Source organism: Pseudomonas fluorescens (genome assembly GCF_902497895.1).
Lineage (GTDB): Bacteria > Pseudomonadota > Gammaproteobacteria > Pseudomonadales > Pseudomonadaceae > Aquipseudomonas > Aquipseudomonas fluorescens_BP.
Genome location: NZ_CABVHQ010000051.1, coordinates 1 through 43,614, shown reverse-complemented (window position 1 = coordinate 43,614; position 43,614 = coordinate 1). Strand labels below are relative to the sequence as shown.

The 43,614-nt window shown below is 59.9% G+C and carries 46 protein-coding genes; 28 read left to right on the top strand and 18 right to left on the bottom strand.

Going from position 1 to position 43,614, the window contains the following annotated elements; translation table 11 throughout:
• The first annotated feature begins 188 nt into the window (after positions 1-188).
• The gene (locus F8N21_RS22220) at positions 189-650 is read left to right on the top strand and encodes a DUF3859 domain-containing protein (RefSeq protein ID WP_150643555.1); all 462 of its coding nucleotides are present in this window, start codon (positions 189-191) and stop codon (positions 648-650) included.
• A gap of 71 nt (positions 651-721) precedes the next feature.
• Here the strand turns inward: F8N21_RS22220 and fabB are convergent, their stop codons facing one another.
• The 4 genes from fabB to F8N21_RS22200 form a co-directional block, all read right to left on the bottom strand.
• A complete protein-coding gene (fabB, locus tag F8N21_RS22215; RefSeq protein ID WP_150644157.1) occupies positions 722-1,942 on the bottom strand; it encodes a beta-ketoacyl-ACP synthase I in 1,221 nt (406 codons plus the stop codon).
• An 11-nt stretch (positions 1,943-1,953) separates the two neighbouring features.
• Positions 1,954-2,469 carry a 3-hydroxyacyl-[acyl-carrier-protein] dehydratase FabA gene (gene fabA, locus F8N21_RS22210; protein ID WP_150644156.1) on the bottom strand — a complete coding sequence of 172 codons (516 nt, stop codon included), beginning with the start codon at positions 2,467-2,469 and terminating at the stop codon, positions 1,954-1,956.
• Positions 2,470-2,716: 247 nt separating this feature from the next.
• Positions 2,717-4,618 carry a response regulator gene (locus F8N21_RS22205; RefSeq protein WP_150644155.1) on the bottom strand — a complete coding sequence of 634 codons (1,902 nt, stop codon included), beginning with the start codon at positions 4,616-4,618 and terminating at the stop codon, positions 2,717-2,719.
• Positions 4,615-5,547, bottom strand: coding sequence for an ABC transporter substrate-binding protein (locus tag F8N21_RS22200; RefSeq protein WP_150644154.1), 933 nt, complete (start codon positions 5,545-5,547; stop codon positions 4,615-4,617). Before F8N21_RS22200 ends, F8N21_RS22205 begins: the two co-directional genes overlap by 4 nt.
• Positions 5,548-5,863: 316 nt before the next feature.
• On the opposite strand from F8N21_RS22200, the gene F8N21_RS22195 reads away from it, so the two are divergent.
• The 11 genes from F8N21_RS22195 to pyrF all read left to right on the top strand — a co-directional run bounded on the left by F8N21_RS22195 (position 5,864) and on the right by pyrF (position 15,548).
• On the top strand, positions 5,864-6,889 hold the full coding sequence (locus F8N21_RS22195) for an NAD(P)H-dependent glycerol-3-phosphate dehydrogenase (RefSeq protein ID WP_150644153.1): 1,026 nt from the start codon (positions 5,864-5,866) through the stop codon (positions 6,887-6,889).
• An 18-nt stretch (positions 6,890-6,907) separates the two neighbouring features.
• On the top strand, positions 6,908-7,270 hold the full coding sequence (locus F8N21_RS22190) for a DUF4389 domain-containing protein (RefSeq protein WP_150644152.1): 363 nt from the start codon (positions 6,908-6,910) through the stop codon (positions 7,268-7,270).
• Positions 7,267-7,716, top strand: a complete 450-nt coding sequence (sixA, locus tag F8N21_RS22185; protein ID WP_150644151.1) for a phosphohistidine phosphatase SixA — start codon at positions 7,267-7,269, stop codon at positions 7,714-7,716. Before F8N21_RS22190 ends, sixA begins: the two co-directional genes overlap by 4 nt.
• 269 nt (positions 7,717-7,985) lie before the next feature.
• On the top strand, positions 7,986-9,653 hold the full coding sequence (locus F8N21_RS22180) for an AMP-binding protein (RefSeq protein ID WP_150644150.1): 1,668 nt from the start codon (positions 7,986-7,988) through the stop codon (positions 9,651-9,653).
• Positions 9,654-9,682: 29 nt separating this feature from the next.
• Positions 9,683-10,129 carry a hotdog fold thioesterase gene (locus tag F8N21_RS22175; RefSeq protein WP_150644149.1) on the top strand — a complete coding sequence of 149 codons (447 nt, stop codon included), beginning with the start codon at positions 9,683-9,685 and terminating at the stop codon, positions 10,127-10,129.
• 311 nt (positions 10,130-10,440) lie between these two features.
• A complete protein-coding gene (locus tag F8N21_RS22170) occupies positions 10,441-11,247 on the top strand; it encodes an alpha/beta fold hydrolase (RefSeq protein WP_150644148.1) in 807 nt (268 codons plus the stop codon).
• A complete protein-coding gene (locus F8N21_RS22165; protein ID WP_150644147.1) occupies positions 11,244-12,098 on the top strand; it encodes an alpha/beta hydrolase in 855 nt (284 codons plus the stop codon). The genes F8N21_RS22170 and F8N21_RS22165 overlap by 4 nt, the downstream gene beginning before the upstream one ends.
• A 50-nt stretch (positions 12,099-12,148) precedes the next feature.
• Positions 12,149-12,808 (top strand): glutathione S-transferase family protein, encoded by a 660-nt coding sequence (locus F8N21_RS22160; protein ID WP_150644146.1) that lies wholly within the window; start codon positions 12,149-12,151, stop codon positions 12,806-12,808.
• 8 nt (positions 12,809-12,816) lie between these two features.
• The gene (locus tag F8N21_RS22155; RefSeq protein ID WP_150644145.1) at positions 12,817-13,623 is read left to right on the top strand and encodes a DUF4892 domain-containing protein; all 807 of its coding nucleotides are present in this window, start codon (positions 12,817-12,819) and stop codon (positions 13,621-13,623) included.
• A gap of 70 nt (positions 13,624-13,693) precedes the next feature.
• Complete coding sequence (locus tag F8N21_RS22150) at positions 13,694-14,746, top strand: AI-2E family transporter (RefSeq protein ID WP_150644144.1); 1,053 nt, start codon at positions 13,694-13,696, stop codon at positions 14,744-14,746.
• Positions 14,747-14,849: 103 nt separating this feature from the next.
• Positions 14,850-15,548 (top strand): orotidine-5'-phosphate decarboxylase, encoded by a 699-nt coding sequence (pyrF, locus tag F8N21_RS22145; protein WP_191624376.1) that lies wholly within the window; start codon positions 14,850-14,852, stop codon positions 15,546-15,548.
• Positions 15,549-15,655: 107 nt separating this feature from the next.
• Here the strand turns inward: pyrF and F8N21_RS22140 are convergent, their stop codons facing one another.
• Positions 15,656-16,663: an NADP-dependent oxidoreductase gene (locus tag F8N21_RS22140; protein WP_150644142.1), complete on the bottom strand. Its 1,008-nt coding sequence runs from the start codon at positions 16,661-16,663 to the stop codon at positions 15,656-15,658.
• A 382-nt stretch (positions 16,664-17,045) separates the two neighbouring features.
• Here F8N21_RS22140 and F8N21_RS22135 point away from each other — a divergent pair, with 382 nt between their 5' ends.
• Entirely contained in the window at positions 17,046-17,807 is a 762-nt protein-coding gene (locus F8N21_RS22135) for an SDR family oxidoreductase (RefSeq protein ID WP_150644141.1), read from the top strand.
• Positions 17,808-18,107: 300 nt separating this feature from the next.
• On the opposite strand, the gene F8N21_RS22130 is transcribed toward F8N21_RS22135, so the two are convergent.
• A complete protein-coding gene (locus tag F8N21_RS22130) occupies positions 18,108-19,184 on the bottom strand; it encodes a 3-deoxy-7-phosphoheptulonate synthase (RefSeq protein ID WP_150644140.1) in 1,077 nt (358 codons plus the stop codon).
• 130 nt (positions 19,185-19,314) lie between these two features.
• Positions 19,315-19,758: a PilZ domain-containing protein gene (locus tag F8N21_RS22125; protein WP_150644139.1), complete on the bottom strand. Its 444-nt coding sequence runs from the start codon at positions 19,756-19,758 to the stop codon at positions 19,315-19,317.
• Between F8N21_RS22125 and F8N21_RS22120 the strand changes: the two genes are divergently transcribed.
• The 5 genes from F8N21_RS22120 (at position 19,757) to cysB (ending at position 24,129) form a co-directional block, all read left to right on the top strand.
• Positions 19,757-20,143, top strand: coding sequence for a thioredoxin family protein (locus tag F8N21_RS22120; RefSeq protein WP_150644138.1), 387 nt, complete (start codon positions 19,757-19,759; stop codon positions 20,141-20,143). The two genes, F8N21_RS22125 and F8N21_RS22120, sit on opposite strands and share 2 nt — an antisense overlap.
• A complete protein-coding gene (locus tag F8N21_RS22115; RefSeq protein WP_191624375.1) occupies positions 20,140-21,093 on the top strand; it encodes a putative 2-dehydropantoate 2-reductase in 954 nt (317 codons plus the stop codon). Before F8N21_RS22120 ends, F8N21_RS22115 begins: the two co-directional genes overlap by 4 nt.
• 25 nt (positions 21,094-21,118) lie before the next feature.
• The gene (locus F8N21_RS22110; protein ID WP_150644137.1) at positions 21,119-22,024 is read left to right on the top strand and encodes a 5'-nucleotidase; all 906 of its coding nucleotides are present in this window, start codon (positions 21,119-21,121) and stop codon (positions 22,022-22,024) included.
• A gap of 517 nt (positions 22,025-22,541) precedes the next feature.
• Complete coding sequence (locus tag F8N21_RS22105; protein ID WP_150644136.1) at positions 22,542-23,042, top strand: universal stress protein; 501 nt, start codon at positions 22,542-22,544, stop codon at positions 23,040-23,042.
• Between the two features lie 112 nt (positions 23,043-23,154).
• Positions 23,155-24,129, top strand: a complete 975-nt coding sequence (gene cysB / locus F8N21_RS22100; protein ID WP_150644135.1) for an HTH-type transcriptional regulator CysB — start codon at positions 23,155-23,157, stop codon at positions 24,127-24,129.
• Positions 24,130-24,132: 3 nt separating this feature from the next.
• Here the strand turns inward: cysB and F8N21_RS22095 are convergent, their stop codons facing one another.
• Both F8N21_RS22095 and F8N21_RS22090 read right to left on the bottom strand, forming a co-directional pair.
• Entirely contained in the window at positions 24,133-24,615 is a 483-nt protein-coding gene (locus F8N21_RS22095; RefSeq protein WP_150644134.1) for a GreA/GreB family elongation factor, read from the bottom strand.
• Between the two features lie 2 nt (positions 24,616-24,617).
• Entirely contained in the window at positions 24,618-25,004 is a 387-nt protein-coding gene (locus F8N21_RS22090) for a hypothetical protein (RefSeq protein WP_150644133.1), read from the bottom strand.
• Positions 25,005-25,130: 126 nt separating this feature from the next.
• Here F8N21_RS22090 and earP point away from each other — a divergent pair, with 126 nt between their 5' ends.
• Together earP and F8N21_RS22080 are read left to right on the top strand one after the other, a co-directional pair.
• A complete protein-coding gene (earP, locus tag F8N21_RS22085) occupies positions 25,131-26,264 on the top strand; it encodes an elongation factor P maturation arginine rhamnosyltransferase EarP (RefSeq protein WP_150644132.1) in 1,134 nt (377 codons plus the stop codon).
• Positions 26,265-26,312: 48 nt separating this feature from the next.
• Complete coding sequence (locus F8N21_RS22080; protein ID WP_150644131.1) at positions 26,313-26,885, top strand: elongation factor P; 573 nt, start codon at positions 26,313-26,315, stop codon at positions 26,883-26,885.
• A 66-nt stretch (positions 26,886-26,951) separates the two neighbouring features.
• On the opposite strand, the gene F8N21_RS22075 is transcribed toward F8N21_RS22080, so the two are convergent.
• From F8N21_RS22075 to F8N21_RS22065, 3 genes are all read right to left on the bottom strand, one after another.
• Positions 26,952-27,371 carry an organic hydroperoxide resistance protein gene (locus F8N21_RS22075; RefSeq protein ID WP_150644130.1) on the bottom strand — a complete coding sequence of 140 codons (420 nt, stop codon included), beginning with the start codon at positions 27,369-27,371 and terminating at the stop codon, positions 26,952-26,954.
• Between the two features lie 331 nt (positions 27,372-27,702).
• A complete protein-coding gene (locus F8N21_RS22070; RefSeq protein WP_150644129.1) occupies positions 27,703-28,164 on the bottom strand; it encodes a MarR family winged helix-turn-helix transcriptional regulator in 462 nt (153 codons plus the stop codon).
• A 70-nt stretch (positions 28,165-28,234) separates the two neighbouring features.
• Positions 28,235-29,191: a LysR family transcriptional regulator gene (locus tag F8N21_RS22065; protein ID WP_150644128.1), complete on the bottom strand. Its 957-nt coding sequence runs from the start codon at positions 29,189-29,191 to the stop codon at positions 28,235-28,237.
• A gap of 108 nt (positions 29,192-29,299) precedes the next feature.
• On the opposite strand from F8N21_RS22065, the gene F8N21_RS22060 reads away from it, so the two are divergent.
• Positions 29,300-30,049 (top strand): sulfite exporter TauE/SafE family protein, encoded by a 750-nt coding sequence (locus F8N21_RS22060; protein ID WP_150644127.1) that lies wholly within the window; start codon positions 29,300-29,302, stop codon positions 30,047-30,049.
• Here F8N21_RS22060 and F8N21_RS22055 read toward each other — a convergent pair.
• Positions 30,039-30,890 (bottom strand): LysR substrate-binding domain-containing protein, encoded by an 852-nt coding sequence (locus F8N21_RS22055; RefSeq protein WP_191624377.1) that lies wholly within the window; start codon positions 30,888-30,890, stop codon positions 30,039-30,041. The two genes, F8N21_RS22060 and F8N21_RS22055, sit on opposite strands and share 11 nt — an antisense overlap.
• A gap of 97 nt (positions 30,891-30,987) precedes the next feature.
• On the opposite strand from F8N21_RS22055, the gene F8N21_RS22050 reads away from it, so the two are divergent.
• The 3 genes from F8N21_RS22050 to F8N21_RS22040 all read left to right on the top strand — a co-directional run bounded on the left by F8N21_RS22050 (position 30,988) and on the right by F8N21_RS22040 (position 32,912).
• Positions 30,988-31,215: a DUF1127 domain-containing protein gene (locus tag F8N21_RS22050; RefSeq protein ID WP_150644159.1), complete on the top strand. Its 228-nt coding sequence runs from the start codon at positions 30,988-30,990 to the stop codon at positions 31,213-31,215.
• 160 nt (positions 31,216-31,375) lie between these two features.
• On the top strand, positions 31,376-31,615 hold the full coding sequence (locus F8N21_RS30535) for a DUF1127 domain-containing protein (RefSeq protein WP_191624374.1): 240 nt from the start codon (positions 31,376-31,378) through the stop codon (positions 31,613-31,615).
• A gap of 67 nt (positions 31,616-31,682) precedes the next feature.
• The gene (locus F8N21_RS22040; RefSeq protein WP_150644125.1) at positions 31,683-32,912 is read left to right on the top strand and encodes a winged helix-turn-helix domain-containing protein; all 1,230 of its coding nucleotides are present in this window, start codon (positions 31,683-31,685) and stop codon (positions 32,910-32,912) included.
• A gap of 134 nt (positions 32,913-33,046) precedes the next feature.
• On the opposite strand, the gene F8N21_RS22035 is transcribed toward F8N21_RS22040, so the two are convergent.
• Positions 33,047-34,393, bottom strand: coding sequence for a class II 3-deoxy-7-phosphoheptulonate synthase (locus F8N21_RS22035; protein WP_150644124.1), 1,347 nt, complete (start codon positions 34,391-34,393; stop codon positions 33,047-33,049).
• A 161-nt stretch (positions 34,394-34,554) separates the two neighbouring features.
• Between F8N21_RS22035 and F8N21_RS22030 the strand changes: the two genes are divergently transcribed.
• Positions 34,555-35,310, top strand: a complete 756-nt coding sequence (locus F8N21_RS22030; protein WP_150644123.1) for a spermidine synthase — start codon at positions 34,555-34,557, stop codon at positions 35,308-35,310.
• A 297-nt stretch (positions 35,311-35,607) separates the two neighbouring features.
• Here F8N21_RS22030 and F8N21_RS22025 read toward each other — a convergent pair whose 3' ends face one another.
• Positions 35,608-36,399 carry a crotonase/enoyl-CoA hydratase family protein gene (locus F8N21_RS22025; RefSeq protein WP_150644122.1) on the bottom strand — a complete coding sequence of 264 codons (792 nt, stop codon included), beginning with the start codon at positions 36,397-36,399 and terminating at the stop codon, positions 35,608-35,610.
• A 418-nt stretch (positions 36,400-36,817) separates the two neighbouring features.
• Here F8N21_RS22025 and F8N21_RS22020 point away from each other — a divergent pair, with 418 nt between their 5' ends.
• Positions 36,818-38,491 (top strand): DEAD/DEAH box helicase, encoded by a 1,674-nt coding sequence (locus F8N21_RS22020; RefSeq protein WP_150644121.1) that lies wholly within the window; start codon positions 36,818-36,820, stop codon positions 38,489-38,491.
• Between the two features lie 182 nt (positions 38,492-38,673).
• On the opposite strand, the gene F8N21_RS22015 is transcribed toward F8N21_RS22020, so the two are convergent.
• Positions 38,674-39,441: a DODA-type extradiol aromatic ring-opening family dioxygenase gene (locus F8N21_RS22015; protein ID WP_150644120.1), complete on the bottom strand. Its 768-nt coding sequence runs from the start codon at positions 39,439-39,441 to the stop codon at positions 38,674-38,676.
• A 103-nt stretch (positions 39,442-39,544) separates the two neighbouring features.
• Here F8N21_RS22015 and F8N21_RS22010 point away from each other — a divergent pair, with 103 nt between their 5' ends.
• The gene (locus tag F8N21_RS22010; RefSeq protein WP_150644119.1) at positions 39,545-40,201 is read left to right on the top strand and encodes a thiopurine S-methyltransferase; all 657 of its coding nucleotides are present in this window, start codon (positions 39,545-39,547) and stop codon (positions 40,199-40,201) included.
• Positions 40,202-40,264: 63 nt separating this feature from the next.
• Here F8N21_RS22010 and htpX read toward each other — a convergent pair whose 3' ends face one another.
• Together htpX and F8N21_RS22000 are read right to left on the bottom strand one after the other, a co-directional pair.
• Entirely contained in the window at positions 40,265-41,152 is an 888-nt protein-coding gene (gene htpX, locus F8N21_RS22005; RefSeq protein ID WP_150644118.1) for a protease HtpX, read from the bottom strand.
• Positions 41,153-41,469: 317 nt separating this feature from the next.
• Positions 41,470-42,681 (bottom strand): pyridoxal phosphate-dependent aminotransferase, encoded by a 1,212-nt coding sequence (locus tag F8N21_RS22000; protein WP_150644117.1) that lies wholly within the window; start codon positions 42,679-42,681, stop codon positions 41,470-41,472.
• Between the two features lie 223 nt (positions 42,682-42,904).
• Here F8N21_RS22000 and msrB point away from each other — a divergent pair, with 223 nt between their 5' ends.
• Positions 42,905-43,300 (top strand): peptide-methionine (R)-S-oxide reductase MsrB, encoded by a 396-nt coding sequence (msrB, locus tag F8N21_RS21995; RefSeq protein WP_150644116.1) that lies wholly within the window; start codon positions 42,905-42,907, stop codon positions 43,298-43,300.
• Positions 43,301-43,614 lie beyond the last annotated feature (314 nt).

Here is a 43,614-nt window from a genome sequence, read left to right as displayed (position 1 = left end):
GCTGCGCAGCCGAACGCAGGCTTTGCCAGCTGCTACGGTTCGCATAAGCATTGGGGCTTGCCAGCATTGCGACTGCTGCGCAGCCGAGCGGGAGCAAGTCCCCTCGCCACAGTTGGGAACTCGCATCTGTCATCATCCTGTCATGCCTGCGTCATAACCTCGCGCCCATCTCAATCAAGGAGCGCGATATGCACCTCACCCGTTTAACCGCTCTGGCGGCGCTGATGATCAGTGGCCTGGCCAGTGCCGAAGTTCATGTGCAAGGCCCGGTGGAATACGGGGTTTTCGAAGGCCCGAAAGCCGAGTTGCAGTCGGGTGAGCGGGTGTTGCGCCGCAGCAACGAACAGATCGAACAGACGGAAATTGTCCCGGCGAAACTGGGCACCAAGTTTGGCCTGCGTTATCAGCTGTCCGGCAAAGTCGCTGAAGACCAGCCGTTGACCTTGCTTTACTTCACGCCGGGCATCCGCACCCCGGATGGCCAGCGCCACGATAAATTCGAAGTGACCCAGAAACTGGTGCCCGGCGCACCCCAGGACGTGATGGCCTACGAATTCACCGAGCGCCACGAAGTGATCCCCGGCGAGTGGCGCTTCATGGTATTCCAGGGCGACCGGTTATTGGCGCAACAGCGGTTTACCGTGCGTTGAGTCGTCGCAGACCTCGGTGTGAAACAGGCAAAAAAAACGGCACCAGCGGGTGCCGTTTTTTCATGGACAGATTACTTGCCCTGCCAGCGCTTCAGGACCAGGGTGGCATTGGTGCCACCGAAGCCGAAGCTGTTGCTCATCACGTTGTTGAGGGTGACGTTCTCGCGGGTCTTGGTCAGGATCGGCATGTCAGCGACGGCCGGGTCCAGCTCGTCGATGTTGGCCGAGCCGGCCATGAAGTTGCCTTCCATCATCAGCATGCAGTAGATCGCTTCATGAACGCCGGCGGCGCCCAGGGAGTGACCCGACAGGCTCTTGGTGGAGCTGATGGCCGGGGCCTTGTCGCCGAACACTTCGCGAACACCTTCCATCTCCTTGGAATCACCGACCGGGGTCGAGGTGCCGTGAGTGTTCAGGTAGTCGATCGGGCCATCGACGGTGGACAGGGCCATCTGCATGCAGCGGATGGCGCCTTCACCGCTTGGCGCGACCATATCGTAGCCGTCGGAGGTTGCGCCGTAGCCAACGATTTCCGCGTAGATCTTCGCGCCGCGGGCCAGAGCGTGTTCCAGCTCTTCCACCACGACCATGCCGCCGCCGCCGGCGATGACGAAACCGTCACGCTTGGCGTCGTAGGCACGGGAAGCCTTTTCCGGGGTTTCATTGTACTGGCTCGACAGCGCGCCCATGGCGTCGAACAGGAACGACTGGCTCCAGTGCTCTTCCTCGCCGCCGCCGGCAAACACGACGTCCTGCTTGCCCATCTGGATCTGTTCCATGGCGCTACCGATGCAGTGAGCACTGGTGGCGCAGGCAGAAGCGATGGAGTAGTTCAAACCCTTGATCTTGAATGGCGTGGCCAGGCAAGCGGAAACCGTGCTGCTCATGGTCCGCGTGACGCGGTACGGGCCGACGCGCTTGACGCCTTTCTCGCGCAGGATGTCCAGCGCTTCCATCTGGTTGAGGGTCGACGCGCCGCCGGAGCCGGCGATCAGGCCGGTACGCGGGTTGGAGACTTGTTCCTCGCTCAGACCGGAGTCAGCGATGGCGTCTTTCATGGCCAGGTAAGCGTAAGCCGCTGCATGGCCGACGAAGCGATAGGTCTTGCGATCTATCAGCTCTTCGAGGTTGAGGTCAATGGAGCCGGAAACCTGGCTACGCAGACCCATTTCGGCATATTCCGGGTTGAATCGGATGCCAGGGCGACTTGCACGCAGGTTAGCGGAGACGGTCTCTTTGTCATTGCCCAGGCACGAAACGATGCCCAGACCAGTGATAACGACGCGGCGCATGCGGATAACCCTTAGAAGTTGTCAGTGGAAGTAAATACGCCGACCCGGAGGCCTTCGGCGGTATAGATTTCGCGGCCGTCGACGCTGACAGAACCATCGGCGATGGCCATGTTCAGCTTGCCGCGCATGACGCGCTTGATCTGAATGTTGTAAGTAACCTTTCCGGCAGTCGGCAAGACCTGGCCGAAGAATTTTACCTCTCCTGAGCCCAATGCGCGACCACGGCCTGGCAAACCCTGCCAGCCAAGGAAGAAACCGACCAGCTGCCACATGGCATCCAGGCCCAGGCAGCCCGGCATGACCGGGTCACCTTCGAAGTGGCACGCGAAGAACCACAGGTCCGGATTGATATCCAGCTCGGCGACCAATTCACCTTTGCCGTACTTGCCACCCTCGGCGCTGATATGGGTGATGCGATCCACCATCAGCATGTTCGGGGCGGGCAGTTGCGCGTTACCTGGGCCGAACAGCTCACCGCGACTGCAGCGCAGCAGGTCTTCCCGAGTAAAGGCGTTTTGTTTGGTCATGCGAGCTCCTCAATAGTCCCATGCGGCAGGGTGGGCAAATCTTCCCGACCGATCGAAGCGTTCATGCCTCGAATCGACAGCCTACTCATAGACTATTGCGTTGTAGTGAAAGTCACAGCACAAAGGGCACGAATGTACACTTGTGCACTGAAATTATTATACAGGCCTGTTTACGGGCCTGTTCGGGTGCCTAAGACTGCCGCACTTTCGCATTTCACGCCAGTCACAGATCGTCGAAACCTCGGTTCTACTGAACCCAACGTTGCAGAATTTGCTGCAGATCAGTGCGTTTGAACGGCTTGGCCAGGTAATCGTTCATCCCGGCGTCCAGGCAAGCCTCGCGATCGCCCTGCAAGGCGTTGGCGGTCAGGGCAATAATGGGCAGTTCGGCGCAGCCGGGCAGTTGGCGAATCTGGCGGGTCGCTTCATAGCCATCGATCAGCGGCAATCGACAGTCCATCAGAATTGCGTCAAATATCAGACTCTCGGCGCTGCGAATGGCTTGCGCACCGTCGGTGGCGATGCTGACGGTGAAGCCCAGGCTGCGCAGCATCGCTTCGATCACTGTCTGGTTGACCGGATTATCCTCGACCAGCAACACGTTGCGACCCTCGCCATGGGCATTGGCCGACTGTACCCGCGGTGTCAGCACTGGCAGGTTCTGCTGATGCAGGGCCAAGGGTATCTCCAGAGTGAACACCGAACCGCGGCTTTCTTCACTCTGGGCGCGCAGGGTGCCGCCCATTCGCTCGGCGAGGGTGCGGGCAATCGGCAGGCCAAGCCCGGTGCCGCCATAACGCCGGGAAATCGAACTGTCGGCCTGCTGGAACGCATTGAACATCAGCTCCAGGCTCTGCGCCGAAATCCCGATGCCACTGTCGCGCACGCTGCAGGTAAACCACAGCAGCTCGTGATCCAGGGATTGCCACTGCGGCTCGATGGTCACACTGCCCTGTTCGGTGAACTTCAGCGCATTACCGATCAGGTTGACCAGAATCTGCCGAATCCGCGTCGGATCGCCCTGAACCTGCAGCGACTCCATGCCGTCCGGAATCTTCAGTTCAAGGCTGAGGCCACGCTGTACCGCACTGTGCTGGAACGCCTGGGCGCAACTGGTGATCAACTCGGCGAGGTTGAACGGGATATGTTCAAGTTCCAGCGCCGCGCGCTCGATGCGCGAGAAGTCGAGGATGTCATTGATCACTTTAAGCAAGTGTTCGGTGGACTCCGAGGCCAGTGCCACGTATTCGATCTGCTCCTCGGTCATTTCGGTGGTTTCGAGCAGTTGCAGCATCCCCATCACACCATTCATCGGCGTGCGCAGTTCATGGCTCATCATCGCCATGAAGTCGGATTTGGCGTTATTGGCTTTTTCCGCTTCTTCGCGGGTCTGGATCAGTTGGGCCATTGCCTGATGCTGTTCGCGGCTGGCTTGCTCGAGGCCATCGGCGAGGTTGTTGATATGCCGTGACAGGTTGCCGAGCTCGGCATCGTCGACAATCGGCAGCGCAGTGCCGTAGTCGCCCTGTTGAATGGCCTTGACCGCATTGCCCATGGCACTGATCGGCTGCGACAGGCTCGCGGCCAGGCGGCGGGCCAGGAGAAAGGTGAACAGCAAGGCGAACAGCGCCAGAACCCCCGCCTTGAGCAGGATTTCCTGCTGGCGCTGGCTGAAGGCGTCATTCGACATGCCGACAATCACCCGGCCCAGGTAATCCTCTCGCGGGGCGATGGTCGACGTTTTGCCGCCCCCGAAGAAATCAGTGTTCAGGTGGATTCGTTGCAGGCGTACCGGCGCCTGAAACACTTCAACCTGTTGCGAGCGGCTGATGGTTTCCGAAGGTTGTTCGACGTACACAAGAATATTGTTGGTGCTGTCCTGTACCTCCAGAAAGCGCACATGCGGGGTCGCGAGGGTGGCCTTCAACAAGCTCTCGAGCACCTCTTTGTTGCCGGAAATCACCCCGTACTCGGTGGCGGGCGCCAGTTGGTTGGCGATCAGCTGGCCGGTATGGTTCAGCTCCTGGCGCAGGTCCTGAATCCGCACGAAGGTGAAGAAACTGATCAGCAGCAAGGTCAGTAACAAGGCCGGGCCAAGGCTGATGATCTGGGTGCGGGTATTGATGTCCCAGCGGCGACGGAAGGTCATGGGCGCTGCTCTCCTTCGGCCAGCCGGGTGGCAACAGACTGTTCGTCAATCGGCTCGATACCCAGTGACCGTGCCACTTGCGGGTTGCTCGCCACTTTGAAATGTTGCGGATACAGCGCCCGCGGCCAGTCACTGGTCGGGCGGTCGAGCAAGGTGTCGAGGGTGGCCAGCCAGTCGTTTTGATCGCTGTAGGTGCTGGCCAGGCTTGCGGCCTTGACGAACGCGGCATTGGGACCGATCAGTGCCAAGTGCCGGGCATAGCTGCTGAGCAGCAGATTCTTCGCGGTTTTCGGGTTGTACAGGTCGTTATCGTCGAGACCCAGCAGCACGTCGCTTTTTTTCATCAGGGTCTGGAGTGGACGGCTGTCGCCGGTGTTCTCCCAGCGCTCGGCGACGATTTCCAGTCCCAGCGGTTGCGCGTGTAGACGCAGTTCTCTCAAGAGAAATTCGCTGGTGCGGTCATAGAGCACGCCGACCCGCCGGGCTCGCGGCAGGATGCTGTGGATCAGGCGCAATTGCCGGTCCAGCGGTGGGTCGCTCCACAGCAGACAGAGGCCGGCCGGCAGGTCGCTGCTCAGACGTTGCCGGGCTTGCAGCCGATTGATGCGCAGCACCAGGGTTGCCGGCCCCTGGGCATCCTGCAGGCGCCACTCGAGGCTTGGCAGGTCGAGCAGGATCAGGCGCGTGCCCGAGGGCAGCTGACTCGGTGCCGGCAGGGTCGCCAGCAAGCGGAAACGCACCCGATCTTCAGGCCGCAAAGTGCTCAAGGCCCGAGTGAAGGACTGCACGCCAGGGCTGTCTTCGGCACCCGTCAGGACAATCTCGGCGGCCCGGCCCGCAAGACTGGCGAACAGGCAGATGATCCCCAGGCACACTGAGCCGATGAGGCGGCCAAGGGGTGGCTTCATCCATGACGGGCATTGATCCATGCTAGAACTCTAACTCCGCGCTGGGGTAGAGCGCATGGCGTGATCCCGCCGACCGGCCGCAGGCTATAGCTGACGGTATGGGTACCCGTGGTGAACGAGAGGTGGGAGGGCCAAAATACACGGCACAGCCTTGATAACAGGTAATTGCCGCGCATGTTAACCGAGCGTGGCGGGTTTTCCAGTGAACAGCTGCACATTTGATAGGGTGAAACCGGCAGATCCGGTCATTTGCCAGTAATTGATCGCAGGGCTGGCCGGCTGAGGACTGCCCCGTATAATGCCGATATCGCCACTGCTATGGATTAATGGATTGCATATGACTGAACAGCGCCCTATTGCGGTCCTGGGAGGCGGGAGTTTTGGTACCGCCGTGGCCAATCTGCTGGCCGAGAACGGTCTTGCTGTGCGGTTGTGGATGCGTGACCCGGAACAGGCCGAGGCCATTCGGGTCAACCGCGAGAATCCGCGTTACCTTAAAGGCATCAAGGTTCTTGCAGCGGTGGAACCGGTCACGGACCTGCTGGCGACCCTGACCGACTGCGATCTATGCTTTGTCGCATTGCCCTCCAGCGCCTTGCGTTCGGTGCTGGCCCCGCATGCCGAGCTGTTGAGCGGCAAATTGCTGGTCAGCCTGACCAAGGGCATTGAGGCGCACACCTTCAAGCTGATGAGCGAGATTCTCGAAGAAATCGCTCCGCAAGCGCGAATCGGGGTGTTGTCCGGGCCGAACCTGGCTCGGGAAATTGCCGAGCATGCGCTGACCGCCACCGTGGTCGCCAGTGAAGACGAAGAACTCTGCCAGCGCGTCCAGGAGGCGCTGCATGGCCGTACCTTCCGCGTCTACGCCAGCGCCGACCGCTTTGGCGTCGAGTTGGGCGGCGCGTTGAAGAACGTCTATGCGATCATCGCCGGCATGGCGGTAGCCCTGGGCATGGGGGAAAATACCAAGAGCATGCTGATCACTCGCGCGCTGGCGGAAATGACCCGGTTCGCGGTGAACCAGGGCGCCAATCCGATGACCTTCCTCGGCCTGGCCGGGGTCGGTGATTTGATCGTCACCTGTTCTTCGCCCAAGAGCCGCAATTACCAGGTGGGTTTTGCCCTGGGGCAGGGCTTGAGCCTGGAGGATGCAGTGACGCGGCTGGGTGAAGTCGCCGAGGGCGTCAATACGCTCAAGGTACTCAAGGCCAAGGCCCAGGAAGTCGGGGTGTATATGCCGCTGGTCGCCGGGTTGCATGCGATTCTGTTCGAAGGGCGCACGCTTGACCAGGTGATCGGGTTGTTGATGCGTGGTGAACCGAAAACCGATGTCGACTTTATCTCCACCAGTGGTTTCAACTGACAGGAAAGGAGCGAGACCATGAGCGATCCGAAGGATCCATCTGCAACATCCGAAGCCGGATATGAGTCCATTTTGCTGCGCGTCCTGTGGATGCTGGTGTACGTGCTGGTCTGGCAAGTGGCGCAATTCATACTCGGCGCCGTGGTGCTGGTGCAGCTCATTTACCGGCTGATCTACGGCGCACCGAGTGCCAGCCTGATGAACTTCGGCGACAGTCTGAGCCAATTCCTGGCGCAGATCGGGCGCTTCGGCAGTTTCCACAGTGATCAGAAACCCTGGCCATTCGCCGATTGGCCGACCCCGCGCGCCCCGGAAGGCGAAACGCCCCATGCCGTACCGCCGGCACCGCACCCGGTCCGGGATGAGGAGCCGAAGCTATGAAGCTCTGGGTGTTGCGTCACGGTGAAGCTGAGCCCCACGCCCGTAGTGATGCCGAGCGTAACCTGACCGAGAATGGCCGCAAGGAAGTGCTGAGCAGCGCCGCGCAGCTCATCGGCCAACCGCTCAGTGCGATCTACGCCAGCCCTTACGCCCGGGCGCAGCAGACCGCGCAACTGGTGCGCGAAGCCCTGGGCTTCGAGCCTGAGGTCCGCACCGTGCAGTGGCTGGCTCCCGACCATGATCCGCCGGCGGTGGTGGATGAGCTCGACTCGTTGGATAACGTGCTGCTGGTCAGCCATAACCCGCTGGTCAGCAACCTGATTGCCTATCTGCAACAGGGTCACTGGCGCGAACCGCAACGGGTGGGCACCGCCGGCCTGGTCGAGCTGGAAGGTGACTGGCCGCTGGCTGGGTTGATGACCCTCAAGAGCATCAAACATCCGTAAACGTCGTACCCGGTCCTGTGGCGAGGGGGCTTGCCCCAGCTGGGGCGCGGAGCGGCCCTAAAACCAGGCAACGGGTTCTTTCAGTTAGAACCCGGTGATCGGTTTACGACTGCTTCGCAGCCGGACGGGGGCAAGCCCCCTCGCCACAACAAGCCCCCTCGCCACAGGGTTCACCACTCCAGCCCTTGTTTGTCTGTGAAATAGTCGACCAAGCAGTTGCTCGGTTGACTACGCTTTGCGCCATACAGAACAAAAAAGGAGCGCATCGCATGTCTGCTGCTTTTCGTTTGCCGCTGGAAGTATTTTACGAGCGTGAAACTCGTCATGCACGCCAACGTTTCCTGGTCCAGCCACAAGGGGGCGGGCAGCTCGAAACCCTCAGTTGGTCCGATGTCGGTCACCAGGCCCGCTGCGCAGCCCACTGGCTCCGCGCCCGGGAGCTGCCGCAAGGCAGCCATATCGCAATCATCTCGAAAAACTGCGCGCACTGGATCATCGCCGACCTGGCGATCTGGATGGCCGGGCATGTGTCTGTCCCGCTGTATCCGAACCTGACGGCCGACGCGGTTGCACAGGTGCTGGAGCATTCGGAGTCGGTACTGGTGTTTATCGGCAAGCTTGATGACTGGCCAGGCATGGCGCCCGGAATCCGCGCCGACTTGCCGACCATCAGCCTGCCGCTCAGCCCCGACGGCTCGTTCGATTACAGCTGGGCTGACCTGCAACGCAGTTCACCGATCCAGGACGACCCGCTGCCGGCTGCGGCGCAACTGGCGACGATCATCTACACCTCAGGCACCACCGGTGCGCCAAAAGGGGTGATGCACAGTTTCGCCAATCTGGCTTTCGCCACCACCCAGGGCACGCAATTATTTGGCCTGGGGGAGTCGGATCGGCTGCTGTCGTACCTGCCGCTGTGCCATGTGGCGGAACGGATGTTTGTCGAAATGGCGTCGATCTATACCGGGCAAACCGTGTTTTTTGCCGAGAGTCTCGACACTTTCCTCACCGACCTGAAGCGCGCCCGACCGACCGCGCTGTTCGGCGTGCCGCGGATCTGGAGCAAATTCCAGATGGGCGTGTACAGCAAGATGCCCGCCAAACGCCTGGATTTCCTCCTGGGCTTGCCGATCATTGGCCGGCGGGTCGGGCACAAAGTCCTCGCCGGTTTGGGGCTGGATGCCTTGCGTATCGCCTTGTCCGGCGCCGCGCCGGTGCCGCAGACCTTGCTCGAGTGGTATCAGCGGCTCGGTCTGGATGTGCTGGAGGTCTATGGCATGACCGAGAATTGCGGTTATTCCCATGTCGGTCGTGCGGGTGAGCACAAACCAGGCTGGATCGGCGCACCCTGCCCGGGAGTCGAAGTGCGTATCGACGAGGCGGGTGAGGTGCAGGTGCGTAGCGCAGCGACCATGCTCGGCTACTACAAGGATCCGCAGAAGACCGCCGAAACCCTGACCGAGGACGGCTTTCTGCGTACTGGCGACAAAGGCGAGCAAGACACCGAAGGGAATTTGCGCCTGACCGGGCGGCTCAAGGAAATCTTCAAGACCAGCAAAGGCAAATATGTCTCTCCGGCGCCGATTGAAAATCTCCTGGCGGTGCATTCGCGGATCGAGCAGGTGTGCGTGGTCGGTGATGGCTTGAGCGCGCCGCTGGGGCTGTGCGTGCTGTCGGCGGTAGGGCTTGAGGATGCCGCCAGTGCCGCCCGCAATGGTTTGCACGCTAGCCTGGAAACCTTGCTGATAGAGGTCAACGGTATGCTCGAAAAACACGAACGCTTGCGTCGACTGGTGGTGGTGAAGGACAGTTGGGCTGTGGAAAACGGTTTCCTGACGCCCACCTTGAAGATCAAACGCAATGTGATCGAGGCCACCTACGGCGCACGTTTGCAGGAGTGGAGCGAGCGTTCCGGAGTGGTGCTGTGGCAGGATTGATTCGAATAAAACCCATTAAGGATGTAGCGATGAGTCTATGGCGTACCCCTCCCGACATTGAGCAACTGAATGCGATCCAGAAAAACACCATTGGCGAAGTGCTGGACATCCGCTTCGAATCCTTTGATGAAGAGTCCCTGAGCGCGAGCATGGTGATCGACCATCGCACCCATCAGCCCTATGGTTTGTTGCACGGTGGCGCTTCGGTGGTGCTGGCCGAGACCGTCGGTTCCATGGCCAGTTACCTGTGCATCGATGCCAGCAAGTTCTATTGCGTAGGGCTCGAAATCAACGCCAACCATCTGCGCGGCTTGCGCCGCGGGCGGGTGACGGCCGTGGCGCGGGCGATTCACATCGGTCGCACCACCCATGTCTGGGACATCCGCCTGAGCAGCGACGAAGGCAAGGCCAGCTGCGTGTCGCGGCTGACCATGGCGGTAGTGCCGTTGGGAGATATGCCGCCGACACGGGGATAAGCAATTTCTGGCTTCGCATATTTCCCCGTATTTGCACGTCCCCCCGTAGCAGCTGCCGAGCCTGCGAGGCTGCGTTCGGCTGCGCAGCAGTCGTAAAATCAGGCACCGCGGTTTTTACAGGTGAACCGTGGTGGCAGGAGTTACGACTGCTGCGCAGCCGAACGCAGCCTCGCAGGCTCGACAGCTGCTACACGAGCCGGACGCAGGCTTCGCCAGCTGCTACGGTCATCATTCCTGGCAGTTACGGTCATTGCTGTCGGCGAGCGTCTTGCGGACAATCAAGGTCTGATTTCGTTTATGGATTCGCCGGTATGTCGCAGCAGATATTTTTCGCTCACGCCAATGGCTTCCCTTCGGCCACTTACGGAAAGTTGTTCGCCGCGCTGGCGCCGGAGTATGAGGTTGCCCATCTGCAGCAACACGCCCATGACCCGCGTTTCCCGGTGGACGACAACTGGCTGAACCTGGTGGATGAACTGATTCATCACCTTGAGCAGCAGCCGGAACCGGTATGGGGCGTTGGCCATTCCTTTGGTGGTGTCCTGCATCTGCACGCGGCCTTGCGTTGTCCACAACTCTATCGCGGCGTGGTGATGCTCGATTCGCCGGTACTGACCCGCGCCGATCAGTGGGTGATCCGCGCCGCCAAGCGCTTTGGCTTTATCGATCGGCTGACCCCGGCCGGCCGCACCCTGGGACGACGGGAAGAGTTCGCCGATCTGGACGCCGCACGCCTTTACTTCGCCGGGAAAACCCTGTTTCGCAGCTTCGACCCGGAATGCTTCGACGCTTACCTGCAACATGGCTTGCACAAGGTCGGCGATCGCTTGCGCTTGAGTTTCGATCCGGCGACGGAAATCAGCATCTACCGCGGCGTACCGCATACCAGCCCGGGTCGCGCACGGCAGTTGAAAGTGCCGTTGGCGGTAGTCCGCGGGAGCCAAAGCCGGGTAGTGATGCGCCATCACGCCAGTTCAGTCGGGCGCCTGCCCTTTGGCGAGTCGCTGACCATGCCTGGCGGGCACATGTTTCCCCTTGAGCGTCCACAGGACACTGCCACGCTGCTGAAGAATCTATTCAGTCGCTGGGAAAGCCGCAGCGAGCGAAATTGCGCATGAAAGCCCCGGTTGAAGAAGTCCGCCTGAGCCTGCCGCATATCGAATTGGCCGCACACTTGTTTGGCCCGGAAGACGGCCTGCCGGTCATTGCCTTGCACGGCTGGCTGGACAATGCCAACAGCTTCGCGCGGCTGGCGCCCAAGCTCTCGGGTTTGCGCATCGTGGCGCTGGACATGGCCGGGCATGGTCATTCCGGGCATCGGCCAGCGGGTGCCAGTTACGCGCTGTGGGATTACGTCTACGACGTGCTGCAAGTCGCCGAGCAGCTCGGCTGGAAGCGCTTTGCCCTGCTCGGGCACTCACTGGGGGCGATCGTATCGCTGGTGCTGGCCGGCGCGCTGCCGGAGCGCGTGAGCCATCTGGCGCTGATCGACGGGGTCATTCCTCCTACCGCGAAAAGCGACAATGCGGCCGAGCGAATGGGCATGGCCCTGCAAGCGCAACTGGATCTGCAGGACAAGCGCAAACCGGTCTACAGCACCCTGGACCGGGCCATCGAGGCACGCATGAAAGGCCTGGTGGCGGTCAGTCGGGAAGCGGCGGAGTTATTGGCCCAGCGCGGGCTGATGCCGGTGCCGGGCGGCTATACCTGGCGCAGCGACAGCCGCCTGACGCTGGCTTCGCCGCTGCGTCTGACCGAAGAGCAGGCCTTGACCTTCGTCCAGCGCATCAGTTGCCCGACCCGGCTGGTGGTCGCCGCAGATGGCATGCTGGCGCAGCATCCGGAATTGCTGGAGCGTCTACCCTTTAGCCGTGAACAGCTGCCTGGCGGCCATCATTTGCATCTTAATGACGAGTCCGGCGCCGTCCTTGTCGCAGACTGTTTCAATCGGTTCTTCGCCGTGCCTTGACTTGCAGCGGGCAACTGTCGAGGCTGGGCGGGTTGAAATGGGAGACAACCATGATAGATCTCTATACCGCTGCGACCCCGAATGGCCACAAGGTCTCTATCGTGCTCGAGGAACTCGGCCTGCCCTATAAAGTGCATGCCTTGAGTTTCGACAAAAAGGAACAGAAGGCTGCCGATTTTCTCAAGATCAATCCCAATGGCCGGATCCCGGCGATTGTCGACCGCGCCAATGGCGACTTCGCCGTGTTCGAATCTGGAGCAATCCTCATCTATCTGGCCGAGCTGACCGGCAAACTCATGCCCCGGGACCCCAAGGGGCGCTCGCTGGTAATCCAGTGGTTGATGTTCCAGATGAGCGGCATCGGTCCGATGCAGGGCCAGGCCAATGTGTTTTTCCGCTATTTCCCGGAAAAGCTTCAGGGCGCCATCAACCGCTATCAACATGAAACCCGTCGCTTGTATGAAGTGCTGGACACTCGCCTGCAAGGGGTCGAGTTTCTGGCCGGCGATTACAGCATCGCCGACATCGCGACCTTTCCCTGGGTTCGTGGCCATGAGTGGTCCGGGGTTTCGGTAGATGGTTTGCCGGCCTTGCAGCGCTGGATGGCGACCCTTGAGGCCCGCCCGGCCGTGCAGCGCGGCTTGCTGGTGCCGCCGCGCATCGACGATGCGAGTATCGTCAAAGGCGCTCAGGCCATGCTGATCCGATGAGAGTACCCATGCGTTTAATCAGTATGCTCGGGCTGGCCTGTTTCGGTCCGTTGTTGTTCGCTGCCGATGTTCCCGGCAGCCAGGATTTACCCATAGTGCCGCGTTTGCCCGATGCGCAGATTGTTGATTACCGGCCAACCGCCGAGCTGGAACGGATCTATCCTTTGGGTTCGATCCGCAAGATCAGCGGCCAGCTGCGCTTCGACGGTCAGGTCAGCGCTCGCGGGCAAGTCACTTCCGTGACCTACCAGTTGCCGCCCGAGCATTCGTCCACCGCCGCCTTCACCGCGGCCCGTGAAGCCTTGCAGCAGCAGGGTGCAGAGTTGTTGTTCTGGTGCCAGGCCCGCGATTGCGGAGAAAGCAGCCTGTGGGCCAACGAGGTCTTCGGCAATGCCAAGCTCTATGGCTCCGACGAGCAGCAGGCTTACCTGCTGTTGCGCCTGGCGCCTCCCCAGGACAATTCGCTGGTGGCCCTGTACAGCATCACTCGCGGTAATCGCCGGGCATACCTGCATGTCGAGCAATTTGACGCCAGCACAGCCCTTGGCGAGCTGATGCCGACTTCCGCGACCTTGTTGCGTCAGCTCAAGGACACCGGTGAGCTGGACTTTCCCAGGCTCGACGGTGAGCCGTTACCGGCCTGGCTGACGTTGCTGTCACGCGGACTGAACCTCGACACCACGATGCGGGTCAGTGTTTCCGGGCCCCATGCCGAGACCTGGCGCCAGGCACTGATCGGGCAAGGCGTGCGAGCGGCGCGGATGGAAACGGGTAGCAATGAAGCCCAGGGTCTGCATATCGAACTACTGCGATAAATGTATCAAGGCGACCGAGCCCTGTGCCGTTCGCCTACTCTTATTGGTTGACCCTTTCACGAGATCTTTCATGCCCAATAACGATCGCCTGTTGGTGCAGATCCTGCTCCTGGTGCTGTTCGGCGCCAGCTTCTGGGTCATGGCGCCGTTCTGGTCGGCGCTGTTCTGGGGCGCGGTACTGGCCTTTGCCAGTTGGCCGCTGATGCGTTTGCTGACCCGCTGGCTCAATGACCGCGAGTCCCTGGCCGCAGCGCTCCTGACCCTCGGCTGGATGTTGCTGGTGGCGGTTCCGCTGGTCTGGCTCGGCTTCAATCTGGCCGATCACGTGCGTGACGCCGTGGCGTTTATCAAGGACGTGCAGGTCGATGGCCTGCCCGAAGCACCTACTTGGCTGGGGGGTATTCCCTTTGTCGGCGGGCGGCTGCTCGGGATCTGGAACAGCATCGACCAACAGGGCGCGGCGATGATGCTCGCGGTCAAACCCTATCTGGGGCAGGTCGGCAACTGGTTGCTGGCGCGCAGCGCGCAGATCGGCGGCGGGATTCTCGAGCTGACCTTGAGCATCGTCTTTGTGTTTTTCTTCTATCGCGACGGGCCGCGCCTGGCGATGTTCGTCCATCGTCTGCTGGAACGGCTGATCGGCGATCGCGCCGGTTATTACATCGAGCTGGTGGCGGGCACGGTACAACGGGTGGTCAATGGCGTGATTGGCACGGCGGCGGCGCAGGCGGTCCTGGCGTTGGTCGGGTTCCTGATCGCCGGTGTGCCGGGCGCGCTGGTACTGGGTATCGTCACTTTCATGCTCAGCCTGATCCCCATGGGCCCGCCGCTGGTGTGGATTCCCGCGACTGCCTGGCTGGCGTGGAAAGGCGACTACGGCATGGCGGTGTTCCTCGGGCTCTGGGGCATGTTCATCATCAGTGGCGTCGACAACGTGCTCAAACCCTACCTGATCAGCCGCGGTGGCAATCTACCGCTGGTCATCGTCCTGCTCGGGGTGTTTGGCGGCTTGATTGCGTTTGGCTTTATCGGCCTGTTCATCGGTCCGACCCTGCTGGCCGTGGCCTATAGCCTGTTGACCGATTGGAGCACCAGTCAGGTAAAAGTGAACGACAAGCGCTGATCCGCACGTCAGCCTTGTGAATGAATTACCGATCATTGGGTCCCGCATTGATGCGGGTTCCGCTACAATGCGCGCCGATTTCGACTTGCCCGAGAGCCTACTCATGTCCGCCTGCCAGACTCCTATCATCGTCGCCCTGGATTTCCCCACCCGTGACGCCGCGCTGAAGCTGGCCGATCAGCTGGACCCGAAACTGTGCCGGGTCAAAGTCGGCAAGGAACTCTTCACCAGCTGTGCCGCGGAGATCGTCGGGACCTTGCGTGACAAAGGTTTCGAAGTCTTCCTCGACTTGAAATTCCACGATATCCCGAACACCACCGCGATGGCCGTCAGGGCTGCCGCAGAAATGGGCGTGTGGATGGTCAACGTCCATTGCTCCGGCGGTTTGCGCATGATGGCCGCCTGCCGTGAAGTGCTCGACCAGCGTAGCGGTCCCCAGCCGCTGTTGATCGGCGTGACCGTGCTGACCAGCATGGAACGCGAGGACCTGGCGGGAATCGGTCTGGACATCGAGCCTCAGGAGCAAGTGCTGCGTCTCGCGGCATTGGCGGAAAAAGCCGGGATGGACGGTCTGGTCTGCTCGGCACTGGAAGCCCAGGCCTTGAAAGCCGCGCATCCGTCCCTGCAATTGGTGACGCCGGGGATTCGTCCGGCGGGCAGTGCCCAGGACGATCAGCGGCGTATCCTCACCCCACGTCAGGCGCTGGATGCCGGTTCCGACTACCTGGTGATCGGCCGTCCGATCAGCCAGGCGGCCGATCCGGCGAAAGCGCTGGCGGCGGTGGTGGCCGAACTGGCGTAAAGATCAAAAGATCGCAGCCTGCGGCAGCTCCTACAGGGTGTACATCAATCCCGTAGGCGCTGCCGATAGGCTGCGATCTTTTTACGCATGCACCGCGGTATCCGACCTTAAGAAACCTTCAACACCAACTTGCCAAAGTTCTCGCCACTGAACAGTTTCATCAGGGTTTCCGGGAATGTCTCCAGCCCTTCGACAATATCTTCCTTGCTCTTGAGCTGCCCCTTGGCCATCCAGCCGGCCATTTCCTGCCCGGCGGCGGCGTATTGAGCGGCATAGTCCATCACCACAAAGCCTTCCATGCGTGCACGGTTGACCAGCAGCGAAAGGTAGTTGGCCGGGCCTTTCACCGCTTCTTTGTTGTTGTACTGGCTGATGGCGCCGCAGATCACCACACGAGCCTTCATGTTCAGCCGGCTGAGCACCGCATCGAGAATATCGCCGCCGACGTTATCGAAATACACGTCGACACCTTTCGGGCATTCGCGCTTGAGCCCGGCGACCACGTCTTCACTTTTGTAATCGATGGCGCCATCGAAGCCCAACTCGTCGATCAGGAATTGGCACTTGTCCTGGCCACCGGCGATGCCCACCACGCGGCAACCCTTGATCTTGGCAATCTGCCCGGCAATGCTGCCCACCGCACCCGCCGCGCCCGAGATCACCACAGTTTCACCGGCCTTGGGAGCGCCGACGTCAAGCAGGGCGAAGTACGCGGTCATTCCGGTCATGCCCAGCGCTGACAAATAGCGCGGCAGCGGTGCCAGGTTCGGATCGACTTTGTGGAATCCGCGCGGCTCGCCGAGGAAATAATCCTGCACCCCCAGGGCACCGCTGACGTAGTCGCCAACGGCAAAGCCCGGATTGTTCGAAGCCACGACCTTGCCAACGCCCAGCGCGCGCATCACTTCGCCAATGCCCACCGGCGGAATATAGGACTTGCCTTCGTTCATCCAGCCACGCATGGCCGGATCCAGTGACAGGTATTCGTTCTTGACCAGGATCTGATTCGCCGCCGGTTCACCGACCGGTACTTGCTGATAGGTGAAGGTCTCGCGGGTCGCCGGGCCCACCGGGCGTTTGGCGAGCAGGAACTGGCGATTGGTCTGGGCGGTCATGACAGGCACTCAATGATGAATGGAAGCCTGATTGATAGCCCCTGGAGGCCAATGTCGCAAGGTTTGCCGATGCAGCGAATAGGCTGCGATCCAATGTGGTGATAGTTACAAGTGGCCTGTGTGGCTAGTTCTGTTAGTCAACTTCGTTACCGAGCCCATATCCTGCGTTGCTGTTCCTCGCCATAGCGGGCTATGACTCGTCACACCGCCTTGGCTATGGACTTCCGGAATCCGAATTTGAGCTAACGAACCAGCCGTACAGGCCACTCGCGTCTTTATCACTGCAACTCATAAGTGTTCAACCGGCCTTCTGATAGTGCTGCCGCGCCCCGGGTCGCTGTGACTAGACTGCGATCCCCTGCATTTCATCAAGGACATAACAATGAGCATGACATTTTCCGGCCAGGTCGCAGTGGTCACTGGCGCAGCGGCCGGTATTGGTCGCGCAACGGCCCTGGCGTTTGCCGCCGAAGGCTTGAAAGTGGTAGTCGCGGACCTGGATGTGGCGGGAGGCGAGGGCACGGTGGAGCTGATTCGTGCGGCCCGTGGCAATGCGGTTTTCGTGCGTTGCAACGTTACCCTGGAAGCCGATGTGCAGCAGCTGATGGAGCAAGCGGTCAGCGCCTACGGTCGGGTCGACTACGCCTTCAACAATGCCGGGATCGAGATCGAAAAGGGCAAGCTGGCCGACGGCACTCTGGATGAGTTCGACGCGATCATGGGGGTCAACGTCAAGGGCGTCTGGCTGTGCATGAAATACCAGCTGCCGCTGATGCTCGCTCAGGGCGGCGGCGCCATCGTCAATACCGCTTCAGTAGCCGGCCTGGGTGCGGCGCCGAAGATGAGCATCTACGCCGCGTCGAAACACGCCGTGATTGGCCTGACCAAGTCGGCGGCCATCGAATATGCGAAGAAGAAAATCCGCGTCAATGCCGTTTGCCCGGCAGTGATCGACACCGATATGTTCCGTCGGGCCTACGAGGCTGATCCGAAGAAAGCCGAATTCGCCGCCGCCATGCACCCGGTGGGTCGCATCGGCACGGTCGAAGAGATTGCCAGTGCCGTGCTCTATCTATGCAGCGACGGCGCGGCGTTCACTACCGGTCACGCCCTGGCGGTGGATGGTGGGGCGACGGCTATCTGACCGTCAGGTTCAGCAGGCATAAAAAAACCGGAATCCTTAAGGGGTTCCGGTTTTTTACCAGCAAATTGTTCGTCGAACACAACACCTTGTGGCGAAGCCGTTACGCGATCCGCGTAGCAGCTGGCGAAGCCTGCGTTCGGCTGCGCAGCAGTCGTAAATCCTGCCGCCACGGTCAACCTGTAAAACCGCAGTGCCTGGTTTTACGACCGCTGCGCGGCCGAACGCAGCCTTCGGCAGCTGCTACGGATAGCGCTCCAGCGGGGGCAAGCCCCCTCGCCACAGTAAGCCCCTCTCTACAGGTTACCCGCGAACGCGCTTGGGCAGTACATCCTTGAGCTTGGCGTGCATGCTGCGCAAGGTATTTTCGGTAGCGGTCCAGTCGATGCAGGCATCGGTAACGGAAACACCGTATTGCAGGTCGGCCAGGTCTTTCGGAATCGCCTGGCTGCCCCAGTTCAGATGGCTCTCGACCATCAAGCCGATGATCGACTGATTGCCTTCGAGGATCTGGTTGGCGACGTTCTCCATCACCAGCGGTTGCAACGCCGGGTCCTTGTTGGAGTTGGCGTGGCTGCAATCGACCATGATGTTCGGTTTGATCTTCGCCTTGTTCAGCGCTTGCTCGCAGAGCGCGACGCTGACCGAATCGTAGTTCGGCTTGCCATTGCCACCGCGCAGCACCACGTGACCGTAGGCGTTGCCCTTGGTGGTGACGATCGACACGCCGCCTTCCTGGTTGATGCCGAGGAAGCGGTGAGGGCTGGAAACCGACTGCAGGGCGTTGATCGCCACGGTCAGGCCACCGTCGGTGCCGTTCTTGAAACCGACCGCCGAGGACAGGCCGGAAGCCATTTCACGGTGAGTCTGGGATTCGGTGGTACGTGCGCCGATGGCCGACCAGCTGATCAGGTCCTGCAGGTACTGCGGCGAGATCGGATCGAGGGCTTCGGTTGCAGTAGGCAGGCCCATTTCGGCCAGATCCAGCAGCAATTGACGACCGATATGCAGGCCGTCCTGAATCTTGAACGAGTCGTCCAGGTAAGGATCGTTGATCAAGCCTTTCCAGCCGACGGTGGTGCGCGGCTTCTCGAAATAGACCCGCATCACCAGATAAAGGGTGTCGGACACTTCAGCAGCGAGTGCCTTGAGGCGCTCGGCATATTCATGCGCCGCCTTGAGGTCGTGGATCGAGCAAGGCCCGATAACGACGAACAAGCGGTGGTCGGTGCCATCGAGAATGTTGCGAATCACCTCGCGGCCCTTGGTCACGGTGCGCAGGGCAGCGTCACTCAAAGGAATCTCACGCTTGAGTTGATCGGGAGTGATCAGGGTCTCGTTGGAGGCGACGTTTAGGTCGTTGATCGGTAAATCAGCCATCGTTTACTCGTCAGGTCACGGGTGCCGGCCGCCAGCGATCCCCGCGCGGCGGAGCACAGCAGATTTTAGCGCGTCGGGGAGCTGAACCTTAGCGCGTTACACTGTGGCTCGACAATGGGCAAGCGCGGGTTTAATCCAGCACAGGCTGCATAAATGCCTGTCGGACGTGGTCATGGGAGAACTCGTCGGCATGCTGCTGGACCCACTCCAGTGCCACGGCCTCGACCCCATCCTGCTCGGTCTGCGGCTTGTGCAGGCGACAATAACGCGCCATCTGGCAGACCTGTTCGCCCATGCGCGCGCAGAACAACGTCTGTTCATCGACAAAAGCAATCCCGACCAAATACCCTCGCTTGCGTCGCAGACACCAGACCACATAGCCCAGGTAGCAGGCATTTTCGCCGAGAGTGGGCATGCGCACTTCCAGTGCGGTGCCGTAGCGCCAGGCTCGGTGATAATTGCAAGCCATGCCGCCGAGGCTGATAGAGTGCAGCTGTTGGCGAGAAATACACTCTCGTTTACGTAAGGTCAACTCGACCGGAACATCATCAGGATGAGGTAGAAAACGTCTCATGAACGCGGACTCCGAGTCTCGGTTATTTGACATTGTTTCACCCAGTATAGTGGCCCAATCGCAGCTGACTGATTTCGACGCCGATCAACAGCTGTTGGCGATGAACGGTGTGTCGCTGGTGATCTTCACCAGTGTCGGTTGCGCCAGTTGCCGCTGGGCCCGGCAGCAGCTGCCCGGCCTGGATCTGACGGTCGATCGGCTGTGCTGGATCGATGCGGGGGACAACGGTGGAGTGGTCGAGCGTTATCAGGTATTTCATTTGCCGGCGCTGTTCGTGGTGCGCGACGGCGAGTTCTACGGGGCTTTACAGTCGCGGCTGACGCGCAATGAGCTCAACGAGGGCGTGCGTCAGGCACTGAGTCGAGTTCCAGAGGAGTTGCCATGATGGGGGCAGTGCCGCGAATCGGCATTATCGGTACCGGGGCGATCGGCGGTTTTTACGGGGTGATGCTGGCGCGTGCCGGGTTTGATGTGCACTTTCTGTTGCGCAGTGAATTTGCCGTGGTTGCCGAACACGGCTTGCAACTCGACAGCGCCGCGCATGGCGAATTGACCTTGAATCCGGTCCAGGCCTATTCCTCGGCAGACGACATGCCACCTTGTGACTGGTTGCTGGTGGGTGCGAAAACCACCAGCAACACCGAGCTTGCACCGGCGATCATCAAGGCCGCCGCCGCGGGTGCCAAAGTGCTGTTGCTGCAAAATGGCCTGGACGTCGAAGACAGTCTGCGCGAGCTGTTGCCTGATTCGCTGCATCTGCTGGGCGGCCTGTGTTTCATCTGCGTCCATCGCGCAGCTCCCGGGGTGATCGAGCATCAGGCGCTGGGTGCGGTGAACGTCGGTTACCACAGCGGGCCGGCCCTGGCCGATGAGCCGGCACGCCAGGCGATCGTCGAACAAGGTGCCGGGCTATTTCGCCTGGCCGGTATCGACGCCCGGGCCATGGCCAGTCTGCAGCAGGCGCGCTGGCAAAAACTGGTCTGGAATGTACCGTACAACGGTCTGGCGGTATTGCTGGGTGCCAGTACCACGCCGCTGATGGCCGACGCCAGCAGTCGCGAGTTGATTCAGGCGCTGATGGCCGAAGTGGTGCAGGGCGCGCTGGCCTGCGGTCATACGATGCCGCCCGGCTATGCCGAACATTTATTCAACGTGACGGAAAATATGCCGGATTACTGGCCGAGCATGTACCACGATTATCTGCATAAACGCCCGCTGGAATTGTCGGCGATCTATGCCAGGCCTCTGGCCGTCGCCAGGGCCGCGGGCTGTGAGCTGCCGAAAATCGAGGCGTTGTATCAGGCATTGAGTTTTATCGAACGGCGTAACGGCTGAGTCTGTCAGTCAGGGGGAGCGATAAATGGCGAAGGGTTTGGGCGACAAGCTGGTGGTGGCGATTTCCTCGCGGGCGCTGTTCGATTTGACCGAAAGCCATAAGGTTTACCTGGCCGATGGTGTCGAAGCCTATCGTCAGTATCAGATCGAGCATGAGGATGAGTTCCTCGAGCCGGGCGATGCGTTTCCATTGGTAAAAAAACTGCTCAGCCTCAATGCCAGTCTTGGTCGCGCGCGAGTCGAGGTGGTGCTGGTTTCACGCAATAGCGCCGATACCGGTTTGCGGGTGTTCAACTCGATCCAGCATTACGCTCTCGACATTTCCCGCGCCGCCTTTGTCGGTGGGCGCAGTCCCTATCCCTATCTGGCGGCATTCGGTTGCGATCTGTTTCTGTCGACCCACGCCGAGGATGTGCGCAGCGCGCTGGATGCCGGTTTCGCCGCGGCGACCATTCTCTCCGGCGGCGCTCGGCGGGCGGCCAGTGGCGAATTGCGGATCGCTTTCGATGGCGATGCGGTGCTATTTTCCGATGAGTCCGAGCGCGTTTATCAGGCGGGTGGGCTCGAAGCCTTCCAGGCCAGTGAGCGCGAGTCGGCTCGCGAGCCACTTCACGGCGGGCCGTTCAAAGGCTTCCTGGCCGCCCTCTATCTGTTGCAGCGCGAGTTTCCCGACGACGCCTGTCCGATTCGCACGGCACTGGTCACTGCCCGTTCGGCTCCGGCCCACGAGCGAGTGATTCGGACCTTGCGCGAGTGGGACATTCGTCTGGACGAGTCCCTGTTTCTCGGCGGTCTGGCGAAGTCGGCGTTTCTTGAAGCCTTCGCCGCCGACGTGTTTTTCGACGATCAGGCCGGCCATTGCGAATTAGCCCGCGAGGTCGTCGCCACCGGTCATGTTCCCCACGGCATCAGCAATGAGCAGAAAGTTTAAGCCGACCGTTAGGGTCTGTTGACGTTTGGTGACGACCGCGACGGGAGCCCACTTGGCGCAGGGCAAGGCCGGATCCACGTGGTTTGGTTGTTCCAAATAAGTTCCGAGCAACGCAGCCCTGCGCCAAGTGGGCCCCGTCCCTTCGGGTTGCGCGCAAACTTGCGCGAGGCTGCGTTGCGGGATTTACCAAGGGAACAACCATTGGCGGCATCCCGCGCCTTGCCTCGCACAAGTTGGCACAGCAACGCGGTTCGTCACCAAACGTCAACAGACCCTAGTGGCCTGTGTGGCTAGTTCTGTCAGCTCAACTTCGGCGCCAGAATCCCATATCCGGCGTTGCTGCTCCTCGCCATAGCGGGGTATGACTCGTCACAGCGCCTTGGCTATGGACTTCCGGCATCCGAATTTGAGCTGACGGAACTAGCCGTACAGGCCACATTTCGCAAAATGTCGTACTCGCCAAGGCACTGCTAAGCTGAATCAAATCTCCGCCATATTTGGCATCCGAGGAGGTCATATGATCCGTTCGATGCTGTATGCCACTGACCTCGGCGTATACGCTCCCTATGTGATGCAACATGCTCTGGCACTGGCCAGAACCTTCAATGCCGACCTGTATGTGGTTCACGCTGTCGAGCCCATGGGGCTGTTTGCCGAATCGGTGCTACAGAGTTATCTCGATGAGCAGGCCTTGAGCGAATGGCACAGTCAGGGCCTGTCCACGGTGATGGCCAATATCGAGCAGCGCGTGCTCGACAGCTTTCGCGAAGAGTTGGGGGAGGGCCAGCAGGACCTGGCACTGATCCAGTCGGTCAGGGTTTTTCAGGGCGATCCGTCGCAGGTCATTCTCGAACAGGCACAGAAACTCTCGGTGGATTTGTTGATCCTGGGTAGTCACAGCCATGGTGCTGGAGGGGAAACGCCTTTGGGCAGGACCGCCGCCCGGGTTTTGCAGTTGGCCAAGGTGCCGGTGTACATGGTGCCCCTGTTACAGCGTCGGCGACATGGAGACAGGTAGAAGAGGGAATCGTTGCTTTTGATAAAAAGTTCTAGATTTATTCTTTAAACCATTAATATAGTTATATACCGTCGCTGATGCCCGTGGCGTCTACCTGCTTTGAGGGATACATATGAAGCTTCAACAATTGCGCTACATCTGGGAAGTGGCGCACCACGACCTCAACGTTTCTGCTACTGCCCAAAGTCTTTACACCTCGCAACCGGGTATCAGCAAGCAGATCCGCCTGCTCGAGGACGAGCTGGGGGTCGAGGTTTTCGCTCGCAGCGGCAAGCACCTGACGCGAGTCACCCCGGCCGGTGAGCGCATCATCACCACGGCTGGCGAGATCCTGCGCAAGGTCGAGAGCATCAAGCAGATCGCCCAGGAGTTCTCCAACGAGAAGAAAGGCACCCTGTCGATCGCCACCACTCACACCCAGGCGCGTTATGCATTGCCGCCGGTGATCAGCAGCTTCATCAAGCAATATCCGGATGTCGCCTTGCACATGCACCAGGGTTCGCCGATGCAGATCGCCGAAATGGCCGCCGACGGTACCGTGGATTTTGCCATCGCCACCGAAGCCCTGGAGCTGTTCGGTGATCTGGTGATGATGCCGTGCTATCGCTGGAATCGCTGCGTGGTCGTGCCTCAGGGCCATCCGCTGACCAAGTTGCCGAAGCTGACCCTGGAAACCCTGGCTGAATACCCGATCGTCACCTATGTGTTCGGCTTCACCGGTCGTTCGAAACTCGACGAAGCCTTCAGTCATCGCGGCCTGACGCCAAAAGTGGTGTTCACCGCCGCCGATGCCGATGTGATCAAGACTTACGTGCGCCTCGGCCTGGGTGTGGGCATCGTTGCGAAAATGGCGGTCGATACCAAGCTCGACAGCGACCTGGTGGTGCTCGATGCCAGCGACCTGTTCGAGTCCAGCGTGACCAAGATCGGTTTCCGCCGTGGCACGTTCCTGCGTGTATTCATGTGCGATTTCATCGAGAAATTCGCCCCGCACCTGACCCGCGAAGTCATGGCCAAGGCCATCCAGTGCCACAACAAGCAGGAACTGGAAGAGCTGTTCGACGGCGTCGAGCTGCCGGTTCACTAAGATTCACTTCACCTCGGTGACAGCAAACTGTTGCCGGGTGCCCGCCACATTGATTTCGACCTCATCCCCTTCGAACTTGCCCAGCAGGCTTTTGCCCAGCGGCGAACGCGGGGTGATGACGGTAATCAGTTGCCCCACCAGATAGACCTTCAGCCCGGCCGCATCAGGCCCTAAAAACAGCCACTGCTGATTGCCATTGTCGTCTGCAAGGCCGAGCAAGGCACCGACCTGGATGCCTTGCTGCTCGTCATACGGGCGCAGAATCAGGTTCTGGCACAGCACCAATGCCTGCCTGATTTCTTCCACGCGCCTGGCCTGGCCTGTCGCCAGGTAGGAAGCCTCCAGGCCCAGGGTGTCGTACTTGTTCTCGGCTTTGTTTTCTTCGTGGGTCGCGGCTTCGTAGGCGGTCTGCGCGGCGCGTTGGACGATATCGAGATCGACCTTGAGTTTTTCAAGAATCAGGGTGTGGACGGCGTGTTTATTCATGGTCAATCGCAGAATTGCAGGACATTGGCCCGGCTCTTGTCGCTGGGGGCCGTCTGGTCTTGTTGCAGCCAGAACTGGCATTTGGGGTTGGACAGATTGCGCAGGTTGCTGCGGGCATTGTCCAGAGTTTGTTGCTGCTCGTTCTTGTGCAGGTTTTTCTGGTACTGCTCAAACATGTGGTTCGGTTCGGCGACCGGCGGTTTTGTCAGCTGCTGAACCGCCTCCGCCACCGGCGCCAGCTGCTGGCTGAAAATAAATCGCGACGCCAGCCAGCAGGTCAATGCGATTGCCATGAAGCCCAGCCACATGCCCAGGGCGATGCTGGCGCTCAGCTGGAGCAGATTAAGGCTGACAGGCATCGAGCGACGGGGGCGTGAACGATAGGGCATGGCGGCCTCCTGGCAGGCAGTCTTTGATCGGGCAGGGCGCAATTGTCGCAGATTAATCGACTTCGCCCCCTTCTGCGCGAGACCATTTATGCGGACAATCGGCGCCTTTGCCAAACGGAGCCCGGAATGAAAGCCACCTGGGATATTTTCTGCACGGTCGTCGATAACTACGGCGACATCGGCGTGACCTGGCGCCTGGCCCGGCAACTGGTCGCCGAGCATCCCTGCACGGTGCGGCTGTGGGTCGATGATCTGCGCGCTTTCGAACGCTTGTGCCCGTCAATCGAGGTCAATGCGGCCCGGCAGTGGCAGCAGGGGGTCGAGGTTTGCCACTGGTCCGCCGAGTGGCAAACGACGGCTGCCGCCGACGTGGTGATCGCCGCCTTTGCTTGCCAACTGCCCACGGCTTACATGGAAGCGATGGCCGCCAGGGAAAAGACCCCGCTGTGGCTTAACCTCGATTACTTGAGCGCCGAGGACTGGACGGCCGGTTGCCATGGCCTGCCTTCGGTCAAGCACCAGCATGTGCAGAAGTACTTCTTCTTTCCCGGATTCCAGGCCGGTACCGGCGGCTTGCTGCGCGAAGCCGGCTTGCTGGCGCAGCGTCGGCTGTTTCAACAGAACCCTCTGGCCCAACGGGAGTTCCTGCAGGGCCTCGGCGTTGCTCCAACAGCAGGGGCGCGCCTGATCTCGTTGTTCGCCTATGAAAATGCCGGGCTCGCCAGTTGGCTCGACGCCATGGCCGCGGACTCGAAACCGACCCATTTGCTGGTGCCCGAAGGGCGGATTCTCCCGGATGTGCAGCGTTGGCTCGGGGTCGACGAATTGTCGGTGGGCGCCGTACAGGTGCGTGATGCCCTGACCGTGCAGGTATTGCCGTTCGTCCGGCAGGACGATTACGACCGCCTGTTATGGTCCTGCGATTTCAATGCGGTGCGCGGCGAAGACTCTTTCGTGCGGGCGCAGTGGGCGGGGCGGCCATTGCTGTGGCATATCTATCAGCAGGAAGACGATGTCCATCTGGATAAGCTTGAGGCTTTCCTGACCCTGTACACCGAGGGCTTGTCAGCGTCCGCCAAAGCGGCGCTCAGCGGCTTGTGGAGGGCCTGGAATGCCGGTCAGGACATGGCCGGACACTGGCTGGCGGTGCAGGAAAACTGGCCTGAACTGACCGAACACGCCGAGGCGTGGTGTCTGGAACAAGCCTCGCGGGCGGATCTTGCTGCGACACTGGTACAGTTTTACCTAAATTGGATATGATACGCGGCCTAGATTTTTGTAAATCCCATCCAAATTCGGATATTCGTAATGAAAACTGGTAAAGAACTGAAACCCGGTACGGTGATCCGTCTCGAAAACGACCCTTGGCTGGTGCAGAAAGCTGAATTCACCAAGTCCGGTCGTAACAGCGCGATCATGAAAACCAAGCTGAAAAACCTGCTGACCGGTTACAAGACCGAGATCGTTTACAGCGCTGACGACAAACTGGACGACGTAATCCTCGACCGCAAGGAAGCGACCCTGTCCTTCATCAGCGGCGACACCTACACGTTCATGGACACCACTGACTACACCATGTACGAGCTGAACGCCGAAGACATCGAAGCTGTTCTGCCATTCGTCGAAGAAGGCATGACCGATGTTTGCGAAGCGATCTTCTTCGAAGAGCGTCTGGTTTCCGTTGAGCTGCCGACCACTATCGTGCGTCAGGTCGACTACACCGAAGGTTCCGCTCGCGGCGACACTTCGGGCAAGGTGATGAAGCCTGCCAAACTGAAAAACGGTACCGAGCTGAGCGTTGCAGATTTCATCGAAATCGGCGACATGATCGAGATCGATACCCGTGAAGGTGGTTCGTACAAGGGTCGCGCCAAGAATTAATTCTGGCGCAATCGGCGACACCAAAAAAAGCCCGACCATGAGTCGGGCTTTTTTGTGGGCGCTGATTTATACGGTCACATGCAGACGCACTTCAACATTGCCACGGGTGGCGTTGGAGTACGGGCACACCTGATGCGCGGCATCGACCAGAGTCTGCGCGTCAGCCTGTTCCAGGCCGGGCAGGTTGACGTGCAGGTCGATGTCCAGACCGAAACCGCCAGGGATCTGGCCAATGCCGACGTGGGCGGTGATCGAGGCGTCATCGGGGATTTTGCGTTTGCTCTGGCTGGCGACGAATTTCAATGCGCCGATGAAGCAGGCAGAGTAACCGGCAGCGAACAGCTGCTCAGGGTTGGTTGCCTCACCACCCGCACCACCGAGTTCTTTCGGCGTGGCGAGTTTCACATCCAGAATATTGTCGCTGGAAACCGCACGGCCATCACGGCCACCGGTAGCGGTTGCCACTGCGGTGTAGAGAGTTTGCATGGTAGGAGCCTCTGTTGATGGGGTGTTCTGCGCTAAATGTTTGCGCGCTAAGTAAGTGCGAAACAAATGTAGCTCGCAAATAGTTTGCGCGCAATATAAATATCACAAGAGATTTTTAGAACGCGAAGGACCTAAAAGATCGCAGCCTGCGGCAGCTCCTACGGGCGGTATACAACCGGGATTTCACGGGTGAATGCGGTCGGCGTAGGAGCTGGCGAAGCCTGCGATCTTTTGGCTATTTCGGGAATCGCCCACAAGCAACATCAAAAGATCGCAGCCTGCGGCAGCTCCTACGGAGGCAGCTGCGATCCTTTGCGGTTTGATTGACTGCCTACAGGCAGTCTTGCAAATGCCCGCGCAATTCCAGCAAATCCTCTTGCAACTTGCGTATCTGCTCCAGTGTCTGGCCACTGGCGCCGAGGATGCATTGCGGAATGTTCCGGGCCTTGTCCCGCAGGGCGTGGCCCTGGGCGGTCAATTCAACGATCACCACACGCTCGTCTTCACGGCTGCGGGTGCGGCTGAGCAAGCCTTCGGCTTCAAGGCGCTTGAGCAGCGGCGTCAAGGAGCCGGGGTCGGTCAGCAGGTGGGTGCTGATCTCGCCTACGGTCAATCCATCGCGTTCCCACAACACCATCATCGCCAGGTACTGCGGATAGGTCAGGCCCAAGGCCTGCAATAGCGGTTTGTAGACCTTGGTCATCAACAACGAAGTGGAATGCAGGGCAAAACACAGCTGATTGTCGAGCAACAGCTGGTCGCAGTTATCCGGGGTGGCGCTAACGCTTTTCATGTCGGGACCTTGATCATTACTCATCCTGAATCTAGCGCGCGAATCTTTAACGCGCCAGGTAATCTTCGCTTTATTGCCAGCCCAGATCACTCTGCAGAGCCAGATCCCAGGGCGGGATCGGGCTGAATCGGAGCTTGAGATACTCCAGCAATAATCGACTGCGGGAACTGGCCTGCTGTTCAAGGCGCAGGGCATAAATTCCGGTGGTTTCCGGTTTGGGCAATCCCTTTTCGCAAAACAGCGGCAGCAATTCGCCTCGCAGCAAATACTCGCTGATCAGCCAGGTCGGCAGATGGGCGATGCCCAACCCGGCAAGCGCACCGCAGACCAGGGTTTCAGCATTGTTGGCACTCATGCGTATGCGTTGCGGACGGTACGTTTGCAACTGTCCGTCGAGTTCGAAGCGCCAGGCGAAAGGCGGTGCCAACCCCTCCCAATCGAGGCCATCGTGCTCGCTGAGTTCCCTGGGATGGGTCGGTGCGCCGCGACGCTTCAAATAGGCAGGGCTGGCGCAGGCAATCCGCACCATGCTGGCCAAGGGCGTGGCGACCAGGCGGGTATCGGCCATTTGCCCGGCTCGCAGCACCAGATCGACCTTGCCCAGGTTCGAACCCTGCATGTCGACAAAACTGTCGATCAGGTGCAGCTGAACATCCAGTCCCGGGTAGACCACCAGGAAGTCGGCAATCACTGGAGCCAGGTGTCGGCGGCCAAAAGCGGCCGGGGCGTCCACCCGAATCAGCCCTTCCGGGACATCGCTGAGGGAGGCCGCTTCGGCCCGGGCGAGCCGCAACTCGTCGACAATCCGTCGGGCTCGCTCGGCAAAGGCCAAGCCGGCCGGGGTCGCTCGCACTGCATGGGTACTGCGAATGAACAATTGGCTGCCGAGGGCATTCTCCAGGCTGTCAATGCGTCGGGCGACGGCCGATGGCGTCAGTGGATGGCGCCGCGACGCTGCAGAGAAACTGCCGGTTTCCAGCACATCAAGAAACAGGCCGAGCTGATCGGTGAGGAGTTTGGGGTTCATGCCTTGGGTTCACTTATGCGGCTTTCGCATAGCCATTGTGCGTTGCTGTGCGTTTCCACGCCAGAGCAGACTGCGTAGCATGCATAGCCAGACGTAAGGGGATGGCCTGTGATCGAGTTAATGATGTATCTGGCATTTGGTGCGGCTCTGGGGACTCTGGGCGGTTTGTTCGGTATCGGCGGCGGCCTGATTGCGATCCCGGTACTGGGCGTGTTGTTCGGTCTGGATCAGCAGATTGCCCAGGGCACGGCCTTGGTCATGGTGGTACCGAACGTGATGCTGGCTTTGTGGCGCTATCATCAACGCAACCGGATTGAGGCGCGCCATGCCGTGCCATTGGCCTTGATGGGCTTTTGCTTCGCCTGGCTCGGTTCAATCTGGGCGGTGGGGGTTGATGCGCGAGTGATGCGCATCGGATTCGTCGCGTTTCTGATCGCCTTGTCTGCCTACAATCTTGCGCGAATGTTCATGGCCGCCACTCCAATATCTGCGCAGATGCGTTACCCGTGGCCCTGGCTGGGGGTGTTGGGCGCCGCGTCCGGGACCATGGGTGGGTTGTTCGGTGTCGGCGGAGCGGTGGTCGCCACTCCGGTGCTGACCAGCCTGTTCGGCACCACTCAGGTGATCGCCCAGGGGCTGTCCCTGGCCTTGGCCTTGCCGAGCACCGGCGTCACGCTGGTGACCTATGCGATCCATCATCAGGTGGACTGGATGATTGGTCTGCCCCTGGCGGCCGGAGGACTGTTGAGCATCAGTTGGGGGGTGAGAATCGCCCACGCCATGCCGGAGCCGCTGCTGCGCGGGCTGTTCTGCGGTTTTCTGGTGCTCTGTGCGGTGATGCTCGCGTTTAAAGTTTGAAGCCGTCGATGATGTGCTCGGCCAGGCATTCGGTGATCGGTGAGGGGGTGTTCAGGTTACGCAGCAGCATGATGCTGGCCTCGGGTAACAACGGCAGGTCTTCGGCCTCACCGAGGACGCGCATGTCCGCAGTGATCAGACTCTCCAGTTGCGCAGTCACCGCCAGGCCGGCGCTGACGATGGCCATGATCGCCGACAGACTGGAGCTGTTGTAGGCGATGCGATAGTCGCGCCCGGCAGCATCCAGGGCATTGCAGGCCCAGAGCCGGCAGAAACAATCGCTGTTGAACATCGCCAGGGGCAACGGCGTCTGCTCGTGGGCGCTGAAGCACTGGGCCTCGGCCCAGACAAATCGCTCCTTGCGCAGCAACTGGCCAATTTCGCTGCCAGGTTCGCGGGTGACGATAGACAGGTCCAGGTCCTGGCGCAGCAGCAGTTGCTTGGAGGATTCGCAATGCACTTCAATCTGGATCAGCGGATAGGCTTTTGCGAAGCGCGACAGAATCCCCGGCAAGAAGCGCATGACATAGTCATCCGGCGTACCAATGCGCACGGTGCCAACCATGTGCGGTTCGCGCAGGGTATTGAACACTTCACTGTGCAGTTTCAGGATGCGCCGGGCGTAGCCGAGCAGCACCTGACCCTCGGCAGTCAACCGCACCTGGCGGCCATCACGCTGAAACAACTGGCGTTGCAACACGTCTTCTTCCAGGCGTTTCATCTGCATGCTCACCGCGGACTGGGTGCGATTGACCAGCTCGCCGGCGCGGGTAAAGCCCCCCTGGTCGGCGATCGCGACGAAGGTGCGCAGAACTTCGGTGTCGATACTCGGGTAAGCCAATTGATCAATCTCCGAGATGTGTTGCATCAGAAACATTCGTTGGATTGATCTTAGCTCCAGCGCGAGACTCTAGCCATCCCCACTGGAGGGCAACATGATGAAAGGTCAAAAAGGTTTTGTACTGGTAGACAAATTTTCATTCCATGCTTTCTCCCTGCACCATCTGCTGGAGAAGTTCGCCCGCTGGCATCAACTCAATCGTGAGCGTGCACTGTTGGCCAGCCTGAGCGACGAGGCGCTGAAGGATATCGGGTTGAGTCGGGCGGATGTCGAGCAGGAATCCGAACGACACTTCTGGGAAGATCCCATGGGTAAGGGTAAATAAGCTCAATAGTCTTGAAATGTTCGGTCACTACCCCAGGGTTCAGGGCGCACGCCCGGGCCTTGGGGCTTGTGCCGATCTGGTAATAGACGGTCATAGACATTCGCTGGAGCCATTCCAACACTTGCACAAGACTGCGGCCTCATCTCTGAGGAGTAGCGTCATGGAACGACAGCAGTATGTAAGGAGTGTTGGGGTAGAAGGACGTCGATCGGCTCTCCAGACCTCAAGACAGTTTCTATCCACCGCTCTGGCTCAGATGAGCCGCTGGCGGCAGCTGAGTAAGGATCGTGCCGAGCTGGCGCGAATGAGTGACGACAGGCTGCGTGACATTGGCCTGAGTCGAGCCGATGTACTCAAGGAATCCAGCCGTCCGTTCTGGGACGACCCGATGAGGCGATGACCGGGGGGCATTGGCGGTTTGTACAGGTGCCGCTAAGGTGGAAGGAGTCATCATCAAGAGCCGTTGAATGCCTACTCCTCTTTGCTTTTCCCTGAAGCAGACTCGGCGTCTGGCGCTGGCCGCCCAAGGATTCTCCGGGCGTCAGCCGCCAGCGGCGGTCAAGTCTACCCAGCTCAACCGGTTGATCGAGCGTCTGGGCATCCTGCAGATCGATTCGGTCAACGCCCTGGTGCGCTCGCACTACCTTCCGCTGTTCTCTCGCTTGGGCAACTACTCAGCCGATCTGCTGGATCAGGCCGCCTGGAGTCAGGGCCGGCGACGGACGTTGTTCGAGTATTGGGGGCATGAGGCGTCCTTGCTGCCATTATCGATGTATCCCTTGATGCGCTGGCGCATGCAGCGAGCGACCCAAGGGGAGGGCATTTATCAACAGATGGCCCGCTTCGGTCGGGAGCAGCAGCAGACGATTCGTCGAGTGCTGGCCTTGGTTGAGGAGCGCGGGGCGCTCGGCGCTGGCAGCTTGTCGACCCGTGAGGAGCGGGCGGGGCCCTGGTGGGACTGGAGTGCCGAGAAGCACGCGCTGGAGTGGTTGTTTGCCGCTGGAGAAGTAACGGTCTCGAGGCGCCGGGGGTTCGAGCGTCTTTATGATTTGCCGGAGCGGGTCATTCCCGCGGCGATTCTGCAGCAACCGCTACTCAGTGAAGCCGAAGCTCAGCGGGGACTGCTGATGCACGCGGCGAGTGCACTGGGCGTCGGTACGGACAAGGACTTGCGCGATTATTTCCGGCTATCGCCTGCCGACAGCCGCGCGCGCCTGGCCGAGTTGGTCGAGGAGGGTGAGTTGCAGAGGTGTGAGGTTCAGGATTGGCGGCAACCGGCCTATTGCCTGGCAGCGCCGAAAGTCCCGCGTAAAGTCGAGCTCAGCGCCTTGCTTTCGCCATTCGATTCATTGATCTGGGAGCGCAGCCGGACCGAGCGATTGTTCGATTTCCGTTATCGGCTGGAGATCTACACGCCTCAAGTCAAGCGGGTCTATGGCTATTACGTGCTGCCGTTTTTGCACAACGAACGGATTGCCGCCCGGGTCGATCTGCGGGCCGAACGGGCTCAAGGGCGATTGGCGGTGCATGCCGTGCATGAAGAAGAGCCGGGGCTGGATGAGCAGGGGATGTTGGCGTTAGCCAGGAATCTGCGACAGATGGCTGATTGGTTGGGGTTGGTGGAGATTCAGCTGAATTGTCCGAGGGCAAGTGCGGCGCGGTTGCGGGTGGCGTTGATTGAGCTCAGCGGTGACTGATCCGACGCCATCGCGAGCAAGCTCGCTCCCACACTAGATCTGAGTGAACATTGGATATATGTGCGCCGCAAATCAAATGTGGGAGCGAGCTTGCTCGCGATGACGGTATATCAGACGACGAAAAACTTACTGGTTCAACGCCGAACCTGCTTGAGTGTCTCGGCAATCAAAAACGCCAGTTCCAGCGACTGATCGGCATTCATCCGCGGGTCGCAATGGGTGTGATAACGGTCCGATAAACCATCCTCGGTAATCGGCCGTGCGCCGCCGATGCACTCGGTGACGTTCTGCCCGGTCATCTCGATATGGATGCCGCCGGCGTAACTGCCTTCCGCTTCGTGCACTTGGAAGAACTGTTTCACTTCATTGAGGATCTGCTCGAAGTCGCGGGTTTTGTAGCCGCTGCTGGCCTTGATGGTGTTGCCGTGCATCGGATCGGAACTCCACAGCACTTTCTTGCCTTCGCTTTCCACCGCGCGGATCAGCTGTGGCAGATGGTCGCCAACTTTGTTCGCGCCCATGCGTGCGATCAGGTTGAGGCGGCCGGGATCGTTGTCCGGGTTGAGGATGTCGATCAGGCGAATCAGCTCCTCGGTGTTCATGGTCGGACCGACCTTGACCCCGATCGGGTTGTTCACACCACGCAGGAACTCGACATGGGCACCGTCAAGCTGGCGTGTGCGGTCGCCGATCCAGAGCATGTGCGCCGAGCAGTCGTAGTAGTCGTTGGTCAGGCTGTCGCGACGCACGAAGGCTTCTTCGTAGTTCAACAGCAATGCTTCGTGGGCGGTGAAGAAGCTGGTTTCGCGCAGTTGCGGCGAGCTGTCCATGCCGCAGGCCCGCATGAAGGCCAGGGTTTCATCGATGCGATCGGCCAGGTGGCTGTACTTTTCGGCCAGGGCCGAGTTGGCGATAAAGTCCAGGTTCCATTTATGCACTTGATGCAGGTCGGCAAAACCGCCCTGGGCGAAGGCCCGCAGCAGGTTCAGGGTGGCGGTGGACTGATGGTAGGACTGCAATAGCCGATCCGGGTCCGGTACCCGGCTCTTTTCGTCGAAGCCGATGCCGTTGACAATGTCGCCACGGTAGGCCGGCAGGGTCACGCCGTTGATGGTTTCGTCGTTGGATGAGCGCGGCTTGGCGAATTGCCCGGCCATGCGCCCGACCTTGACCACCGGGCAGCCCGCGGCGAAAGTCATGACGATCGCCATCTGCAACAGTACTTTAAAGGTGTCACGGATCTTTGCCGCCGAGAACTCGGCAAAGCTTTCCGCGCAATCACCGCCTTGCAGCAGAAACGCCCGGCCCTGAGTCACCTCGGCAAACTGACGGCGCAACTCCCGGGCTTCACCGGCAAATACCAGCGGCGGATAACTGGCCAGGCTTTGCTCGACCTGCAGCAAGTGCGCAGCGTCAGGGTAACGGGGTTGTTGCTGGATCGGCAGGGCGCGCCAGCTGTCTGGACTCCAGGGTTGGCTCATCACGGACTCTAGTATTTTACGGTCGGATAGCCATGTTATCAGCAATTAGTGCGTGACCTGTTCCCGTTGCTTCGCGGACAATCGCGCCTTTCCCGCTCGGTGCCGAGTGGTTGGCTTTATCGCGTGCCGAGGTTGAGCCCCGGTGACGTTTAGGAGATGAGATGACTGAGGAGCGCGTCGAGCACCTGCTCGCCGAGGTGCACGATGACTTTGGCATGATTCGGGTACTGGAAGTGGCCGATTACCGTTTTCTCGAGTTTGGCGACGCCATCGAGCAAAGCTGCGTGTTCACCGCTGACCCAAGCTGGCTGGAATATGACTATACCCGGGCCATGCTGGTGGGTGCGCTGTGTCACCAAACCCCGGAAAGCGCTTTGTTTCTTGGCCTTGGCGCTGGCACGCTGACCCAGGCCTGCCTCAAGTTCCTGCCGCTGGAAGACGTCGAAGCCATCGAGTTGCGCCCCGACGTTCCCCGCCTGGCCATCGAATACCTGGGACTGGATGATGACCCGCGGCTTTATATCCGAATCGGCGATGCCCTCGAATTGCTCGAGACCGCCGAGTCGGCGGATCTGATCTTCGTCGACCTCTATACCGACGTCGGCCCGGGTGTCGGGCATCTGGCCTGGGGTTTTCTGGAGAACTGCCAGAAACGCCTGAACCCGGGTGGCTGGCTGGTGATCAATCAATGGGCCACCGACGACGGCAAGCCATTGGGCGCGGCTTTGCTGCGGGGTCTTTATCATCGCCATTACTGGGAACTGCCGGTGAAGGAGGGCAATGTGATCCTGTTCGTTCCCGCCGATATCGATCAAACCCTGGATCTGGATGGTCTGACCGCCAGGGCCGAAGCACTGGCGCCGCGACTGGGCTATTCGCTGCAGTCGCTGATCAAAGTGATCCGCCCGGCTACTTGAAGGTTTGTGGGGAGCTATTGTGGCGAGGGGACTTGCCCCAATGCCAGTCAGTTAAGCTTTTACGCGGTCCGTAGCAGCTGCCGAAGGCTGCGTTCGGCCGCGAAGCGGTCGTAAAAATCAGGCACTGCGGTATTCCAGACAATCCGTGCAAGCAGGATTTGCGACTGCTGCGGTCGAGCGTGACCCCGGTCCGAACGCAGCCTTCGGCAGCTGCTACGAGGCCAGTGCCGAGCCTGAAACTCCTTAACTGACTGGCATTCGGGCAAGCTCCCTCGCCACAGGGGTTCCTGGCGCTTCTCAACGCCCCTTGAACACCCCAGGCCGCCGCTCCTGCATGGCGCGCAGACCTTCCTTCGCATCCTCACTCTTCATCAACTTCTTGACCATTGATGGCAACCCTTGAGCGGCAGCTGGTTCACCTTCAAGGCGCGCCTGGCGCGCCGACATCAGGGTCGCCTGGACGCCCAGTGGGGCTTGGCTGGCGATGCGCTGGGCCAGTTCCAGTGCGCGGGGCATCAAGTCTTCGCTGGCCATCACTTCCTGAACCAGACCCAGGCGCAAGGCTTCATGGGCATCGAACTCATCGCCGGTCAGCAACCAGCGCATCGCATTGCCCCAGCCAGCGATCTGGTGCAGACGTAACGTGGCGCCGCCGAAAGGGAAAATCCCACGCTGGACTTCCCGTTGGGCAAAGCGGGTGTTGCTGGCGCACAGGTTGATATCGGCGGCCAGCATCAATTCGATGCCGAGGGTCAGGCAGTAGCCTTGCACGGCGACAATCACCGGTTTACTGACCCTGGGCCCGGCGAATACGCCCCACGGATCGCAACCGCCGGCCGGTGCCTGCCAGCCTTCGGTCAGGGCGGCCGCGACATTTGCCAGATCGAGACCAGCGGTGAAATGTTCGCCATGACCGAACACCACCGCTACCCGAGCCTCGGCGTTACGTTCGAACTCGCCATAGGCCAGGCTGAGCTCATTGAGCAGATCAAGGTCGAAGGCATTGCGCTTGGCCACGCGATCCAGGCCGATCAACAGAATATGACCGCGTTGCTCACGGCTGACGCGACTTGGGCTGGGCGGATTCATGGGGATATCCTTGGGAGGCTAGGGAGTTTCGGACTGAAGCGTTCAGCCTGAAAGATGAACCGTTTAAGCGTCATGGCCAACAAGGCCGGGCCTTTAAAAAATAGACCTTGGGAGGATTATCCGCAAAGCCCGTGACAGAGAGGTGTACAGGTGTTTTTTCTGATAAATATTTCTCCCTTTTTTCGGTATTTCCGGTATAGTGCGCGCCGGCCTTTAACCGGGCCACGTTCAGGTATAGCAATTCCCCCGAAGCCAGCTTCGGCTGCTTGTCCGCTCTGCGGACGATCCTTGACGTTCCATTCATTCAAACGTTTTCGCAAATCCCCGCCGACAAAGCAGCCAGGGCGACTCTTGAGTCTTACACGGCATGCGCAGCTTTGGAGCATGGGTCTTTGCGGATGCACTTAGAGGCAGACCCATGACCCAGGAAACCGGCGGCTTCGCCGCTTTTGAACTTCATCCAAATATCCTTGCAGCCGTCATCGCGACTGGCTATGAAGAGCCTTCGGCTATTCAGCAGCAATCGATCCCGATCATCATGGCCGGTCACGACATGATTGGTCAGGCGCAAACCGGTACGGGTAAAACCGCTGCGTTCGCCCTGCCGATCCTGCATTGCATCGATCCTGCCAAGCGCGAGCCTCAGGCTCTGATCCTGGCTCCGACCCGTGAGCTGGCGCTGCAAGTTGCAACCGCTTTCGAAACCTACGCCAAGCAAATGCCAGGTGTAACTGTTGTGGCTGTCTACGGCGGCGCGCCGATGGGCCCACAACTGAAAGCTATCCGTAATGGCGCACAGATCGTTGTCGCCACTCCGGGTCGTCTGTGCGACCACCTGCGTCGTGACGAAAAAGTCCTCGCCACCGTGAACCACCTGGTTCTCGACGAAGCGGACGAAATGCTCAAACTGGGCTTCATGGACGACCTGGAAGTTATCTTCAAGGCCATGCCGGCAACCCGTCAGACCGTATTGTTCTCGGCCACTCTGCCGCAGTCGATCCGTGCCATCGCCGAACGCCATCTGCGCGATCCGAAGCACGTCAAGATCCAGACCAAGACTCAGACCGTTACCGCGATCGAACAGGCTCACCTGTTGGTTCACGCTGACCAGAAGACCTCGGCTGTATTGAGCCTGCTGGAAGTGGAAGACTTCGACGCGCTGATCATGTTCGTGCGTACCAAGCAAGCGACCCTGGACCTGGCCAGCGCCCTTGAAGCCAAAGGCTACAAAGCCGCTGCGCTGAACGGTGACATTGCTCAGAACCAGCGTGAGCGCGTGATCGAGTCCCTCAAGGATGGCCGTCTGGACATCGTTGTGGCCACCGACGTTGCTGCTCGTGGTCTGGACGTTCCGCGTATCACTCACGTTTTCAACGTTGACATGCCGTACGACCCAGAGTCCTACGTTCACCGTATCGGCCGTACCGGCCGTGCCGGTCGCGAAGGTCGTGCATTGCTGCTGGTGACTCCACGTGAGCGCCGCATGCTGCAGGTGATCGAGCGTGTAACCGGTCAGAAGGTTGCTGAAGTCCGCCTGCCGGACGCTCAAGCCGTTCTCGATGCTCGCATCAAGAAACTGACCAACAGCCTGTCGCCGCTGGTTGCCGATGCTGAATCGACTCATGGTGAACTGCTGGATCGCCTGACCGCCGACATTGGCTGCACTCCGCGTGCCCTGGCCGCAGCCCTGCTGCGCAAGGCTACCAACGCACAAGCGCTGACCCTGGCCGCTATCGAGAAAGAACGTCCACTGGTGCCGAACAACGCACCACGTGGCGATCGTCCGGAGCGCTCCGGTGATCGTCCGGACCGTGGTGATCGTGAGCGTCGTGCTCCGGTCCCATTGGCCGAAGGTCGTGCTCGTTGCCGTACCGCGCTGGGTGCGCGTGATGGTATCGCTGCCAAGAACCTGCTGGGCGCTATCCTCAATGAGGGTGGTCTGGCTCGCGAAGCAATCGGTCGCATCCAGGTGCGTGACAGCTTCAGCCTCGTTGAGCTGCCGGAAGATGGTCTGGAGCGTCTGCTGACCAAGCTGAAGGACACTCGCGTTGCTGGTAAGCAGTTGAAGCTGCGTCGCTATCGCGAAGATTGATCCGCTCTCGGGCTGATTGATCGAACATAAAAAATCCCCGACTGGTTCGGGGATTTTTTTTGTCTGCCAAAAAGATCGCAGCCTGCGGCAGCTCCTACGCCGACCGAGTGCACCCGAGAATCCGAGGGTATACGCAAATCCCGTAGGAGCTGCCGCAGGCTGCGATCTTTTGCAGGCAATGCTCACCCAAACCGATAAATGTCCATCCCCAATGCACCCATGGTGAAGCCTTGATGGGCGATGCTGAACTCCCCGCCGGCCCCGCGGGCAAAATACAGCGGCAGCAAATGCTCGTCGCTGGGATGGCTGCGCACGGCATGGGGTGCTTGCTGGCGATAGTCATGCAGGGCGGCTTCGTCGTTGGCGGCGAGTTTGTCGATCACCCAGTCGCGGAAGGCCTTGGCCCAGGGCTCGACACTTTCCGGGCCGGCGTGCCAGTCCAGTTCGCGCAAGTTATGGGTGATGCTGCCGGAGCCGATCAGCAACACGCCATGCTCGCGCAGGCTGGCCACGGCGCGGCCGACGCGGGTTTGCAGGGCTGGGCCCTGGCGACTGGGCAGTGAGATCTGCACCACCGGTATATCGGCCCGGGGATACATCAGCGATAAAGGCACCCAGACCCCGTGATCGAATGGCCGTTTGGCATCAATGCTCGCGGCCAGCCCGTCAGCCTTCAATAGATCGACCACCTCAGTGGCCAGTTGTGGCTCACCAGGTGCTGGATATTGCACGGCGAACAGCGCTGCCGGGAACCCACCGAAGTCATGCCAGGTTTCAGGTAGCGGATTGCCGTTGACCAGCAGTTCGTTGCTTTCCCAGTGCGCGGAGACAATAACGATGGCCTTCGGTTTCGGCAATCCGGTGGCCAGGCGGGCGAGGGCCGGACCGCTGGCACCAGGTTCCAGGGCGAGCATGGGCGAACCATGGGAGATGAACAGACTGGGAAACATGAATGAGTTCCTGAGCGTTAAGATGAGACCATCTTCAGTCAGATCATTGATCTAAATCTAATATAAGTTTTAGTGCTTTTTGATCGAATTTTCGAGGTGATTCATGGAGCCAGAGTTTTGGAACAAGCGTTGGGAGCGTAATCAGATCGGCTTTCATCTGCCGGAGGTCAATCCCTATCTGTTGCGATTGTGGCCCGGGCTAGGGTTGGCCCAAGGCTTGCGGGTGCTGGTGCCCTTGTGTGGGAAAAGCCTGGACCTTGTGTGGCTCGCCAGTTGCGGTCATCCGGTGCAGGGCATCGAGTTGTCAGAAAAGGCCGTGACGGACTTTTTCAGCGATCAGCAGCTTGAGCCACGGATCAGCCAGCGGGGTGCTTTCACGGTCTATCAGGTGGGCTTGATTGAACTGTGGTGCGGGGACTTCTTTGCCTTGACTGCCGAGGATGTGGCCGCGTGCGCGGCGATCTATGACCGGGCGGCGCTGATTGCCTTGCCGCCGCCGATGCGCGAACAGTATGCCGCGCATCTGAGCCGGATCTTGCCGTCGGGTTGTGAGGGTTTGCTGATTACTCTGGACTATGACCAGATGCAGATGGCCGGGCCACCGTTTGCGGTGGTCGATGCTGAAGTCAGAAGCCTGGTTGGCGATCACTGGCAGCTTCAAGTCCTGGAGGAGCGGGATATCCTCGGTGAGAGCTGGAAGTTTCTCCAGGGTGGCGTCACCAGCCTGGATGAACGGGTATATCGTCTGCTAAAGCGCTGACTCGGGAGGGTCAACGCAAAAGGGCGACTTGCGTCGCCCCTTTGGGTGTTTCAGTGAGCGCTATCAGCCACGACGGCGCAGGGCGTCGATGCGCTCTTCCAGCGGCGGGTGGCTCATGAACATACGAGCCAGGCCTTGCTTGACACCGCCGTTGATGCCGAAGGCATTCAGGGTGTCCGGCATGTGTACCGGCAGGCCTTGTTCCGCACGCAGGCGTTGCAGGGCGCCGATCATGGCGCTGGTACCCGCCAGTTGGGCGCCGGCTTCGTCCGCGCGGAATTCGCGTTTGCGCGAGAACCACATGACGATCGAGCTGGCCAGGATCCCCAGTACCAGTTCGGCGAAGATGGTCGCCACGTAGTAGGCGATACCCTGACCTTCTTCGTTCTTGAAAATCACCTTGTCGACGAAGTTGCCGATGATACGGGCGAAGAACATCACGAAGGTGTTTACCACGCCTTGTATCAGCGCCAGGGTCACCATGTCGCCGTTGGCCACGTGGCCGATTTCGTGGGCCAGCACGGCTTTCACTTCATCCGGTGAAAAACGCTCCAGCAGACCCTGGCTGACAGCGACCAGGGCGTCGTTCTTGTTCCAGCCGGTGGCGAAGGCGTTGGCCTCATAAGCCGGGAAGATCCCGACTTCAGGCATCTTGATCCCGGCTTCGCGGGACAATTGCTCGACGGTCTGCAACAGCCATTGTTCATGGCGAGTGCGCGGCTGGCTGATGATTTGGGTGCTGGTGCTCATCTTCGCCATCCACTTGGAAATGAACAGCGAGAACAGTGAACCTGCGAAACCAAAGACCGCACAGAAAACCAGCAGCTGATTGAGGTTGAGATCAACCCCATTGGCCGCCATGAACCCGTTGAAGCCGAAAAGGCTCAGGGTGATGCTGGCAATCAGCACGACCGCCAGGTTAGTGGCCAAAAACAGCAGGATGCGCATCATGGTTGTAGAAATCTCCTCATGCTAAATATGTAGCGTACTGCGGGGTATATAAGGTGCGGCACCCGGCTATTCAACCAAGTGACTATTTCAAACTGTGTCGTACAACAGGATTCTAGACGTTTGCCGGGTTTTTCCGGTGTGGCTCAGGGCCGCCGTTTGACTCTTTGTTGGCGCTGCGGGCCCCGTAGTTGTTGGGCATGACGACAGGTCGTGAAAACAGCACCGGCCTGAGGGAGGATTTGTTTTACGGGAAATAGAGATGTGTTGCTGGATTAATCACTGTGCGACTCGGTAAAAGTCGCACAGCACTGATAGTGCTATTGGCGATAGGTCTTCAGGAAATTACCGATTCGGCCAATCGCCTGATCCAGATCATCCAGCCGTGGCAGGGTCACGACGCGGAAGTGGTCAGGCCAGGGCCAGTTGAAGGCCGTGCCCTGGACCACCAGCAGTTTTTCCGAGAGCAGTAGATCGAGCACGAATTTCTCATCGTTGTGGATCGGACAGATCTTCGGGTCGATCCGCGGGAAAGCGTACAGCGCTCCCATCGGTTTGACGCAGCTGACACCCGGAATGTCGTTGAGCAGTTCCCAGGTGCGATTGCGTTGTTCCAGCAGGCGACCCGCCGGCAATACCAGGTCATTGATGCTCTGATAGCCGCCCAGGGCGGTCTGGATCGCGTGCTGGCTCGGTACGTTGGCGCACAGGCGCATATTGGCCAGTATGTCGATGCCTTCGATGTAGCTCTGGGCATTGTGCTTGGGACCGGAGATGGCCACCCAGCCAGAACGGAAGCCTGCCACGCGGTAGGACTTGGACAGGCCGTTGAAGGTCAGGCAGAGCAGGTCCGGGGCCAGCGAAGCGGTGCAGACGTGCACGGCATCGTCGTAGAGAATCTTGTCGTAGATTTCATCGGAGAACACCACCAGCTTGTGCTGGCGCGCCAGTTCCAGCATGCCTAGCAGCAACTCGCGGGAATAGACCGCACCGGTCGGGTTGTTCGGGTTGATGATCACCATGGCCTTGGTGTTCGGCGTGATCCTGGCCTTGATATCAGCCAGGTCGGGGAACCAGTCGGCCTGTTCGTCGCACAAGTAATGCACCGGATTGCCACCGGCCAGGCTGACTGCAGCGGTCCACAGCGGGTAATCGGGCGCCGGGATCAGCACTTCGTCACCGTTGTTGAGCAAAGCCTGCATCGACATCACGATCAGCTCGGAAACGCCGTTACCCAGGTAGATGTCTTCAATGCCGACGCCTTCCACCTGCTTTTGCTGGTAGTACTGCATGACGGCCTTGCGGGCGCTGAACAAGCCCTTGGAGTCGCTGTAGCCTTGCGCGGTCGGCAGGTTGCGGATGACATCCTGAAGGATTTCGTCGGGGGCTTCGAAACCAAAGGGTGCCGGGTTGCCGATATTCAGCTTGAGGATGCGGTGACCTTCCTCTTCCAGGCGTTTGGCGTGCTTGAGCACCGGGCCGCGAATGTCATAACAGACGTTGGCGAGCTTGTTCGATTTGCTGACCTGCATGGCGATGTGTTCCTGAAAATGAACGATCCAGGCGGTGTTTGAACTACCGTACTGGGAATCCTGCGTTTTCACACAGGCCTGTAACCGGCGTCGCAGCGTGAAAATCCGTTTGAATGCGCGTTACACGGCTGCCAGACTGGCGTTTAACGAGGCGCAATCATACGTGCCGCCTGATCCGTGGAAAAGATACAGATCAGGCTTTTTCAGTTGCCGAGGTAGGATCATGGAAAAGTTGGAAAAAACCCTTGATGAATGGCGCGCCATGCTCGACCCGGAGCAGTACAATGTTTGTCGCCTCAAAGGCACTGAACGACCGTTCTCTGGCAAATACAATGACACTAAAACCGACGGTGTCTATCACTGCATTTGCTGCAATGAACCGCTGTTCGACTCCAAAGCCAAATTCGATTCGGGCTGCGGCTGGCCGAGTTTCTACGAACCGATCGGCAAAAGCGCCATGGTCGAAATCCGCGATGTGAGCCACGGCATGTTTCGAACGGAAGTGGTCTGCGCCAAATGCGATGCGCATCTGGGCCATGTATTCCCGGATGGTCCGCCACCGACCGGTTTGCGCTATTGCATCAACTCGGTGTGCCTGGATCTGGTGCCGAGGAGCTGACAATCCCGCTACTGGCTAGGTTGTGACGTTCCCACAACCAACAGGCCGGCCGGACTCTTTGGTTGTGTACATATCCGTTTTTGCGGTAACGGCCACTAATGGTTCCGCTCTTACAGCGGGTCACTTTGGAAAAGAGCCGGAGTGCCGGCCCAGCCCAAAGTAACCAAAGGGCTCTTGCCCCTTTCGTTCGGCCCTTCGCCTAGGCTCAGGGTGCCCTCGCTCCGGTCCTGCTCCGTGGGCCCGCCGCGATCGGCCATCCATGGCCGTGCGCGGCTAACCCGGCATCCATGCCGGGTTGCCCACTGCGCAGAACC

Coding starts and splice junctions, on each gene's coding strand:
- htpX (WP_150644118.1), bottom strand. CDS start 41,152: ATGATGCGCATCCTGCTGTTTTTGGCCACTAACCTGGCGGTCGTGCTG.
- F8N21_RS22135 (WP_150644141.1), top strand. CDS start 17,046: ATGAGCATGACATTTTCCGGCCAGGTCGCAGTGGTCACTGGCGCAGCG.
- F8N21_RS22120 (WP_150644138.1), top strand. CDS start 19,757: ATGAACGCGGACTCCGAGTCTCGGTTATTTGACATTGTTTCACCCAGT.
- F8N21_RS22025 (WP_150644122.1), bottom strand. CDS start 36,399: ATGAATCCGCCCAGCCCAAGTCGCGTCAGCCGTGAGCAACGCGGTCAT.
- pyrF (WP_191624376.1), top strand. CDS start 14,850: ATGTCCGCCTGCCAGACTCCTATCATCGTCGCCCTGGATTTCCCCACC.
- fabA (WP_150644156.1), bottom strand. CDS start 2,469: ATGACCAAACAAAACGCCTTTACTCGGGAAGACCTGCTGCGCTGCAGT.
- F8N21_RS22095 (WP_150644134.1), bottom strand. CDS start 24,615: ATGAATAAACACGCCGTCCACACCCTGATTCTTGAAAAACTCAAGGTC.
- F8N21_RS22200 (WP_150644154.1), bottom strand. CDS start 5,547: ATGGATCAATGCCCGTCATGGATGAAGCCACCCCTTGGCCGCCTCATC.
- F8N21_RS22080 (WP_150644131.1), top strand. CDS start 26,313: ATGAAAACTGGTAAAGAACTGAAACCCGGTACGGTGATCCGTCTCGAA.
- F8N21_RS22190 (WP_150644152.1), top strand. CDS start 6,908: ATGAGCGATCCGAAGGATCCATCTGCAACATCCGAAGCCGGATATGAG.
- cysB (WP_150644135.1), top strand. CDS start 23,155: ATGAAGCTTCAACAATTGCGCTACATCTGGGAAGTGGCGCACCACGAC.
- F8N21_RS22030 (WP_150644123.1), top strand. CDS start 34,555: ATGACTGAGGAGCGCGTCGAGCACCTGCTCGCCGAGGTGCACGATGAC.
- F8N21_RS22180 (WP_150644150.1), top strand. CDS start 7,986: ATGTCTGCTGCTTTTCGTTTGCCGCTGGAAGTATTTTACGAGCGTGAA.
- F8N21_RS22195 (WP_150644153.1), top strand. CDS start 5,864: ATGACTGAACAGCGCCCTATTGCGGTCCTGGGAGGCGGGAGTTTTGGT.
- F8N21_RS22000 (WP_150644117.1), bottom strand. CDS start 42,681: ATGCAGGTCAGCAAATCGAACAAGCTCGCCAACGTCTGTTATGACATT.
- F8N21_RS22155 (WP_150644145.1), top strand. CDS start 12,817: ATGCGTTTAATCAGTATGCTCGGGCTGGCCTGTTTCGGTCCGTTGTTG.
- msrB (WP_150644116.1), top strand. CDS start 42,905: ATGGAAAAGTTGGAAAAAACCCTTGATGAATGGCGCGCCATGCTCGAC.
- F8N21_RS22075 (WP_150644130.1), bottom strand. CDS start 27,371: ATGCAAACTCTCTACACCGCAGTGGCAACCGCTACCGGTGGCCGTGAT.
- F8N21_RS22205 (WP_150644155.1), bottom strand. CDS start 4,618: ATGACCTTCCGTCGCCGCTGGGACATCAATACCCGCACCCAGATCATC.
- F8N21_RS22040 (WP_150644125.1), top strand. CDS start 31,683: ATGCCTACTCCTCTTTGCTTTTCCCTGAAGCAGACTCGGCGTCTGGCG.
- fabB (WP_150644157.1), bottom strand. CDS start 1,942: ATGCGCCGCGTCGTTATCACTGGTCTGGGCATCGTTTCGTGCCTGGGC.
- sixA (WP_150644151.1), top strand. CDS start 7,267: ATGAAGCTCTGGGTGTTGCGTCACGGTGAAGCTGAGCCCCACGCCCGT.
- F8N21_RS22010 (WP_150644119.1), top strand. CDS start 39,545: ATGGAGCCAGAGTTTTGGAACAAGCGTTGGGAGCGTAATCAGATCGGC.
- F8N21_RS22020 (WP_150644121.1), top strand. CDS start 36,818: ATGACCCAGGAAACCGGCGGCTTCGCCGCTTTTGAACTTCATCCAAAT.
- F8N21_RS22170 (WP_150644148.1), top strand. CDS start 10,441: ATGTCGCAGCAGATATTTTTCGCTCACGCCAATGGCTTCCCTTCGGCC.
- F8N21_RS22130 (WP_150644140.1), bottom strand. CDS start 19,184: ATGGCTGATTTACCGATCAACGACCTAAACGTCGCCTCCAACGAGACC.
- F8N21_RS22140 (WP_150644142.1), bottom strand. CDS start 16,663: ATGACCGCCCAGACCAATCGCCAGTTCCTGCTCGCCAAACGCCCGGTG.
- F8N21_RS22015 (WP_150644120.1), bottom strand. CDS start 39,441: ATGTTTCCCAGTCTGTTCATCTCCCATGGTTCGCCCATGCTCGCCCTG.
- F8N21_RS22050 (WP_150644159.1), top strand. CDS start 30,988: ATGAAAGGTCAAAAAGGTTTTGTACTGGTAGACAAATTTTCATTCCAT.
- F8N21_RS22065 (WP_150644128.1), bottom strand. CDS start 29,191: ATGAACCCCAAACTCCTCACCGATCAGCTCGGCCTGTTTCTTGATGTG.
- F8N21_RS22035 (WP_150644124.1), bottom strand. CDS start 34,393: ATGAGCCAACCCTGGAGTCCAGACAGCTGGCGCGCCCTGCCGATCCAG.
- F8N21_RS22105 (WP_150644136.1), top strand. CDS start 22,542: ATGATCCGTTCGATGCTGTATGCCACTGACCTCGGCGTATACGCTCCC.
- F8N21_RS22115 (WP_191624375.1), top strand. CDS start 20,140: ATGATGGGGGCAGTGCCGCGAATCGGCATTATCGGTACCGGGGCGATC.
- F8N21_RS22220 (WP_150643555.1), top strand. CDS start 189: ATGCACCTCACCCGTTTAACCGCTCTGGCGGCGCTGATGATCAGTGGC.
- F8N21_RS22090 (WP_150644133.1), bottom strand. CDS start 25,004: ATGCCCTATCGTTCACGCCCCCGTCGCTCGATGCCTGTCAGCCTTAAT.
- F8N21_RS22165 (WP_150644147.1), top strand. CDS start 11,244: ATGAAAGCCCCGGTTGAAGAAGTCCGCCTGAGCCTGCCGCATATCGAA.
- F8N21_RS22150 (WP_150644144.1), top strand. CDS start 13,694: ATGCCCAATAACGATCGCCTGTTGGTGCAGATCCTGCTCCTGGTGCTG.
- F8N21_RS22175 (WP_150644149.1), top strand. CDS start 9,683: ATGAGTCTATGGCGTACCCCTCCCGACATTGAGCAACTGAATGCGATC.
- F8N21_RS22070 (WP_150644129.1), bottom strand. CDS start 28,164: ATGAAAAGCGTTAGCGCCACCCCGGATAACTGCGACCAGCTGTTGCTC.
- F8N21_RS22110 (WP_150644137.1), top strand. CDS start 21,119: ATGGCGAAGGGTTTGGGCGACAAGCTGGTGGTGGCGATTTCCTCGCGG.
- F8N21_RS22125 (WP_150644139.1), bottom strand. CDS start 19,758: ATGAGACGTTTTCTACCTCATCCTGATGATGTTCCGGTCGAGTTGACC.
- earP (WP_150644132.1), top strand. CDS start 25,131: ATGAAAGCCACCTGGGATATTTTCTGCACGGTCGTCGATAACTACGGC.
- F8N21_RS30535 (WP_191624374.1), top strand. CDS start 31,376: ATGGAACGACAGCAGTATGTAAGGAGTGTTGGGGTAGAAGGACGTCGA.
- F8N21_RS22160 (WP_150644146.1), top strand. CDS start 12,149: ATGATAGATCTCTATACCGCTGCGACCCCGAATGGCCACAAGGTCTCT.